The organism is Allofournierella sp. CML151 (genome assembly GCF_027853465.1).
GTDB lineage: Bacteria > Bacillota > Clostridia > Oscillospirales > Ruminococcaceae > Allofournierella.
Genome location: NZ_JAPNNW010000008.1, coordinates 57,672 through 115,342 on the forward strand (window position 1 = coordinate 57,672; position 57,671 = coordinate 115,342).

General features: G+C 59.8%; 52 protein-coding genes (2 of these 52 cut by a window edge). 34 read left to right on the top strand and 18 right to left on the bottom strand.

Annotated elements, in window-relative coordinates:
• Nucleotides 1-415 carry the 5' portion of a glycogen/starch/alpha-glucan phosphorylase gene (locus tag PH256_RS07635; protein WP_270913640.1) on the bottom strand. Its footprint begins 1,991 nt before the window's first position, so 415 of the gene's 2,406 nt are visible here — the first part of the coding sequence; its start codon is at nt 413-415; its stop codon lies beyond the left edge, outside the window.
• A gap of 411 nt (nt 416-826) precedes the next feature.
• Here PH256_RS07635 and PH256_RS07640 point away from each other — a divergent pair, with 411 nt between their 5' ends.
• The 14 genes from PH256_RS07640 to PH256_RS07705 all read left to right on the top strand — a co-directional run bounded on the left by PH256_RS07640 (nt 827) and on the right by PH256_RS07705 (nt 12,930).
• Nucleotides 827-1,261: a cell division protein ZapA gene (locus tag PH256_RS07640; RefSeq protein WP_087183910.1), complete on the top strand. Its 435-nt coding sequence runs from the start codon at nt 827-829 to the stop codon at nt 1,259-1,261.
• On the top strand, nt 1,251-3,287 hold the full coding sequence (locus PH256_RS07645; RefSeq protein WP_270913641.1) for a U32 family peptidase: 2,037 nt from the start codon (nt 1,251-1,253) through the stop codon (nt 3,285-3,287). Before PH256_RS07640 ends, PH256_RS07645 begins: the two co-directional genes overlap by 11 nt.
• Before the next feature lie 243 nt (nt 3,288-3,530).
• Nucleotides 3,531-3,971, top strand: coding sequence for a dUTP diphosphatase (gene dut, locus PH256_RS07650; protein ID WP_087179863.1), 441 nt, complete (start codon nt 3,531-3,533; stop codon nt 3,969-3,971).
• A 23-nt stretch (nt 3,972-3,994) separates the two neighbouring features.
• On the top strand, nt 3,995-4,240 hold the full coding sequence (locus PH256_RS07655) for a DUF4321 domain-containing protein (protein WP_087183907.1): 246 nt from the start codon (nt 3,995-3,997) through the stop codon (nt 4,238-4,240).
• Between the two features lie 87 nt (nt 4,241-4,327).
• Entirely contained in the window at nt 4,328-4,882 is a 555-nt protein-coding gene (locus PH256_RS07660; protein ID WP_270913642.1) for a Maf family protein, read from the top strand.
• A 240-nt stretch (nt 4,883-5,122) separates the two neighbouring features.
• Nucleotides 5,123-6,139 (top strand): rod shape-determining protein, encoded by a 1,017-nt coding sequence (locus PH256_RS07665; protein ID WP_087183905.1) that lies wholly within the window; start codon nt 5,123-5,125, stop codon nt 6,137-6,139.
• A gap of 217 nt (nt 6,140-6,356) precedes the next feature.
• Nucleotides 6,357-7,259 (top strand): rod shape-determining protein MreC, encoded by a 903-nt coding sequence (gene mreC / locus PH256_RS07670; protein ID WP_242956122.1) that lies wholly within the window; start codon nt 6,357-6,359, stop codon nt 7,257-7,259.
• A gap of 37 nt (nt 7,260-7,296) precedes the next feature.
• The gene (gene mreD, locus PH256_RS07675; RefSeq protein ID WP_270913643.1) at nt 7,297-7,821 is read left to right on the top strand and encodes a rod shape-determining protein MreD; all 525 of its coding nucleotides are present in this window, start codon (nt 7,297-7,299) and stop codon (nt 7,819-7,821) included.
• A gap of 24 nt (nt 7,822-7,845) precedes the next feature.
• Entirely contained in the window at nt 7,846-9,915 is a 2,070-nt protein-coding gene (locus tag PH256_RS07680; RefSeq protein ID WP_270913644.1) for a penicillin-binding transpeptidase domain-containing protein, read from the top strand.
• Nucleotides 9,916-10,194: 279 nt separating this feature from the next.
• On the top strand, nt 10,195-10,929 hold the full coding sequence (locus PH256_RS07685; RefSeq protein ID WP_270913645.1) for an AAA family ATPase: 735 nt from the start codon (nt 10,195-10,197) through the stop codon (nt 10,927-10,929).
• A 182-nt stretch (nt 10,930-11,111) separates the two neighbouring features.
• The gene (locus PH256_RS07690; RefSeq protein ID WP_058964155.1) at nt 11,112-11,519 is read left to right on the top strand and encodes a methylglyoxal synthase; all 408 of its coding nucleotides are present in this window, start codon (nt 11,112-11,114) and stop codon (nt 11,517-11,519) included.
• A 343-nt stretch (nt 11,520-11,862) separates the two neighbouring features.
• Complete coding sequence (locus PH256_RS07695; RefSeq protein ID WP_270913646.1) at nt 11,863-12,273, top strand: DUF2752 domain-containing protein; 411 nt, start codon at nt 11,863-11,865, stop codon at nt 12,271-12,273.
• 45 nt (nt 12,274-12,318) lie between these two features.
• The gene (locus PH256_RS07700; RefSeq protein WP_087183901.1) at nt 12,319-12,651 is read left to right on the top strand and encodes a DUF4234 domain-containing protein; all 333 of its coding nucleotides are present in this window, start codon (nt 12,319-12,321) and stop codon (nt 12,649-12,651) included.
• Between the two features lie 3 nt (nt 12,652-12,654).
• Complete coding sequence (locus PH256_RS07705) at nt 12,655-12,930, top strand: hypothetical protein (RefSeq protein ID WP_270913647.1); 276 nt, start codon at nt 12,655-12,657, stop codon at nt 12,928-12,930.
• Nucleotides 12,931-13,049: 119 nt separating this feature from the next.
• Here the strand turns inward: PH256_RS07705 and PH256_RS07710 are convergent, their stop codons facing one another.
• Together PH256_RS07710 and PH256_RS07715 are read right to left on the bottom strand one after the other, a co-directional pair.
• Complete coding sequence (locus PH256_RS07710) at nt 13,050-13,583, bottom strand: methylated-DNA--[protein]-cysteine S-methyltransferase (RefSeq protein WP_270913648.1); 534 nt, start codon at nt 13,581-13,583, stop codon at nt 13,050-13,052.
• Between the two features lie 466 nt (nt 13,584-14,049).
• Nucleotides 14,050-14,577 carry a hypothetical protein gene (locus PH256_RS07715; RefSeq protein WP_270913649.1) on the bottom strand — a complete coding sequence of 176 codons (528 nt, stop codon included), beginning with the start codon at nt 14,575-14,577 and terminating at the stop codon, nt 14,050-14,052.
• A 237-nt stretch (nt 14,578-14,814) separates the two neighbouring features.
• On the opposite strand from PH256_RS07715, the gene aspS reads away from it, so the two are divergent.
• Nucleotides 14,815-16,599 carry an aspartate--tRNA ligase gene (aspS, locus tag PH256_RS07720; RefSeq protein WP_270913651.1) on the top strand — a complete coding sequence of 595 codons (1,785 nt, stop codon included), beginning with the start codon at nt 14,815-14,817 and terminating at the stop codon, nt 16,597-16,599.
• A 58-nt stretch (nt 16,600-16,657) separates the two neighbouring features.
• Nucleotides 16,658-17,362, top strand: coding sequence for a hypothetical protein (locus tag PH256_RS07725; RefSeq protein WP_270913652.1), 705 nt, complete (start codon nt 16,658-16,660; stop codon nt 17,360-17,362).
• 116 nt (nt 17,363-17,478) lie between these two features.
• Here the strand turns inward: PH256_RS07725 and PH256_RS07730 are convergent, their stop codons facing one another.
• The 4 genes from PH256_RS07730 to PH256_RS07745 form a co-directional block, all read right to left on the bottom strand.
• Nucleotides 17,479-19,731 (bottom strand): alpha-galactosidase, encoded by a 2,253-nt coding sequence (locus PH256_RS07730; protein ID WP_270913653.1) that lies wholly within the window; start codon nt 19,729-19,731, stop codon nt 17,479-17,481.
• 145 nt (nt 19,732-19,876) lie between these two features.
• A complete protein-coding gene (locus PH256_RS07735) occupies nt 19,877-20,707 on the bottom strand; it encodes a carbohydrate ABC transporter permease (RefSeq protein ID WP_333766321.1) in 831 nt (276 codons plus the stop codon).
• 3 nt (nt 20,708-20,710) lie between these two features.
• Nucleotides 20,711-21,595 (bottom strand): carbohydrate ABC transporter permease, encoded by an 885-nt coding sequence (locus tag PH256_RS07740; protein WP_333766322.1) that lies wholly within the window; start codon nt 21,593-21,595, stop codon nt 20,711-20,713.
• Between the two features lie 15 nt (nt 21,596-21,610).
• A complete protein-coding gene (locus tag PH256_RS07745) occupies nt 21,611-22,891 on the bottom strand; it encodes an ABC transporter substrate-binding protein (protein WP_270913654.1) in 1,281 nt (426 codons plus the stop codon).
• 309 nt (nt 22,892-23,200) lie between these two features.
• Here PH256_RS07745 and PH256_RS07750 point away from each other — a divergent pair, with 309 nt between their 5' ends.
• From PH256_RS07750 to PH256_RS07765, 4 genes are all read left to right on the top strand, one after another.
• Entirely contained in the window at nt 23,201-24,073 is an 873-nt protein-coding gene (locus tag PH256_RS07750; RefSeq protein ID WP_270913655.1) for an AraC family transcriptional regulator, read from the top strand.
• Nucleotides 24,074-24,166: 93 nt separating this feature from the next.
• Nucleotides 24,167-26,725 (top strand): hybrid sensor histidine kinase/response regulator, encoded by a 2,559-nt coding sequence (locus PH256_RS07755; protein ID WP_270913656.1) that lies wholly within the window; start codon nt 24,167-24,169, stop codon nt 26,723-26,725.
• Nucleotides 26,726-26,906: 181 nt separating this feature from the next.
• Entirely contained in the window at nt 26,907-28,850 is a 1,944-nt protein-coding gene (locus PH256_RS07760; protein ID WP_270913657.1) for a sensor histidine kinase, read from the top strand.
• Nucleotides 28,847-29,515: a response regulator transcription factor gene (locus PH256_RS07765; protein ID WP_270913658.1), complete on the top strand. Its 669-nt coding sequence runs from the start codon at nt 28,847-28,849 to the stop codon at nt 29,513-29,515. Before PH256_RS07760 ends, PH256_RS07765 begins: the two co-directional genes overlap by 4 nt.
• A gap of 76 nt (nt 29,516-29,591) precedes the next feature.
• Here PH256_RS07765 and PH256_RS07770 read toward each other — a convergent pair whose 3' ends face one another.
• A complete protein-coding gene (locus PH256_RS07770) occupies nt 29,592-30,926 on the bottom strand; it encodes an MATE family efflux transporter (protein WP_270913659.1) in 1,335 nt (444 codons plus the stop codon).
• Between the two features lie 105 nt (nt 30,927-31,031).
• Here PH256_RS07770 and PH256_RS07775 point away from each other — a divergent pair, with 105 nt between their 5' ends.
• On the top strand, nt 31,032-31,847 hold the full coding sequence (locus PH256_RS07775) for a MerR family transcriptional regulator (protein ID WP_270913661.1): 816 nt from the start codon (nt 31,032-31,034) through the stop codon (nt 31,845-31,847).
• 145 nt (nt 31,848-31,992) lie between these two features.
• Here the strand turns inward: PH256_RS07775 and PH256_RS07780 are convergent, their stop codons facing one another.
• Entirely contained in the window at nt 31,993-32,922 is a 930-nt protein-coding gene (locus PH256_RS07780) for a nucleotidyltransferase family protein (RefSeq protein WP_270913662.1), read from the bottom strand.
• A gap of 352 nt (nt 32,923-33,274) precedes the next feature.
• Between PH256_RS07780 and PH256_RS07785 the strand changes: the two genes are divergently transcribed.
• The 9 genes from PH256_RS07785 (at nt 33,275) to PH256_RS07825 (ending at nt 42,454) form a co-directional block, all read left to right on the top strand.
• Nucleotides 33,275-33,568 (top strand): hypothetical protein, encoded by a 294-nt coding sequence (locus PH256_RS07785; RefSeq protein WP_270913663.1) that lies wholly within the window; start codon nt 33,275-33,277, stop codon nt 33,566-33,568.
• A 35-nt stretch (nt 33,569-33,603) separates the two neighbouring features.
• Nucleotides 33,604-34,359, top strand: coding sequence for a sugar transferase (locus PH256_RS07790; RefSeq protein ID WP_270913664.1), 756 nt, complete (start codon nt 33,604-33,606; stop codon nt 34,357-34,359).
• Nucleotides 34,360-34,386: 27 nt separating this feature from the next.
• Nucleotides 34,387-35,529: a glycosyltransferase family 4 protein gene (locus tag PH256_RS07795; RefSeq protein ID WP_270913666.1), complete on the top strand. Its 1,143-nt coding sequence runs from the start codon at nt 34,387-34,389 to the stop codon at nt 35,527-35,529.
• 15 nt (nt 35,530-35,544) lie between these two features.
• Complete coding sequence (locus PH256_RS07800) at nt 35,545-36,579, top strand: glycosyltransferase (RefSeq protein WP_270913667.1); 1,035 nt, start codon at nt 35,545-35,547, stop codon at nt 36,577-36,579.
• The gene (locus PH256_RS07805) at nt 36,576-37,697 is read left to right on the top strand and encodes a polysaccharide pyruvyl transferase family protein (RefSeq protein WP_270913668.1); all 1,122 of its coding nucleotides are present in this window, start codon (nt 36,576-36,578) and stop codon (nt 37,695-37,697) included. The genes PH256_RS07800 and PH256_RS07805 overlap by 4 nt, the downstream gene beginning before the upstream one ends.
• A 12-nt stretch (nt 37,698-37,709) precedes the next feature.
• Nucleotides 37,710-38,852 carry a Coenzyme F420 hydrogenase/dehydrogenase, beta subunit C-terminal domain gene (locus PH256_RS07810; RefSeq protein ID WP_270913669.1) on the top strand — a complete coding sequence of 381 codons (1,143 nt, stop codon included), beginning with the start codon at nt 37,710-37,712 and terminating at the stop codon, nt 38,850-38,852.
• 10 nt (nt 38,853-38,862) lie between these two features.
• Nucleotides 38,863-39,807, top strand: a complete 945-nt coding sequence (locus tag PH256_RS07815) for a glycosyltransferase family 2 protein (RefSeq protein ID WP_270913701.1) — start codon at nt 38,863-38,865, stop codon at nt 39,805-39,807.
• A gap of 33 nt (nt 39,808-39,840) precedes the next feature.
• A complete protein-coding gene (locus tag PH256_RS07820; RefSeq protein ID WP_270913670.1) occupies nt 39,841-41,061 on the top strand; it encodes an O-antigen polymerase in 1,221 nt (406 codons plus the stop codon).
• Nucleotides 41,062-41,701: 640 nt separating this feature from the next.
• The gene (locus PH256_RS07825; RefSeq protein ID WP_270913671.1) at nt 41,702-42,454 is read left to right on the top strand and encodes a hypothetical protein; all 753 of its coding nucleotides are present in this window, start codon (nt 41,702-41,704) and stop codon (nt 42,452-42,454) included.
• 48 nt (nt 42,455-42,502) lie between these two features.
• Here PH256_RS07825 and argH read toward each other — a convergent pair whose 3' ends face one another.
• The 4 genes from argH to PH256_RS07845 all read right to left on the bottom strand — a co-directional run bounded on the left by argH (nt 42,503) and on the right by PH256_RS07845 (nt 46,282).
• Nucleotides 42,503-43,882 carry an argininosuccinate lyase gene (argH, locus tag PH256_RS07830; RefSeq protein WP_270913672.1) on the bottom strand — a complete coding sequence of 460 codons (1,380 nt, stop codon included), beginning with the start codon at nt 43,880-43,882 and terminating at the stop codon, nt 42,503-42,505.
• A 106-nt stretch (nt 43,883-43,988) separates the two neighbouring features.
• Complete coding sequence (locus PH256_RS07835) at nt 43,989-44,711, bottom strand: amino acid ABC transporter ATP-binding protein (protein WP_270913673.1); 723 nt, start codon at nt 44,709-44,711, stop codon at nt 43,989-43,991.
• Entirely contained in the window at nt 44,698-45,363 is a 666-nt protein-coding gene (locus PH256_RS07840) for an amino acid ABC transporter permease (RefSeq protein WP_087183878.1), read from the bottom strand. The genes PH256_RS07835 and PH256_RS07840 overlap by 14 nt, the downstream gene beginning before the upstream one ends.
• Nucleotides 45,364-45,403: 40 nt before the next feature.
• Nucleotides 45,404-46,282, bottom strand: a complete 879-nt coding sequence (locus PH256_RS07845; protein WP_270913674.1) for a transporter substrate-binding domain-containing protein — start codon at nt 46,280-46,282, stop codon at nt 45,404-45,406.
• A 376-nt stretch (nt 46,283-46,658) separates the two neighbouring features.
• Between PH256_RS07845 and PH256_RS07850 the strand changes: the two genes are divergently transcribed.
• Nucleotides 46,659-47,531, top strand: coding sequence for a polysaccharide deacetylase family protein (locus PH256_RS07850; RefSeq protein ID WP_270913675.1), 873 nt, complete (start codon nt 46,659-46,661; stop codon nt 47,529-47,531).
• Nucleotides 47,528-48,394, top strand: coding sequence for a polysaccharide deacetylase family protein (locus PH256_RS07855; protein WP_242956121.1), 867 nt, complete (start codon nt 47,528-47,530; stop codon nt 48,392-48,394). The genes PH256_RS07850 and PH256_RS07855 overlap by 4 nt, the downstream gene beginning before the upstream one ends.
• A gap of 149 nt (nt 48,395-48,543) precedes the next feature.
• Here the strand turns inward: PH256_RS07855 and PH256_RS07860 are convergent, their stop codons facing one another.
• Nucleotides 48,544-49,524 carry a LacI family DNA-binding transcriptional regulator gene (locus PH256_RS07860; RefSeq protein WP_087183875.1) on the bottom strand — a complete coding sequence of 327 codons (981 nt, stop codon included), beginning with the start codon at nt 49,522-49,524 and terminating at the stop codon, nt 48,544-48,546.
• A 170-nt stretch (nt 49,525-49,694) separates the two neighbouring features.
• Here PH256_RS07860 and PH256_RS07865 point away from each other — a divergent pair, with 170 nt between their 5' ends.
• Nucleotides 49,695-50,660, top strand: a complete 966-nt coding sequence (locus PH256_RS07865; protein WP_333766325.1) for an adenylylsulfate kinase — start codon at nt 49,695-49,697, stop codon at nt 50,658-50,660.
• 33 nt (nt 50,661-50,693) lie between these two features.
• On the top strand, nt 50,694-52,400 hold the full coding sequence (locus tag PH256_RS07870) for an alpha-amylase family glycosyl hydrolase (RefSeq protein ID WP_270913677.1): 1,707 nt from the start codon (nt 50,694-50,696) through the stop codon (nt 52,398-52,400).
• Nucleotides 52,401-52,545: 145 nt separating this feature from the next.
• Here PH256_RS07870 and PH256_RS07875 read toward each other — a convergent pair whose 3' ends face one another.
• The 4 genes from PH256_RS07875 to PH256_RS07890 form a co-directional block, all read right to left on the bottom strand.
• Nucleotides 52,546-53,832 carry an L-cysteine desulfidase family protein gene (locus PH256_RS07875; RefSeq protein WP_333766326.1) on the bottom strand — a complete coding sequence of 429 codons (1,287 nt, stop codon included), beginning with the start codon at nt 53,830-53,832 and terminating at the stop codon, nt 52,546-52,548.
• Nucleotides 53,833-53,850: 18 nt separating this feature from the next.
• Nucleotides 53,851-55,545, bottom strand: coding sequence for an FAD-dependent oxidoreductase (locus PH256_RS07880; protein ID WP_270913679.1), 1,695 nt, complete (start codon nt 55,543-55,545; stop codon nt 53,851-53,853).
• A gap of 132 nt (nt 55,546-55,677) precedes the next feature.
• On the bottom strand, nt 55,678-56,859 hold the full coding sequence (locus tag PH256_RS07885; protein ID WP_270913680.1) for a M24 family metallopeptidase: 1,182 nt from the start codon (nt 56,857-56,859) through the stop codon (nt 55,678-55,680).
• Between the two features lie 90 nt (nt 56,860-56,949).
• Nucleotides 56,950-57,671, bottom strand: the 3' end of a protein-coding gene (locus tag PH256_RS07890; protein WP_270913681.1) for an AbgT family transporter. It continues 835 nt past the right edge of the window; only the last 722 of its 1,557 coding nucleotides appear in the window; its start codon lies beyond the right edge, outside the window — the gene reads right to left on this strand; its stop codon occupies nt 56,950-56,952.

Consider the following 57,671-nt stretch of genomic DNA (forward strand, 5'->3'; position numbering starts at 1 on the left):
AGCCGGTGCCACAGATGCCGGTGGTGGCCATGCCGTCCAGGTAGCAGGCGGCCAGACGGCCCAGACCGCCGTTGCCCAGGCCTGCGTCCGGCTCTTCCTCGTAGATGCTCTCGATCTTGATGCCCGCGTCGGACAGAACCGCCTCGGCAACCTCGTTCAGGCCCAGGTTGAACAGGCTGGTCTTCAGGCTGCGGCCCATCAGAAACTCCATGCACAGGTAGTACACCTGCTTTGCGCCGGTGCCGTAGGCGCGGCTCTGGAACTTTTTGTGCTGGGCGCTCATCAGGCGGCGGGCGATGATGGCCAGAGCGCGGTAGATCTGCTGATTGCTGGCCACGTCCAGCGTGGTGCCGTATTCACTGTTCAGCCGCTCCTTGAGCAGCTTGTCAAATTCTTTCTTGGTGTATTTCGTCAACGTTTCTCCACTCCTCTTTTCAAAGTAGGTCGCTGCCAAAAAACTAAGGGTCCAAGGGGAAATCCGGCACACGGGGCGCTTCCGCTCTTCGGGGGTCCCGGGGCCGGGCGGCCTGGCAGCAGGGCTGCACATTTGGGACGGTACCGCGCGGGCAAACCACGCAATACCACTTTTCTATTTTACCAATTTATCCGGCCTGTTTCAAGAAAAAATACATTTTCGGTACAGGGGAAAGCTCTTTCCGGGGTCAAAAAGGTACGATGCGACAAAAAAAGGGGTTTTCTGTGGGGGTGCTTTATACTATAATAAGATTCAAGACGGCGGGCGGCTTTTTAAGGGCGGCCCGCCGCCGCTGAACGGAAAGATTCTCCGCGCCTTGCGGAGCCTTGTGAAAGAAGAGGGATTGTTATTATGCCGGTTACCAAAGTAAAACTGACCATCTGCGGGTCCAACTATATCGTATCCACCACCGATTCCGAGGAATATGTGAACCAGCTGGCCGAGCGCCTGGACACGGACATGACCGAGATCATGACCCAGAACCCCAGCGCCAGCGTGGCCGCCAGCGCCGTGATCAGCGCGCTGAGCTATCTGGACGAGCTGAACAAGAACGCCTCCAGCACCGACAACATGCGCGCCCAGATCAAGGATTATCTGGAGGATGCCGCCAAGGCCAAGCTGGAGGCCGAGAACGCCCGCCGTCAGGTGGAGAAGCTGACCGCCGAGCTGGAGGCGCTGAAGGCCCGGCAGGCGGCCGCCGCCGAGGCTGCCGCCCAGGCCGAGGAAAAGGCCGAAGAGGCTGCCGCCGAGGAGGCCCCTGCCAGCGAGGAAAGCAATGAACAGTAACGCCCCCATGGAGATTCTGGCCCCCGCGGGCAATATGGACGCGCTGACCGCCGCCGTGTACAGCGGGGCCAACGCGGTGTATCTGGGCCTGAAGCGGTTCAGCGCCCGGCGCACCGCCGGAAACTTTGATGCGGACGAGCTGCGGCAGGCGGTGAGCTTCTGCCACGGCCGCGGGGTGAAGGTGTATGTGGCCATCAACACCACCGCCCACCCGGCGGAGCTGGAGGGCCTGTGCGACGCCCTGGCCGACGTGTGCGCCGCCGGTGCCGACGCGGTGATTCTGCAGGACCTGGCGGTGGCAGCCCTTGCCCGCCGCATGGCTCCGGACCTGCCCATCCACGGCTCCACCCAGATGAGCGTTCACACGCTGGAGGGTGCGCTGGAGCTGGCCGAGCTGGGTTTTTCCCGGGTGATTCTGGCCCGCGAGCTGAGCCTTTCGGAGATTGAGCACATCGCCAAAAACTGCCCCATCGAGGTGGAGGTATTCGTGCACGGCGCGCTGTGCATGAGCGTTTCCGGCCAGTGCTACATGAGCGCCTTCCTGGGCGGACGCAGCGGCAACCGGGGCGGCTGCGCCGGACCCTGCCGCCTGCCCTTTGCGGCGGACGGCTCCGGGGCCTGCCATCTGAGTTTGAAGGACCTGAGTGCCGTGGGCAGCCTGCCCGCTCTGGCCGCCGCCGGTGTGGTGAGCGCCAAGATCGAGGGACGGCTGCGGGGCCCGGAATATGTGGCCGCCGCGGTGAACGCCTGCCGCAATTCCCTGGCGGGCCAGCCCTACGACGAAAAAGTATTACAGGACGTATTTTCCCGTTCCGGTTTTACGAACGGATATATTGAGGGGAAAATCAACGGCAGCATGTTCGGGGTGCGTACCGCCGAGGACAGCGCCGCCAGCAAGGCGGTGATGCCCGCGCTGCGGGAGCTGTACCGCCGGGAGATGCCCCGGGTGCCGGTGCGCTTCACCCTGCTCTGCGAGGAGGAGGGCTGCAAGCTCACCGCCGCCGACGGCGAGGGCAATACCGCCATCGCCTACACCCAAAGCGCCCCCCAGAAGGCGGAAAAGGACCAGCGGGCTGCCATCGAGCGGGCGCTGGGCAAGACCGGCGGCACGCCCTTCTATCTGGAGAGCCTTTCCATTGAGGGCGAGCCGGGTTATCTGCCGGGCAGCGAGTGGAACGAGCTGCGCCGGGCCGCGCTGGAGAGCCTGCTCAAAAAGCGCAGCGCCCTCAAGCCCTTGGCGTTCAACCGTCTGCCCCTGCCCGCCGCCCAGCGGCACGCCCTGCCCGCCAAGCTGCCCCTCTGGGGCCGGTTCGAGCACTGGGAGCAGGTGCCGGAAAACGCCGGAGAGCTGGCCGGGCTGATCGTGCCGGTGTTTGAGGCGGACCAGGTGCCCCAGAGCCTGCGGGCCAAGACCGTGCTGGAGCTGCCCCGGGCCATGTTCGGGGCCATGGAGCCGGCGGTGGCCAAGGCCATCGAGGCCACCAGAAACGGGGGCTTTGCCGGGTATCTGGCCCAGAACATCGCCCATTTCCGGCTGGCGAAGGGCCTGCCCCTCTACGGCGGCTTCGGGCTGAACATCACCAACCCCCTGGCCGCGGATACTTACAAGGCCATGGGCCTGCGGGCCATGACCCTGCTGCCCGAGGTGCCCTTCAACGAGATGACGGCCATCGCCCCCGGCGTGCCCACCTGGGCGCTGGTCTACGGCCACATGCCCCTGATGCTCACCCGGGCCTGCCCGCTGCAGAACGTGACCGACTGCGCCCACTGCGGCAAAAAGGGAGAGCTGACCGACCGCAAGAACAAGCACTTCCCGGTGCGCTGCGGCGGCGGTGTGCGCCAGGTGTACAACCCGGTGCCCCTCTACCTGGGCGACCGGGCCGGAGAAATCCCCGCCGACGCGGGCCTGCTGCTGTTCACCATTGAGTCGAAGGAGCAGGCGGCAAAGGTCATCGACCGGTACCGCAAGGGCGAGGCCTGGCCCGGCGAGTTCACCCGGGGCCTGTATTACAAGCCTGCCCAGTAATTCTGGGGCAACACCGCACCATTCACGCCTTGCGGCTCAGGCGGCGTATCGCACCAAAATTTTCCGTGGAATTTTCCAAAAATGCTCGCCAATCCACAAAGGATTGCCTGCGCTTTTTGGTTCATTCCGCAAAAAATTTTCCGGCGCGCTCCACCACCTGGAATGATGCGGTGTCACCCCAAGTTGATGCACAACAAAAAGTAATACTCGGTAAAGTTTCAACAGAAAGGAAATACCCTTCCCATGGAGATTCCATACATCCTCACCCGGCCGGGAGCCAAGGCTCCGGCCTATGCCACCCCCGGCGCGGCGGCGGCGGACCTGTGCGCCGCTCTGGACGCGCCCCTCACCCTGGCCCCCGGCCAGCGGGCCATCATTCCCACCGGCGTGGCGGTGCAGCTGCCCGGCCCCCAGTGGGTGGCCCTGCTCTGCGCCCGCAGCGGCCTTGCGGTGAAGCGGGGGCTGACCCTGTCCAACGGGGTGGGCGTCATTGACTCCGACTACCGGGGCGAAATCGGCGCCGGTGTGGTGAACCTGGGCGAGGAGCCGGTGACCGTGGAGCCCGGCGAGCGGGTTGCCCAGCTGATGATTCTGCCGGTGGCCCAGGCCGCCTTTGTGGCCGCCCAAAGCCTGGACGAGACCGACCGGGGCGAGGGGGGCTTTGGCTCCACCGGCCGCCTGTAAGCCGGGGAAGGGGAACAAACGCCATGAAAAACGCCCTGTTTCTGTGCTTCTGCCTGCTGGCGGGGGTCATCGCCGGGGGCCTGCTGGCCCAGCTCTGTGCCGGGATTCCGGCCCTTTCCTGGCTGGCCTACGCCAAGACCCTGCGCTTTGCGCCCCAGCTGGACCTGAGCGTGCTGCGCCTGAATCTGGATTTTGTGCTGGAGCTCAGCGCCGCCCAGGTGATCACGCTGGCACTGGCCATCTTTGTCTACCGCCGGGTGGAGATCTGAGCTCCCGCCCCGGCGCGCCCGGGTTTTCCCGGGCTTTTTTGTGAAAAAATCGTTCTGACTTGAAATAAACCAAAGGAGAAAATCGTTATGTCATTGGTCCTCGCATCCGGCAGTCCCCGCCGCAAGGAGCTGCTTTCCATGATCTGCCCGGAGTTTTCCGTCATCACCAGTGAGGTGGACGAGTCCGCCATCACCGCCCCCACCCCCGCCGAGACCGCCCTGGCACTGGCCACCGCCAAGTGCAAGGCCGTGGCGAAGGAGCACCCGGAGGACGTGGTCATCGGCTGCGACACCGTGGTGGACTGCGGCGGTGAGATCTTCGGCAAGCCCGCCGACCGGGATGACGCGGTGCGCATGCTGCACGCGCTCTCCGGCAGGGCCCATCAGGTGCACACCGGCGTGTGCGTGTGCAGGGGGGAGGAATGCAAGAGCTTCGTTGCCACCAGCACCGTGCGGTTTTATCCCATCGAGGAAGAGACCATCCAGGCCTATGCGGACACCGCCGAGCCCTACGACAAGGCGGGCGGCTACGCCATTCAGGGCACCGCGGCTCTGTTCTGCGAGGGCATCGACGGCTGCTATTACAACATCATGGGCCTGCCGGTTTCCCGCCTGGCCCGTCTGCTGCGGGAGTTCCGGTGATTTTTTGCGGAAAGCAGGCCGGAAAAAGTTTGAAGAAATTGAAAAAAAAGCCCCGCGCCCGTTGAGAATGCGCGCGCCTGCGGTTATAATAAAATAGAGTGCCCACCCGGCAATGGATGATGCCCGGCGGCGCTCGCTTTGAGTTTTGTCAACGAGGAGTTCAGTTTTGTCAACAAGAAGTTTAGTATAGAGAGCGTGCGCCCCGGTGTGAGCGCCTGTGAGAAAAGGAGAAACGTGTATATGTTCAGCAAGGATATCGGAATCGACCTCGGAACCGCCAACACCCTGGTTTACCTGCGGGGCAAGGGCATTATCATGCGGGAGCCCAGCGTGGTGGCTGTGGATACCAAGACCGACGAGGTGCGCAGCGTGGGCCACGAGGCCAAGGCGGTCATCGGCCGTACCCCCGGCAGCATCATGGCCGTGCGTCCCTTGAAGGACGGCGTCATCGCCGACTTCGACATCACTGCCAACATGCTGGCCCGCTTCATCAAGAAGGTCTGCGGCAACAGCATGTTCTTCCGTCCCCGCGTGGTCATCTGCATCCCCTCCGGCGTGACCGAGGTGGAGCGCCGCGCCGTGAAGGAGGCTGCCCTGAAAGCGGGCGCCCGTCAGGTAAGCGTGATTGAGGAGCCCATGGCTGCTGCCATCGGCGCCGGCCTGCCCATCAGCGAGCCCTCCGGCAGCATGGTGGTGGACATCGGCGGCGGCACCAGCGAGGTGGCCGTGATCAGCCTGGGCGGCATCGTGGCGGCCCGCAGCGTTCGCGTGGGCGGCGACGAGTTTGACCAGGCCATCATCGCCTACATCAAGCGCAAGTACAACCTGCTGATCGGTGAGCGCACCGCTGAGCAGATCAAGATCGAGATCGGCTCCGCCTACGAGCTGGAGGAGGAGAAGGAGATGGAGATCAAGGGCCGCAACCTGGTGGACGGCCTGCCCAAGAACATCACCGTGCATTCCGAGGAGATCCGCGACGCCCTGGCCGAGAGCCTGCAGAAGGTTGTGGACGCCATCAAGGAGACCCTGGAGCGCACTCCCCCCGAGCTGAGCGCCGACATCATCGACCACGGCATCATGCTCACCGGCGGCGGCGCGCTGCTGCGCGGCCTGGATGAGCTGGTACACCGTGAGACCGGCATCGACGTGCATGTGGCCGAGACCCCGCTGGACTGCGTGGCCGCCGGTACCGGCGCTGTGCTGGATCACATCGACCTGCTGGGCGACGTGCTGGACGACAACTCCACTCACTTCTGATCCGGGCCGCAGGGCCGCGCCCTGCCGCCGGAGCAAACGGGGCACGTAGGATTTTTGCATAAAACGCGCCCCCGGCAAACCCCACAAAACACCGGCGCGGGCGGCCCAGGCCGGGCGGCCCGCGCTCTTTCTTTATCCTTTATCTGAAATCTGAAAATTGGAACACGCAGGGGCAGTGCGCCGGTTTGACGGGCCTGCCCCCTGCAAAACCGGGGAGGTGAGCCCACTGAAGGACTTTTTCAATACCGGAAAATTCAAGGCCCTGGTGGCCCTGGCGGTGCTGCTGGGCGGCATCATGGCCTGGGCCGGGGCCAACGGGCGGCTGGCCAGCGCGCCGGAGCAGATCCTGAGCGCGGTGCTTTCGCCCTTCCAGAAGGGGGCCAGTGCCGTGAGCGGCGGCGTGGGCGGCCTTTTGGACAAATATGCCCGCATCGACTCCATCATCGCCGAGAACGAGGCTCTGAAGGAGGAAAACTGGGAGCTGCAGGATAAGCTGGTGGAATACGACCGGCTCAAGGCCGAGAACGATGCCTACAAGGAGCGGGACCGGCTGGAGGACGACAGCCCCGAATATACCTACATGTCCGCCTTTGTGATCGGCCGTGACCCGCTGGAGCAGTTCGGCGGCTTCACCATCGACCTGGGCACCCTGGACGGAGTGCAGCAGGGCGACGTGGTGGTGAGCGACCAGGGCTATCTGGTGGGCCGGGTGCTGGAGGCGGGCCCCGCGTCCAGCAAGGTGATGACCATTCTGCAGCCCGGCTCCTATGTGGCCTGCGTGGTCAGCCGCACCCGCGACACCGGCAACCTGAACGGCAGCGCCGACTACGCTGCCGACGGCCGCTGCGTGCTGGAGAATCTCTCCCGCGATACCCTGGCCCAGGTGGGCGACCAGATCATCACCACCGGCCTGGGCGGCGAGTTCCCGGCCGACATCCGGGTGGGCACCATCGAGGAGATCCTGCCCGAGGAGAGCGGCCGGTCCTCCATTGCGGTGATCGAGCCCGGCACGGACGTGAACAACGTCAAGCACGTGTTCGTGATCACCGACTTTGAAACCGCTTACGGCCAGCAGGCCGAACAGGCCGAGAGCGCTTCCTCCGCTCCGGCCGGGGAATGAGCGGTATGAGCCGTGAAGGAAAGGGGGCGCGCAACCTGTGACCAGCCGCCGCAAACGGAATTTGATTCTGCTGGCCAAGTGGGCCTGCTACTTTTTGATCCTGCTCATCGCGGCCACCCTGCAAAGCCTGCCGGGCTTTCTGTCCATCTTCGGGGTGCGCCCGCTGTTTATTCTGCCGGTCTGCCTGGCGGTGGCCATCTATGAGGGCGAGTACCCCGGCGCGCTGCTGGCGGTGGCCGGCGGCTTTCTGTGGGACTGGACCGCCAGCCGGGTCAGCGGCCTGATGGCCCTGGGCCTGATGGTGGTCTGCTTTACCGCCGCCGTGGTGGTGGAGCTGTATCTGCGGGTGAACACCGTGAACTTCATTCTGGTGAACGCCGCCTGCTGCCTGCTGGTGACCGGCATGGACTTTTTGTTCTATTACCTGATGCCCAGCTATCCGGGCGCTACCGGGCGCTTCCTCACCCAGGTGCTGCCCATGGTGATTTATACGGCGGCCCTGTCGCCGCTGTCCATGATGGCGGTGCGGTGGGTGGCCGGGCGCTTCGTGCCCGAACAGTAACCGAAAGCGAAAGGAGGGCGGGCGATGGACCAGAAAAGCGTGTTCCGCCGGGTAGGCGGACTCATTGTGATCAGCCTGGTGGTACTGGGCGTGATCGTTCTGCGGCTGGTGGAGTTCCAGCTGGTGAACGGCGAGGAGTACAAAAGCCAGGCCCAGAGCGTGACCAATTACAAATTCAATATCCCCGCCGCCCGGGGCGAGATCGTGGACCGGTACGGCCGGGCCCTGGCCTCCAACGCGGTGGGCTACGACCTGGTGATCAACCAGCTGATGCTCACCGGCGACGTGAACGAGCTGGTGATGGATCTGGTGGAGATTCTGCAGAGCTGCGGTGAGGAATGGAATGAAACCATGCCCGTGAGCAGCCCGGACGAGAGCGGCCACTACACCTTCACCGACGGCGACGATACCTCCGCCCAGAACCGGCTGGCCAAGCTGAAGGAGAACATCGAGCTGCAGCAGTATGCCACCGCCGACCAGGTGATGGCAAAGCTGGTGGAGCGCTATGAGCTGGAGGATTACGCCCCCCAGTGGCAGCGCATCCTGGCCGGTGTGCGCTACCAGATGCAGCTGGAGGATTTCAGTGCCAGCAACAGCTTCACCCTGGCCAGCGATGTGTCCAACCAGACGGTGGCCATGGTCAAGGAGCGCAGCCTGAGCCTGGCGGGAGCCGAGATCATCGAGACCACCCACCGGGTCTATGAGGACGGCACCCTGCTGCCCCATTACCTGGGCAGCGTGGGCAGCATCACCAGCGAGCAGTGGTGGGTGGAGGACGAAGACGGCAACGTGACCACCCCCCTGAAGGACGCGGGCTACAACATGAACGACCTGATCGGCCAGTCCGGCGTGGAAAAATACGCCGAGGACCGGTTGCGGGGCAAAGAAGGCACCCAGCAGGTGAGCCGCGACAAGAACGGCGTTGTGGTGGGCACCCAGATGCTGGTGGAGCCCGAACCCGGCGAGACGGCGGTGCTCACCATCGACAAAGACCTGCAGAAGAGCCTGAACGAGCAGCTGGAGGCCCTGATTCTGGAGATGCAGCAGACCAAGGAGTCCACCAAGGGCAAGGAGGTCACCTCCGGCTCGGCGGCGGTCATCGACGTGAAGACCGGGGGCATTCTGGCCATTGCCAACTACCCCAGCTACGATCTGAACCTGTATAAATCCAACTACAGCGAATACAGCAGTGATCCCAACACCCCGCTTTTGAGCCGGGCCACCACCGGCCTGTACGCCCCGGGCTCCACCTTCAAGCCCGCGGTGGCGCTGGCGGGCCTGCTCAGCGGCACCGTGACCCCCCAGGACACGGTGAACTGCACCCGGGTGTATGACTTCTACACCGACTACAAGCCCGTCTGCCAGCAGCTGGGTCCCCACAGCGGCCCCACCAACCTGACCGAGGCCCTGACCCACAGCTGCAACATCTACTTCTACGATGTGGGCCGCCGGGTAGGGCTGGAGAACTTTGACGCCATGGCCGAACAGCTGGGCCTTGCCACCAAGACCGGCTTCGAGCTGGGCGAGTCCACCGGCAACCTGACCCACACCACCGACGAGAACTACGGCAAGGGCCTGGAGCTGCAGGCGGCCGTCGGCCAGGGCAACACCCAGGTGACCCCCATCCAGCTGGCCACCTACGCGGCCACCCTGGCCAACAAGGGCACCCGCTACGCCACCCACATCGTTTCCGGCTACCGGGACAGCAACACCGGCGAGCTCATCGAAGAGGTGGAGCCGGAGGTGGTGGAGCAGATCGAGGACAACATCGGCGCCTTCGACGCGGTGGAACAGGGTATGCTGGGCGCCGCGCGGGACAGCAGCGTCCTGAAGGACTATCCGCTGAACATCGCGGTAAAGACCGGCAGCCCCCAGCGCTGGGAGCGGGATGAAAAGGGCAACTACGCCTACACCAACACCGCTGTTATCGCCTACGGCCCGGTGGAGGACCCCCAGCTGGCCATCGGCATCGTGCTGGAATGGGGCGGCGGCGGTTCCAACGGCCTGCCCCTGGTGCGCAGCATCTTCGACAGCTACTACTACACCCAAAGCGAGGGCCTGGAGCCCGAATCCGAGGGCGTGCTTCTGCCCTGATAACGGGCGGCAGGCAACGCCGCACACAGCATTCCCCCGGGGCACGGCGGGCCGCTTGGTACGCCGTGCCCCTTTGTGTCTGCAAGGGGGCGGTTCTCTCGGGTAAAAACGGCGAAAAGAAGAGCGAAAAACACATTTTTTTGGCTTAAATACACAAAAGACAACTTGCTATCGCCCCCGCTTTGTGCTATCATGTTAATATAGGTGCATCATAGGCACCTGTATACCATTTTTCGTTGATCCCGGCCCCATCCCGGCCGAAAAAAGGAGGTCCGACCCGTGGCCGCACAGATCATTATGGTGGCCTCCGGCAAGGGCGGCACAGGAAAAAGCACCGTGTCGGTGCTGCTGGGCAGCCGCCTGGCTGCCGCGGGCAAAAAGGTCCTGCTCATCGAGCTGGACAGCGGCCTGCGCAGCGTGGATATCATCGCCGGGGCCGCGGGCCGCACCGTGTACGACATTTCGGATGTGCTGTGCGGCCGGTGCGACTGGCGCAAGGCCATTGTGGAAAGCCCGGTCTACAAAGGGCTTTCGCTGATCAGCGCCCCCTACGAGCGGGGAAACGTACAGCCCCAGCAGCTGGCCAAGCTCACCCGCAAGATGGCCAAACACTACGACTTTATCCTGGTGGACACCGCCGCCGGTCTGGGCGCGCCCTTTGCGGCCGCCATGGTGGTGAGCCAGATGGCTCTTCTGGTGCTCACGCCGGACCCGGTGGCTTTGCGGGACGGCCACATTGCCGCCGACGTACTGTATGAGGGCGGATTTACCAACGTTCGCCTGGTGGTGAACCGGGTAGGTCCCTCCACCTTCGACAAGGGCGCGGTGGCCGACCTGGACGAGTGCATCGACACGGTGGCCGTGCAGCTGATCGGGGTCATCCCGGAGAGCGCGGCCCTGCTGAAAAGCACCGCCGCCGGCGAGGCCTTGCCGGAGAATACCCTGGCATGGCGGGCGTTTGACAATCTGGCCCGCCGTATTCTGGGCCAGCAGGTTCCGCTGGCCGTGCGCTGAAAGGCGCATCCAAATTGTTTTGCCCATGCTGCGGCATGGTTTCCCATTTGTTTGATCCACTTCGGGCGAGCCCCGGCGGTTCGCCCCCATAGAGGCAATCCCCCATAAAGGTTTGGAGAAGGTGCGTGCCGCCCGGGCACGCCAGAACGTTAGCTTGTTTTAAGAAGGAGGGCGTTACGTCCATGAACATCGCATTGATCGCGCATGACGCGAAGAAGGAATTGATGGTGCAGTTCTGCATCGCTTATTGCCGGGTGCTCAGCCAGCACAACCTGCTGGCCACCGGTACCACCGGCAAGCTGGTGAGCGAGGCCACCGGCCTGCCCATCCAGTGCTTTTTGTCCGGCGTGCACGGGGGTGATCAGCAGATCGCGGCCCGCATCGCCTGCAATGAGATCGACCTGCTTCTGTTTTTCCGCGATCCCATCAGTGCGAAACCTCACGAACCCAACGAGATGAATCTGCTGCGTCTTTGCGACGTGCGCAACATTCCCATCGCCACCAACATCGCCACCGCCGAAGTGCTCATCCATGGCCTGGAGCGGGGCGATCTGGAGTGGCGCAACATCGTCAACCCGCCCCAGCACTAACATGCCGGAGCGCCGTGACCAAGTAAAAACGGGGCTTCCTGGCCGAGCCGGTGTGACACAAGAAAACAACGGTTCTGCCGTAGGATTTTGGCGTACAAAGTGTTCAAAGGGGCGGGCAAGCCACCAAGGCTTGCTCCGCCCCTTTTCGCACTTTCTGCATCCAAAATCCTGGGGCAGAACTGCAAAGCACCGGAAAAGGCCCGATTTTGATGGGAGTGCAAGGAAAAGCCCCGCGGGCACCCTTGGTGGTTGTCAAGGGGATTTGACGCAGCAATCACGCAAAAGCGGCCCTTTTCCGGCGGTGCTTTCTTGCGCCACGCCGGCTTTTTGCCGAAAGGCCCCTTTGCGTTTTCAAGCGGGGGTTGCCCGGCTGGGGCTTTGCCCCCGCCGGGTGCAGAATGCCCTGATCTTAGCAGGTGTGGGGGCGCTGTATGCCCTGGAGACCCAGACCCTGGGCCTCTTTGTGCCCTGCCCGCTGCACCTGCTCACCGGGCTCAAGTGCCCGGCCTGCGGCATCACCACCGCCATTCTGGCCCTGCTGCACGGGGATGTGAACGCGGCCTTTGCAGCAAATCCCGGCCTTGCGTTCAGCCTGCCGGTGCTGGGGCCGTATCTTTGCTGGCTGCTCTGGGGCTGGCTGCGGCAGCGCCCCGCCCGGGGCCGCGCGGTGAACGCGGTGGGCGTGGGGCTGATCGTCTATTTTGCAGTCTGGGGCGTCTGGCGCAACCTTGCGCCCCTGATGGGCCTTGTGTAAGGCCGTATTCTTCGCAAACAGCGACCAAAAAAGGAGAAATTTCCCATGACAAGAAACATTGTGGTGTGCATCCTGCTGAGCATCATTACCTGCGGCATTTACGGCCTGTATTGGATGTATACCCTGAACGAGTATGCCCGTGCGGTGGCGCCTCAGGAATGGCAGACCAGCGGCATCACCGTGATTCTGCTGGACATCATTACCTGCGGCATCTACGGCCTGTACTGGAACTACAAGATGGGCAAGGCCTACATGACCGTGAACGGCGGCAGCGACAACAGCCTGCTGTTCGTGCTGCTGGGTGTGTTCGGCTTCTCCATCGTGAACTGGGCCATCATGCAGAACGACATCAACAACGCGGCCCGTTTCCGGTATTAAGCCATGGAGCGGCTGCTCTACCGGCTGGCCTTTGGCTGCGCGGTGGCGGGCCTGGGCATTCTGCTGGTGGTGATGGTCAGCGGCAAGGCCTGGCCGGACCCGATCTACGCCATCGGTGCGCCGCTGGGCATGGGCTTCATTGCCCTGTGCCTGGTGTTCCTGGCCGCCCGCTGGGCGGTGCGGTTCTGGGGCGCGGTGCGTGCGCGCCAGCTTTGGCAGATCGCAGCGCTGGTGCTGGCGGCCGTCGTCTGCCTGGCAGGGTTTTTCCTGCGGCGGTGAGGCCCTTCGCGGCGGGAGCATGCTCCCCCGGAGAATCTGCGTTCTGAATGAAAAAAGCCCCCGGGGCCGGAAGTGTTTTCCGGTCCCGGGGGCTTTGTGTGTTTTTTGGGGGCAGGTTTTCAACGGCGGCGGGGTTTGGGTGTGGAAAAGTTGGTCGGGTCCACGCCCTCGTGGGCCAGCAGCCAGCGCTTTTTGTCCAGCCCGCCCGCGTAGCCGGTCAGGCTGCCGCCGGTGCCCACCACCCGGTGGCAGGGGATGATGATGGAAATGGGGTTGCGGCCCACCGCGCCTCCCACCGCCTGACTGGCCATGGGGCGGCCGGTCTGGGCGGAAATGGCCCGGGCCAGCGCGCCGTAGGTGGTGGTCTGCCCGTAGGGAATTGCCAGCAGCAGCGCCCACACCTGCTTTTGAAATTCGCTGCCCTGTGGGGCCAGCGGCAGTGCCGCCGGGTCGGGAGCATGGCCCGCGAAGTAGTCCTCCAGCCAGTGCCGGGCCAGCTCGAACGGGGGCAGGTCCGCCCGCTTTGGCACATCCGGCGGCAGATGGGCGGCGAAGTGCATCTGCCCCTCCAGCCACAGGCCGGTCAGGTGGGTCTCGGTGCCCGCCAGCATCACCGGCCCCAGCGGGCCGGTCAGGGTTGTGGTGTACAGCATGGGAAGGCCTCCTTTGGGTGGGCCGCTTGCGTTTTGCACAGGGCTGGGGTATAATATTAACAGAAAGTGGTACTGCCCGGAGACGGGTCAGTCCCTTGGAGATTTACGGAAGTAAACCGCGTTCCTGGGGAGGTGCGGCGGCTTACTTCCGTTTTTTGTTATCGTGTGTGATCGTCCAAACGATTTGAAACGTCCCGTAGACTGCTCCGCCGATTAAGGTCAGAAGCGAAAGGACCTCCTGTAACGTCATGGAAGGAATCACCCCCTCTGCAAAAAAGCAGCGGGGAAAAACAGAAGCTTCGCCCCGCTGCCGCTGCCTTTGCGCAGCGTGCAATGGGGACTGGACCGCCTGCCGTGTCCGGCAGCACCACCGCTCCCATTGTAACAAACCCCGCGCGTTTTGTCGAGAACGCGCGGGGTTTCTTTGTATCCTTGATAAAATGTGGAATTGGGGTGGATTTTAGCGTCACTCCTCCGGCTCCACCGCGAAGAAGGTCTCCACGCCGTCCCGGCGGAAGGTGATGACCTGCCCGGAAGGCGCTCCGTTTTCGTCCAGAAGGTCCAGCCGGAATTTGCCCTCGCCCAGATAGGCCAGGCCGCTGGGGTCGGCGGGAGTAGCTTCCAGGCCCATCGGCTGGAAGGTGCCGTCGGATGAAAGAAACGCCAGCCGCACATCCGTGTGCTCCGGCTCGGCGTACAGCACCACGCCCACCAGCTCCTCGCCGCCGTCCGGCACCGCCGCGCAGTCAAGCACCGTGCGCCGCTGGTTCTGCTCCTGGGCGAGGAACAGCTCCGCCACCGCTTCGTCGGTCCATTCCGGGGCCTCGCTGGCGGCGGGTTCACTGGCGCTTGCCGCTTCGCCGGCAGGCTGCGAAACGGACGCCGGACTGCCGGAATCAGGCAGGGAGGTGGAAGCCGGTGCGCTGGAAGCGGGCGCGCACCCGGCCAGCAGCGCCGTCAAAAGGCAGCAGACAAGGGAAAGAAGCATCTTCATGGGGGAGTCCCTCCTTTGGGGCGGCCCCGGTGCGGTCAGCGAACCGCCCGGGCCAGAATGACAAAAACAGCTCTTCTGCCCTCATTGTAAGCGCCCGGCGGGCAAAAAACAAGCCGCAAAGGCCGCTTTGCCTTGTAATATGTTGCCGAAAGAGGTATAATAAAACGGTCTAAGAATTTGCGGAGCCCGGGAATTTCTCAGGCTTCAGCGATTGAAATAAAAGGGGTAAATCAAATTATGGAAACCATGGGAAATCTGCGCCGCACCCACTATTGCGGCGAAGTGCGTCTGGCCGATGCCGGTCAGGAGATGGTGGTGGCCGGTTCCATCGCCAAATGCCGGGATAAGGGCGGCATCATCTTTGCCGACCTGCGCGACACCACCGGCATTCTGCAGATGGTGTTCGACGACTCCACCGACCCCGCCGTGTTCGAGAAGGCCAGCAGCCTGAAGAGCGAGTATGTGGTCATTGCCAAGGGCGTTCTGCGCGAGCGCGACGCCAAGACCGACAAGATCGCCACCGGCGACGTGGAGCTGTATGTGACCGAGCTGCGCGTGCTGAGCGCCGCCGAGACCACCCCCTTCGAGATCCGCGACGAGGTGAAGGTGAAGGACGAGCTGCGCCTGAAGTACCGCTATCTGGACCTGCGCCGCCCCAGCATGCACGACCCCATCGTGCTGCGCAGCAAGATCTGCCAGATCATCCGCAACTACTACTGCGACAACCACTTCTGCGAGATCGAGACCCCCATGCTCATCAAGAGCACCCCGGAAGGCGCCCGCGACTATCTGGTGCCCAGCCGGGTGCAGCCGGGCCACTTCTACGCCCTGCCCCAGTCTCCCCAGCTGTACAAGCAGATTCTGATGCTGTCCGGCTTTGACCGCTATTTCCAGATCGCCCGCTGCTTCCGCGACGAGGACCTGCGCGCCGACCGTCAGCCCGAGTTCACCCAGGTGGACCTGGAGATGAGCTTCGTCACCGAAGAGGACATCATGACCCTGAACGAGGGCCTGATCAAGAAGCTGTGGAAGGAGATCCTGAACATCGACGTGGCCACCCCCTTCCAGCGCATGCCCTGGGACGAGGCCATGGCCCGCTACGGCTCCGATAAGCCCGACACCCGCTTCGGCCTGGAGATCATCGACGTGACCGACGCGGTGCGCTCCAGCGAGTTCGCCCCCTTCAAGGGCGCCATTGAGGCAGGCGGCAGCGTTCGCCTGATCAACTGCAAGGGCCTGGCCGACAAGCTGACCCGCAAGACCATCGACAAGCTGGGCGACGTGGCCAAGACCTACGGCGCCAAGGGCCTGGCCTACACCCGCCTGACCGCGGACGGCGAGACCTCCAGCTTTGAGAAGTTCCTCACCGAGGAGGAGAAGGCCGCCCTGCGCACCGCCGCGAACGCCGAGACCGGCGACGTGCTGCTGGTGGTCAGCGACGCAGACAACGTGCGCGCCTGCACCGCTTTGGGCCAGGTTCGTCTGGAGGTTGGCCGCCGCTGCGAGCTGATCGACCCGGACAAGTTCAACTTCCTGTGGGTGGTGAAGTTCCCCCTGTTCGAGTACAGCGAGGAAGAGGGCCGCTATATGGCCATGCACCATCCCTTCACCATGCCCACCGAGGACAGCATGGACAAGCTGGAGACCGAGCCGGGCAAGTGCTACGCCAACGCCTACGACATCGTGCTGAACGGCTGCGAGCTGGGCGGCGGTTCCATCCGCATCAACGACCCGGCCCTGCAGGACCGGATGTTCAAGGCCCTGGGCTTCACCGAGGAGAAGGCCCGCGAGAGCTTCGGCTTCCTGATGGACGCCTACAAGTACGGTGCACCCCCGCACGGCGGCATGGCCTACGGTCTGGACCGCATGGTGATGCTGATGCTGAAGCGGGATTCCATCCGCGACGTGATCGCCTTCCCGAAGGTGCAGAACGCCAGCGAGCTGATGAGCGGCGCACCCGAGACCGTGGACGAAAAGCAGCTGCGTGAGCTGAGCATCGCCACCGTGAGCGCCGAAGGCTAATCCGGCAACTGAATAATGGCAAACGCGCCGCTTCCCGTTTGGGGAGCGGCGCGTTTTTGTGTACCGAAAACGGGACATAAATCGGGAAGGACTGAATTGGAAATTAAGCGCGGGGCGGGGGGATGCTATAATAAAAAATAGATGGTCTCTTTATCAAGGTAAAATGGGGAGGGGTAATGTGCTTTCGGCTTTTGGAATATATGAAGAGAGTATAGATTGGTCGTTGTTCTGGAGTGCATTTGGAGCTATCGGCGGAATTATCGGATCAGCAGCAACAACAATAGCTATTATTGTTGCGCTGTGGCAAACACGATATCCGTATAAGAAAAAGCTGGCCCTATCATTCTCAGATAGTATAAGAGTAGTGAATTTAAAATCTTCGTCATTACCAGCGGTTCCATTACAAGTTGCTTTAAAGATATCTAACTGTGGGAATAGAGATGTCTATATTCAGCAATGGGGCATTGCTTTAGACAACGAAGAAAATATTATGTTTGTTCCGCATCTGTATGCTGATCAATTACCACAAGGGATGAGAGAATACCTTTATCCTGAATTCCCTTACTACCTTCCCGTAGAAAAAACAGTTCTATTGTATTTTGATCGCAACGCGTTTATCGATGTATTGTTACATTGTCAAAAGGAAAAAAGTGTTTGTGAAAATACGAAGATAAAAATTTATGTATCAGACAGTACAGGACAAGTTTATTATAAAAAATTGAGCAAAACTGTGAAAGAAATTTGCTCATCCTCCCATGAATGATTGATTTTACAAAACCCCCGGCGGCAAGCTGCCACCGGGGGTTATCCATCCCTCTATATGGCCCGGGCGTTCCCGGGCTTTTTTGTTTTACTTTTTCTTCTCTCTTCTCGTTTTGCTTATACGCGCTTTACATACATCTGCACGCTGGGGTAGTCGCCGGCCAGCTGGGGCAGGGTGTAGCCTGCGCGCATCAGGGTGCTGCCGCTGTAGACCTTGCCCACGCCCTCCATGGCCAGGTCCAGGCCTGCCTGGGGCGCGCAGTGGCAGCCGTGGATGTCCAGGCTCTCCACACGGTACAGAGCGTCCGGGTCAAGGCCGCGCAGCCACACGTGCAGCGGGCGGGCGTTGGCCTCCGGATGGGTGAGAATCAGATTGAACAGCGCCTCGCTCTGCTCCTCGTCCACAAACTGCCAGGCCGCGTAGCGGCTTTCCTCGGTGGGGTCGGTGAGCCGGTAATACAGCCCGTTCTGAATCAGCTGGTAGTGCTTGTCAAAGAAGGCGATCTGCTCCTTCACCTGGGCGGCTTCCTCGTCGCTCAGCTTGTTCAGATCCAGCTCGTAGCCGAAGGTGCCGGACATGGCCGCCACCGCCCGGGTCCACAGGGGAGTGGTGCGGCCGGTCTGGTGGTTGGGGCAGGCGGACACATGCGCGCCCATGCTGCTCACCGGGTAGCCGAAGGAGGTGCCGTGCTGGATCACCAGCCGCTCGATGGCGTCGGTGTCGTCGCTGCACCAGATCTGGGTGAAGTAGGCCAGCATGCCCGCGTCGAAGCGTCCGCCGCCGCCCGCGCAGCCCTCAAACAGCACATGGGGGAAGCGGGCGGTCAGGGTCTCCAGCAGCCGGTAAACGCCCAGCATGTACCGGTGGGCCGCTTCGCCCTGCCGCTCGGCGGGCAGCACCCGGCTGTACACGTCGGTCATGTTCCGGTTCATGTCCCATTTCACGTACGCGATGGGGTTGTTTTCCAGCAGGTCGGTCAGTCGCTCGGTCAGGTAGTCCACCACCTCGGGGCGGCCCATGTCCAGCACCATCTGGTTGCGGCTCATCACCGGGGCGCGGCCCGGCAGGGTGAGGGCCCAGTCCGGATGCGCCCGGTACAAATCGGAATCCTCGCTCACCATCTCCGGCTCCACCCAGATGCCGAACTTCATGCCCAGCGCGTTCACCCGCTGAATCAGGGGAGTCAGGCCGCCGGGCAGCTTTTTCTCGTTCACGAACCAGTCGCCCAGGCCGCTGTTGTCGTCGTCCCGCTTGCCGAACCAGCCGTCGTCCAGCACCAGCATTTCCACGCCCAGGGCCGCCGCCTTCTCGGCGATGCGCACAATGGCGTCGGAGTCAAAGTCGAAGTAGGTGGCCTCCCAGTTGTTGATCAGCACCGGGCGGCGGGCGAAGCGGTGCTCGCCCCGGCAGACGTTGTGCCGGATGAACCGGTGATACTGCTGGGACAGGGCGGTCAGGCCGTTTTCGGTGCAGGCCAGAATGACCTCGGGGGCGGTGAAGGCCTCACCGGGGGCCAGCTGCCAGCTAAAGCGCTCGTCGTGGATGCCGCTCACGATGCGGGTCAGGCCGTTCTGGTCCACCTCCACGTCGGTGCGGTGGCTGCCGGAGTACACCGGCATTACGCCGTAGCACAGGCCGTGCTCCTCGTTTGCCTTGCGGTCGCACAGAATCACGAAGGGGTTGTGGTGGTGGCTGGAGGCGCCGCGGGTGGAGGACACGGTCTGGATGGCGTTCAGCAGGGGCACACGCTCGGCCTGGCGCTCCATGGTGTGGCGGCCGTGGAAGTGGATAAGATCCCACCGGCCGAAGGGCAGGTCCAGGCACATGGAGGCGGCCTTTTCCAGACGCAGGGTCTGATTGCCGCCGTTCACCAGACGCACGGCCCGGGTGATGATGTCCTGCTTTGCGAACACGCCGTACAGCAGCTCCAGCGCAAGGCCGGTCACGCCGTCCTCCATGCGGATGCACAGGGTCTCGGCCTCGTTTTCCTCGTCGTGGGCGCTGGGCAGGCCGGTCAGGGCGTATTTGCCCTTCTGGATGGCATGGCTTGCGTAGCGCCACTCGGCCCCGGCTGCGCCGGCTTCATCCCGCACCACCAGGCAGGAGAGGCGGAAGTCGCCGGTGTTGCAGCCGGTGTATTCCTGGGGCAAAGTGTCCGGCGAGATGCCACGGCGCGCCCGGTCGGCGTTGTGGTTGGGCGAGAAGCCCCGGTCCGCCGGGGGATACATGGCCGCCAGGTCGCCCTGGCCGATGGCCGGGCCGTAGTAGAGATGGAGCAGGCGGTCCAGATGGTCCAGCCCCATCTGGTAGGTGGTGCTGCGGGTGGAAAGGGTAAAGGTGCGCGCGGCGGCGTCGAATTGAATGCCCATACAAGGGTCCTCCTGGAAGTTTGGAATCGCACCGGGCCCTGGAGGTCCGGCGCTGGAATTGGAAAAGGTGGATAAAAAGCATGAGGCGGGCGGCTGGCCGGGATTCGGCCGGCCGCCTGCCGTGATAAGGGGAAACGCTTAGTGGTTACTTGCCGCCGGTCATGGCGATGCCCTGGATGAACTGCTTCTGGAAGATCAGGTACAGGATCACCATGGGGATCATGGCCAGCAGGCTGCCGGCCATCAGAACCGGGAAGTTGGTGGTGTACTGGCCGTTCAGGGTGGACAGGCCGGCAGACAGGGTCATCATGTTCAGGTCGATGTTGCAGATCAGCGGCCACATCAGGTCGGAGTAAGCGAACACCGCGGTGAAGATGGCCAGCGCGGCCATGCTGGAGCCGGTGAGGGGCAGCATGACGCGGGTGAAGGTCTGCCACTTGTTGCAGCCGTCCAGATAGGCGGCCTCGGCGATCTCGTTGGGAATGCCCAGGTAGGTCTGGCGCAAAAAGAAGGTGCCGAAGGCGCTGACCAGGCCGGGGAACACCAGCGCGAAGATGGTGTTGGTCAGACCCATGCGGGCCAGCATTAAGTACTGGGGAATGATGAAGATCTGGCTGGGCAGCATCATCTGCACCAGAACGATGGTGAACAGGAACTTCTTAAAGGGGAAGTTCAGCTTGGCGAAGGCGTAGCCGGCCATGGAGCTGAACACCACGGCGCACAGCACCCGGAAGAGGATGAGCAGTGCGGTGTTCACATACAGGTTCACGAAGGGCAGGCTTTCCAGCGCGGTGATGAAGTTGTCCAGGTTCCACTGGCTGGGCAGCAGCTGGGGCGGCACCGCCATGGATTCGGCCTGGGTCTTGAAGCTGGTGAGCAGCATCCACACGAAGGGAAAGATCATAACCACGCTGCCCAGGATCAATGCCACATAGGTGAGGGTCTTGTTCAGGGTCTTGCTTGTTTGTGTGCTCATGATTTATACCTCGTAATTCACCCATTTTTTCTGGCCCGCGAACTGCAGCAAGGTAACGATACCGATGAGCAGCACGGTCCAGATGACGATGGCGGACGCGTAGCCCTTGTTGCCGGCCACAAAGCTCTCGCGGTAGAACAGGTACATCAGGCTCTGGGCGCTGGTGAGGGCGGGGTTTGCCTGGTCGACCATCATGTAGATCAGATCGTACACCTTCAAAGAGGCCATCAGGCGCATGATGAGCACCACGAACAGGGTGGGCGAAACCATGGGCAGGGTGATGTGGAAGAACTGCTGCACCTTGGAGGCGCCGTCCAGGCTCGCGGCCTCATACAGGCTGGCCGAGATGTTCTGGATGCCGGAGAGCAGCAGCACGGCGTCGTAGCCGATGGCGCTCCAGATGGCCACGATGGCGCAGGTGACCAGCACGATGGCGGGGTTGGTCAGCCAGCGCACGTTCTGGCCCAGGATGCTGTTGATGATGCCGTACTCGGTGTTGAAGATCCACTTCCATACCATGGCCACGGCGGCGGGGGCCACCACCATGGGCAGGAAGAAGATGGCGCGGAAGGCGGTGCGGCCCTTGAGCTTTGCGTTCAGCAGAACCGCCACCAGCAGCGCCAGGAACACGCCCACGGGCACGGTGAGGATGCAGAAGTAGATGGAGTTCCAGGTGGCCTTCCAGAATTCGGTGCTCTGGAACATTTCGATGTAGTTGTCCAGACCGTTGAACTCGAAGGTACCAAAGGCCTTGGACTTGGAGAAGCTCATGTAGATGGTCTCGATGAACGGCCAGATGTTCAGCACCAGCAGACCGATGATGGTGGGGGCCACCATCACCAGACCCCAGACAGCGCCGTCGCGGGACAGCTTGGAAGTTTTGTTCACGCGGGATGCCCTCCTTTATTCGTAATATTCGGCGCTGGCCTCATCCACGATTTCCTGCATGGTCTGGAGGCCGGTGGAAAGATCCAGCTCGCCGGAATAGATCTTGAGCAGGGTGTCGCTGACCTTGCTCTTCCACTCGGGGCGGGCAGCGTTGTTTACGCTCTGCACGCTGTAGTCGAACATGTCGATGAAGCACTGCACGTTGATGGGGTATTCGTCGAACACGCCCACCCAGGTCTCTTCCAGACCCTCATAGGCGGGGATGGCGGCGCCGCTCTCGCCTTGGATGCGCTGGCCTTCCTCGCTGCCGAAGAACTTCAGCACGTCCTTGACGATGTCCATGTGCTTGTTGTTGGCGCCGGTGGCGTAGCTCAGACCGTTGGAGATGGTGGCACGGCCGTCACCGCTCACCGGATCGGGGCAGGCGGGCAGCACGGCCACATCCCATTTGCCCACCATGTCGGGGTAGTTCTGCAGCTCGGTGAGGATGTTCCAGTTGCCCTCGAAGAACATGGCGCCCTTCTCGGAGAAGAAGGCGGCGCCGGGCGCAGTCTCGGCGAAGTAGTTCTGGTCAGGGCACCAGTCGTAGCTCTGCAGGCCGATGTAGAACTCCATGCCCTTCTGGGTGGCGGGGTCGGTGAAGTTGGCGCGGGTGTTGTCCTCGGTGAGGATGCTGCCGCCCGCCTGGTACACGAAGTTCCAGTAGCCCAGCTGGTCGTCGCCGTAGGCCATGTAGCCGTACTTGCCGGTGGCGTCGTAGATGGCCTGAGAGGCGCTGACCAGGTCATCCCAGGTCCAGGTCTCGTCCGGGTAGGCCACGCCTGCGGCATCGAACATTTCCTTATTATAAACGAGGCCCACGGTGTCCTTGTCCTTGGGCACGCCGTAGAGCTTGCCGTCCGAACCGCTGGCGTTGGCCAGGGAGATATCCGAGAAGTGCTCAGTCTCCACGATGTCGGAGCAGTCTGCCAGCTTGCCATTGTCGGCGTATTTCAGAATCTCGTTGGTGTGCATCCAGAAGATATCCGGCATCTTGTTGCTCATGGCGGCGGCTTCCAGCTTGGTCCAGTATTCGTTCCAGCTGGTCACCTGCACCTCGATCTTCACATTGGGATGCTCGGCGGTGTAAGCGTCGCACATGGCCTGCATGCCGTCGCGCTGGGCCACGTCCCAGATCTGGAAGGTCAGGTTCACGGTGCCGTCCGAGCTTTCGCCGCATCCGGTCAGCCCGGTGGCCAGACCCGCGGCCAGGCAAACGCTCAGTGCAGCGCATGCCAGTCTGCGCATCAAACTCATTGCTTGTTTCCTCCTGTTCCTGTGCGAATTCGCCCCTTGCCGCCGCCCGCCCGGCCGGGTGCGGGCAGCTGCGAAGCGCGGTTTTCGCTGTTGTGCTGAAAAATCGGGAGCAGTTTTGTACAATGTGCACTATATACAATTTGTTTCCCTTTTGGCTGTGTTTATTATACGATTTGACGGTTGAAAGATAAATATCATTTTGCAGGCTTTTATCTCTCAATTTAGCTGATTCAGATCATTTTACTTGAAGTCATCTAGCATTATGGTATATAATCAGAAAAACGGACAAAATGAGGGAGGAATGGCATTATGGCCACCGCATTCGGGCCGGACGCCGGCAACAAGCTGATCTTCCACGTGTTTCAGGACGAACGCTTTGTGGACCTGAACCTGTATCAATACGGCTGGGAGCGCACCGAGCCGCTGCACTCCTACGGGCCGTACCGGCGCAACCACTATCTGTTCCATTACATCATCGCCGGATATGGCAAGCTGTATGTGGGCGAAAAGGTGTATCCGGTGGGGCCGGGGGAGGGGTTTCTGATTCTGCCGGGCCAGACCACCACCTATGCCTCGGACGAAAAGGACCCCTGGGAGTACACCTGGATCGAGTTCGACGGCCTGCGCGTGCGCGAGAGCCTGAGCCTGGCGGGCCTGGGCGCGGCAAAGCCCATCTACACCCCCGGCACCCGGGCCGGAGGCGAAAAGCTGCGGGAGTGCATGCTGCAGATCGTGCAGGACGGCGAGGCCAGCCCCATCCGGCAGATCGGCCGGGGCTTTCTGTTCCTGGACCAGCTGGTGGAATCCTCGGCGGCGCGCCAGCACCAGAGCCAGCGCCGCCTGCGGGACTTCTATATGAAGGAGGCGCTGTCCTTCATTGAACAGAACTACCAGCGGGACGTGTCGGTGGAGGACATCGCCGCCTTCTGCGGGCTGAACCGAAGCTACTTCGGCAAGCTCTTCCGGGATACCATGGGCGAGAGCCCCCAGGCCTTTCTTTTGCACTACCGCATGGCCCAGGCGGCCCAGTTTTTAAAGGAGACCACCCAGCCGGTGAGCACCATCAGCACCATGGTGGGCTACGCAAACCCCTTGCATTTTTCCCGGGCCTTCAAATCGGTGTACGGCATCTCGCCCCGGGCCTACCGGCAGACTCATTTTACTCACCCGACGGGTGTGTGAGGCACTCACTGGCGAAAAACCGGGAACTGTGGTACACTGTAACGTGGAATGAAGCGGCCGGGCGCGCCCCGGCGGGAAAGAGGGGAACAAGGCATGGAAAAGCAGCAGCGCCGGGCGCTGAACAGCATCGTGCTGAGCATCACCACGCTGGTGGTGGTGGCCACCCTTCTGCTGGTGGGCATCGGCCTGGTACGGGACAAGATGATGCGCAACACCCAGCAGATGGGCATGTCGCTGGCGGAGAGCTACGCCCGCGAGACCCAGAGCAGGCTGGACGGCTTTGCCCGGGTGTTTGATATGGCCTGGATGTATACCATCCGGGACGTGGATGCCAACATGAGCGAGGAACGGATGCAGGAGGGCATGGCCGAGTATCAGCAGAACGTGCATGAGCTGTTCGGCGGTCATGTGGCCGACCTGTATGCGGTGATCGGGGGGCAGATCGTGGCCGCCAACCCCTGGACCGGCGACGGGGTGTATGACTACTCCGATACTGACTGGTATCAGAGAGCCCTGGCCTCGCCGGATGAGGTCATTTTCAGCGATGTGTATGAGGAGGCCATCACCGGCGACCAGATCTTCACCCTCTCCAAAGCCATCGACACCGAGGGCGATGTGCTGGTCATGGATGTGTACATCAACCAGGGCGATGTGCTGGATCTGGAGATCAGCCTGCCCTCCACCTATCATTTTTATCTGTTCGATACCGACGGCAGGCTGCTCTACCGGCTGATCGACCGGCAGGCCACCGACCCGGCGTATGCCGAGCAGCTGATCAGCGGCGTGCGGGACGGCAGCCTCTTTGCCTACGACGCCCAGATCGTGGACCCCAAGGGCGTGGCCCGGGGCGTGTATTATGCCGAGATGGACAACGGCTGGACCGTGGTGATGACCATCCCCATCCAGGAGGTGCTGATGGGCGAGAAGGACCCGGTGATCTACTCGCTGATCGGCGTGGCCCTCATCGCCTTTGTGACCCTTCTGTTCATGGTGGTGCGGGACATTCTGAACCTGCGGCGGCTGGCCGAGACCGAAAAGACCATCCGGGTGCTGAGCGATTCCTTCTTTGCCATCTACCGGGTGGACTTTGAGGCCGGCACCTACCGGGCCATCAAGACCTCGCCGGACCTGCGGGGCACCTTTGCCGAGAGCGGCGATTACGATATGCTGCTGGCTCAGGTGAAAAAGCGGGTGCACCCGGAGGCCTACGCCGAGTTCGAGCAGGACTTCTCGCTCAAGAGCATTGCCCAGCGGGTGAAGGAGAACGTGCTGGACTACGGCGGCGACTACCAGCGCATGTTCGGCGGCAGCTACCACTGGGTGAACGTGCGCACCATCTACCAGAAGCACATCCTGCCCGGCGAGGTAATCCTCTGCTTCAAGGACGTGGACGTGGAAAAGCGCCAGCAGATGCAGCACATGATGATTCTGCAGGAGGCGCTGGACACCGCCAAGACCAGCGCCGAGGCCCGCAACACCTTCTTCAACACCATGTCCCACGACATGCGCACCCCACTGAACGCGGTGATCGGCTATTCCGAGCTGATCCGCCGTACCCCCGGCGACGCGGAAAAGGTCACCGGCTACATCAAAAAGGTGGAATTCGCGGCCAAGCAGCTGCTCATGCTCATCAACGACATTCTGGAAATGGCCAAGCTGGAGGCGGGCAAGAGCGCCCTGGATGTGAAGGAGTTCAATCTGAACGAATACCTGACCGAGGTGTGCGAGATGTTCCGCGCCCAGGCCGAGCGCCAGCAGAAGCATTTTGAGCTGTCGGTGCAGATCAAGGACCCGGTGGTGAAGGGCGACTCCTTCAAGATCGGCCAGATCATGAACAACCTGCTCTCCAACGCGCTGAAGTACAGCTGCGAGGGGGCCGAGATCAAGGTGGAGGCCCGCCAGTTCGACTACCAGAAGCACAGCAAATTCCAGATCGTGGTGGCCGACACCGGCATCGGCATGAGCGAGGAATTTTTGAATCACATCTTCGAGCCCTATGCCCGCGAGACCCACTTCACCCCCCGCACCACCGAGGGCACCGGCCTGGGTATGCCCATCGTGAAGAGCCTGGTGCAGCAGATGAGCGGCGAGATCACGGTGGAGAGCGCCGTGGGCAAGGGCAGCCGCTTCACCGTGACCCTCCCGCTGGAGGTGGTGGAGCAGCACGACGGCCCGGTGATCGGCGCGGCGGCAGGCGAAGCGTCCGGTGAGGCCGCCGCAGAGGCCGCCGGTTCGCTGGCGGGCCAGACCATTCTGGTGGCCGAGGACAACGAGCTGAATATGGAGATCGTCACCGAGTTGCTCACCATGAGCGGAGTCCAGGTGATCGGTGCGGCCAACGGCGCCGAGGCGGTGGAGAAGTTCCAGCGCTCGGCCCCCTATTCGGTGGACGCCATCCTGATGGATATGCAGATGCCGGTGCTGGACGGCTGCGGAGCCGCCCGGGCCATCCGCCGTCTGGACCGGCCGGACGCGGCCGTGGTGCCCATCGTGGCCGTGACCGCCAACGCCTTCGCCGAGGACGTGGACCGCACCACCGCCGCGGGCATGAACGCCCATGTGTCCAAGCCCATCGACATGGACCGGCTGCTGGAGGCGCTGGCCCTGTGCTGGGCGGGCAAGACCCCGCCTGCCCCCGCGCCCGGCGAATGACCGGGGAAAGAGGTTAAGAATTCTTTCCGGCCCCCTGTGCCAATCCGGCACGGGGGGCTTTTTTTCTGCGGCGCTGCCTTACAAATTTGTAAAGTTCCGCCCCTGATACCAGAGTACCGTGGTAAAATAAAAGGTAAGGCAAAAAATATAAACGGGCCGAAGAGGCAAGGGAGGGAGTGCCGTGAAGCAAACAGGCAAGCGGATGCAGAAGCTGCGGTGGCTGCTGCTGGTTGTGCTGGTGGTGCTGGCCCTCCAGCTGCTGCAGGGCCTGTTCACCCTGCGCAGTGTGCCGGTGCAGCTGCTCCGGGTGGAAGACGGCTGGCTGGACCTGCAAAACCAGGACGCCGCTGCCGGGCTGTTCCAGCTGGAGGGCAGCTGGGATTTCTACCCCGAGGCCCTTTACACCAGCGAGGATTTCGCGGCCGGCCGCACCGGCCAGCCTGCCGGGGAGGAGGTCTCTCCCTCGGACTATGCCTACGGCACCCACCGGCTGCGCATCCGGGCAACGCCCGGGGCGTATTACGCCCTCTGCGGCTTTTCGGTGGACTACGCCACCCGGGTGTTTGTGAACGGCAGCGAGGTGGCGGCCTTCGGCAACCCGGCCGGGACCCTGGAGGACTTTGTGCCCCGGGTGGGTTACATGACCCTGCCGGCGTGCGCCGGGGAAGACGGCATCATCGAGCTGGTGGTCCAGTACGGCAACTACGTACATAAGGACGGCGGGCACATCCCGGTGCTGTATCTGTCCAGCCCGCAGAACATCGAGGACTTCAAGGCAGGCAACGACCTGATTTCCCTCACCCTCAGCGGCGGCCTGCTGCTGCTGGCGCTCTACTTTTTGATGAACGCGGCCATGCGCCGCCGGGCCGCCTACCTGTGCCTGACCCTCTGTTGCGTGCTCATGGCCCTGCGGGACCAGAACTTCTACATCGTCCACCTGCTGCCGGAGGATACCTCCTGGTATTTTGCCTACCGGCTGTTCATCTGCATGGTGATGCTGATGCCGGTGTCCATCCTGCTGCTGCTCAAGTGCATGTACGCAAAGGCCACCGCCCACTGGCCGCTGACGGTGTATCTGGCGGCGGCGGGCGCGGCGGCGGTGCTCATCGGCACGCTGCCCACCCGGCAGCTGGTGAGCGTGTCCACGGCGGTGTATTCCCTGTCCATCCCGTATCTTGTGTACCTGGTATTCGGCACGGTGCGCGGCTTTGTGCGCCGGGGCGGGCTGGAGACCGCCGACGCGCTGGTGCTCAGCGGCTTTGCGGTGCTGGTGGCAAGCCTTTTGCACGAGGTGCTGCTCACCGGCCGCAGCTCGGACGTGAGCCATTACGGCACCGCGGCCTGGGGCATGCTGGGCTTTGTGTTCCTGAACGGGGCGGCGGTGAGCCTGCGCATTCAGCAGCGGGAGACGGCCCTCATCGAGAGCCGCAGCCGGGGCGAGATGCTGGAGCGGATGAACCGGATGAACCTGGAATTCCTGCACCGGATCGCCCACGAGCTGAAGACCCCCCTCACCGTGATTTCCGGCTATGCTCAGCTCACCGGCATCCAGCTGGCGGCGGACCGGGTGGACCGGGAGACCCCGGAAAACCTGAAGACCATCCAGCAGGAGGCCCGGCGGCTGGGCGACATGGTCACCCGGCTGATGGAATATTCCTACGGCCACACCAGCGAGCTGCGGTTCGAGCGGGTGGACACGGCGGACCTGCTGGACCGGGTGCGGGCCATCAGCGCGCCCATCTGCGTGAAGAACCAGAACAAGGTGCGGGTGAGCTCTGCCTGCAGCGAGAAGGCCCACGGCAGCTTCGAGATGCTGCTGCAGGTGTTTCTCAATCTGGTCATCAACGCCAACCGCCACACCAAAAACGACACCATCACCCTGAGTGCCGGTGCCGGAGAGGACGGATTCATCCTCTTTCAGGTGGCGGATACCGGCAGCGGCATCGCCCCGGCGGACCTGCCCCGCATCTTTGAACAGGGTTATAGCGGCAGCGGCAGCACCGGCCTGGGGCTGACCATCTGCCGGGAGGCAGTGGAGGCCCACGGCGGCCGCATCTGGGTGGAGCGCACCGGCCCCAAGGGCACGACCATCACCTTCACCGTGAAAAAGGAGGAAGAGCAGTGAGTACCATCCTGCTGGTGGAGGACAACCCCCACATTATGAAGATCAACGCCCAGCTGCTGACCCTGCGGGGCTACCAGGTGCTGCAGGCGGAAACCGCGGCCCAGGCCCGGGAGCAGCTGCGCTGGCACCCGGTGGACCTGATCGTGCTGGACATCCTGCTGCCGGACGGCAGCGGCCTGGAGCTGTGCCGGGAATTGAAGGCCCAGCGGCCCATTCCCATTTTGTTCCTCACCGCCCTGGGCGAAAACCAGGACGTGGTGGAGGGCCTGCGGGCCGGCGGCGACGACTATCTGGCCAAGCCCTATGACCTGGAGGTGCTGGTGGCGCGCATCGAGGCCCGGCTGCGGGCCGCCGAGGAGGTGCGCCTCTACTTCGGCTACGGCGGCCTCAAGCTGGACCTGCTCACCATGACCGGCCATGTGAACGGCAAGGACATCCAGCTCACTCAGAAGGAGTTCACCGCCCTGCTGCTGCTGGCCCGCGCCGCCGAGCGCAAGGTCAGCCAGGAGGAGCTGATGGAGGCGCTGTGGGGCCTGGACGCCCACGCCGAGAGCCGCGCCCTCTGGACCCTGATCTCCCGCCTGCGCAAAAAGCTGAACAGCCAGGAGTCCCGGCTGGAGATTTCGTCGCTGCGGGGCGGCGGCTATTTGCTGGAACAGCTTTAAGATTTGTATTTTAAAACGGCGAGCCTTACAATGCGGTAAGGTTCGCCGTTTTTTTGCCGTTTTGTGTGCAAAAGGCTCAGCGCAGATAATGATAAGGCTCTCGGCCGTAGCGGATGACCAGCGCCGCCGCGATCAGGAAGGTCAGGCCCTCCGCCACCGGAATCGCCAGCCAGATGCCGTCCAGCCCCAGCAGCCGGGGCAGCAGTAAAATGCTGCCCACCACGAACACCAGCGTGCGCAGAAACGAGATCAGCGCGCTCACCGCCCCGTTGGACAGAGCTGTGAACAGGGAGGAGGAAAAGATGTTGAACCCGGCGAACAAAAAGTTCCACAGAAATACCCAGAAGCCGTGGAGCGCCAGCTCGAACACCGCCCCGCCCGGCGGGGTGAACAGACCGATCAGCGGCCGGGCAAAGAGCATCGCCGCCGCCATCATGGCCGCCATGATCAGTCCGATGGCCCCCAGGCAGTAACGGAACAGCCGCTGTAAATATCGGGTGTTGCCGCTGCCGAAGTGGTAGCTGATCACCGGGGCGGCACTGGTGGCAAAGCCCATGGACACCGCCGTGTACACGAACTGGGCGTACAGCACGATGGTCATGGCGGCCAGACCGTCCTCCCCGGCCAGCGCCAGCATGGACAGATTGAACAGCAGGGTGGTCACCGAGATGGCCAGGTTGGAGACCATCTCTGAGGACCCGTTGCCCATGGCCAGCGCCAGCATGCCCGGGTCCCACCGGGGGCGGCGAAAGCGCAGAGTGCTCCGGTCCTTTAAAAAGTAGAAGAGGGGGAAGAGCCCGCCCAGAATCCGACCGCTCACCGTGCCCAGGGCCGCGCCGGTCATGCCCAGATCCAGTACCCCGATCAGCAGCCAGTCCAGCACCAGATTCAGCACGCCGCTGCTCACCGTCAGCCACAGGGCAATACGTCCCCGCCCGGCGGTGATGAACAGCGCCTGGTACATCACCTGAATCACCGTGAAGAAGGCCGACCCGAACAGGATGCGCCCGTATTCCACACAGTAGGGCAGCAGCCGGTCGCTGGCGCCCAGCAGCCGCACCAGCGGCTCCAGAAATACCAGGCCCAGCACGCTCAGCGCCGCGCCCAGAACCCCCGCCGCCAGGGTGGCCAGGGTCAGATCCTGATCGGCGGCCTTCGCCTCACCCTGGCCCAGCTTGCGCCCCACGATGGCGCTGGTGCCGGTGCCGAACATGATGCCCACGCCAAAGGCCAGCGTGTCCAGCGGAAGCACGATGTTGATGGCCGAAAGCCCGTCGCTGCCCACAAACCGGGATACGAACACCCCGTCCACCGCCGTGTACAGCGACGATACCACCAGCATGGCCACCGCCGGCACCGAGAAGGCCAGCAGCCGCCAGAAGCTGAATTCCTGCGAAATTGCCCGTTTCATAAAAGGACTCCTTGCGTTGTGATGGAAACCATTGTAAACTATGGTGTAACCCACGAGTCAAGAGACTTTTACATTCTTTTGCCGCACCGGCCAAGGGAGAATTTTATGAAAAATTATTATAAAATCAGCGAGTTTGCCGCCCTGTGCGGCCTCAGCCGGGATACCCTGCTCCACTACGATCACACCGGCGTCTTAAAGCCCGCCTTTGTGGCCCCCAGCGGCTATCGTTACTATACCCTGAGTCAGTTCACCACCGTGGACCTGATCGCTGTTCTGAAGGCCAGCGGGACCCCGCTGAGCGAGATCAGGCGCTATCTGCAGAACGCCGACGTGCCCACCGGCATCCGGCTGCTGGAAGGCAAGGTGCAGGACCTGCGGGCCCGCCGGGCCGAGATCGACCGGATGATCCAGTCGCTGGAGCAGACGCTGGATGCCATGCGGGAGGGCGAGGAGAGCGTCTGCGGCCGCCTGAGTCTGACCCGGCAGCGCGAGCGGTACCTGATCGCCACCCCCACCGGCTACCGCACCCCGCCCACCGAGCGCCAGTTCGCCCGCGCCATGCAGGCCCATTTTGCGGAGTGTGAGCAGTGCGGCCTGGGAACCGGCTTCCAGGCCGGGGAGATCATCCCCCGGGAAAGAGCGCTGCAGGGCCGCTTTCTGGAGGCCTATTATTTCAGCCCGTTGCCCGGCCCGGTGGAGCATCCCCACCTGTGGACCTGCCCTGCCGGGACCTGGGCGGTGTATTACTACCAGGGCGGCTACGACGAGCTGCCCACCGCCTACGCCCTCTTTCTGGAGGAGCTGGCCCGCCGGGGGCTGCATCTGGCGGGGGACGTGTACGAACAGGACGTGATCAATTATCTCTCGGTCACCGACCCGGCCCGCTATGTGCTGCGGCTGTCGGCTCCGGTGGAGGAGTGAAACGGCCGGCGGGGGCCCTAACTCAGCCAAAAGGAAAAAAGCACAGAAAAAGGCGGCTGCCTTTCCCGGTTTGGGAAGGCAGCCGCCTTTTGGTTTTGCAGTTTTGTTGAAGCGCTTTTGGGGAAAACGCCGGAAGGTCAGCGGCTTACAGGTCGCTGAACAGGTCTTCCTTGTAAACGCTCGCCTCGATCAGTGCCCGGAAGCTGGCCACAACGAAGTCCTTGTCCTCCTTGTAGGTCACTCCGAACCACTTGTCGTCGGTCTTCAGCACCTTCACCGACACCGCGCTGCGCTTGAGCAGCTGGTCGATGTAGATGGGCAGCAGGTATTCGGCCTTCAGAATCTTGTCCTCCGGGGTGTTGGCGAAGAACTCCACAAAGCCCTTGTCCAGCAGGTCCATAAAGGCGGGAGTCAGGCCCCACATGTTCATGGAAACCAGAGAGTCCGCATCCACGGGCTTGCCCTCCACCTCGGCGCCGGTGGCGGTCTTCACGATGTTGGAGGTCTCCTCCACGTCGGTCAGATAGCCGCTTGCGTCCATGCGGCAGATGCCGCGGGTCACGCCGCCGTTCTCAGACAGGGTGTTCTTCAGCACAAAGCCTGCCATGCACAGCTCGCTGTCGCCGTGGTCCTGCACCAGGAAGTCGTGAATCTTCACGAAGGCTTCCTTGCCGTAGTAGTCGTCCGCGTTGATGACCACGAAGGGCTCGTTCAGCAGGCCCTTGCAGGCCAGAACCGCCTGGCCGGTGCCCCAGGGCTTGGTGCGGTCTGCGGGCAGAGACACGCCTGCGGGCAGATCTTCCTTCTCCTGGTAGGCGTAGGCGATCTCCACGCCCAGACGGGCGCAGGTGGCGGCAATGCGGTCGCCGATCGCTTCGCGGAAGGCCTCGGCAATGTCGTGCCGGATGATAAAGACCACCTTGTTGAAGCCTGCCTCAATGGCGTCGTGAATGGAATAGTCCATGATGATCTCGCCGTGCAGGCCCACGGGCTCCAGCTGCTTGATGCCGCCGCCGAAACGGCTGCCGATGCCCGCCGCCATAATGACCAGGGCGGTCTGTTTGGTTTCGCTCATGATTTTCTCCTTCTGCATTCCGTTTACTTATTTTAATAGGAAAATGCGTTGCCGGGTTATCTAGATGACATGGTACACCATTTATGACACATTTGTCAATAAAATGCGCGATTTTTCCATGGAATGACCAAGAGAAATTCCCGGCAAAAGGGGCAGAGCAGCGGTCCGGACGCACAAATAAGCAAAAAAGCCGGGCAATGAAGCCAAAAAACGAGCCATGGGAACGAGGGGAAAAGGGGAGATTTCCAGCAGAAAAATCAATATTATTCGCATTTCTTCCGGCTTTTTTACCAATTAGACGAATCTTCAGCCAATTCCACCGTTTTCGTTGAAAAAAGATGCAAATTGCGTTATGATTAAAATACTGGTGTATAACATAGATAAAATCCGCTTTCCTTTTACGGTAAAGCGGAAACGACACGGCAATTTTCAGCGCAGCACCCGCAACATAGGGGGAGATGCAGCGGCTGCGTTTGCCGGGGCAACTGCGAGGGCGAGGCAAAATGGCCCATCGCAGCCGTTCCGTCACGCGCAAACGAAAACCGCCAACGCAAAATCCCCCTGGGCAGCCCGGCCGCCCGGGGTGTTTTGCGTGGATGAAAATAGGGGAGCGTTAAAAATTCCAGGGGGAGAAGAACGGCGATGAAGGTCAAAAAGAAATATGTATCGATCCGCAGGATCATGAAGCAGCATCGCATTCCGCTGACCGGTGCCCAGCGGCGGTATCTGCGGCAGAAGCGGTGCTTTGATGTGGTGATCGCGGCCATGGCGCTGGTGGTGCTGGCGGTGCCCTTTGCGGTGGTGGCACTGCTGCAGAAGCTGAGCAGCCCCACCGAGCCGGTGTTCTTCCGCCAGAAGCGGGTGGGCCAGGGCAGCCACGTGTTCTATATTACAAAATTCCGTACCATGAAGAGCACCGCGCCCAAATACTCGGCCACCGGCGAGCTGCAGAACGCCGACGCCTATATCTCCAAGCTGGGGCGCTTTTTGCGGGATACCAGCATTGATGAGCTGCCGCAGCTGTTCAATGTTCTTACAGGCGACATGAGCCTGATCGGGCCCCGGCCCCTGATCCGACAGGAGCGCAGCGTGCATTTTCTGCGCCGGTACTACGGGGTGGACCAGCTGAAGCCGGGCATCACGGGCTGGGCGCAGATCAATGGCCGCGACCTGCTGAGCGATTATGACAAGGTGTTCTACGACCGGGAGTACTTAAAAAACGTGAGCATGGCCTTTGACGCGAAGGTGTTTTTCGACAGTGTGCTGAAGGTGCTGGGCCGTCAGGACATCCAGGAAGGCGTGCGGGCGCATCATCACCGGGACGAAGTGCGCCGCTACCAGCAGGAGCAGCTGGCCGAAGAGAAGGTGGAGCAGCGTGAATTCGTGCAGTTCCAGCAGGAGGCCCAGATGGTGCGCGAGCACCGCCGGGCGATGTGAATTATAAATGTATAAGGGTGGAGAGGAATGAGCCAGTTACAAAAAGAGCGCAAGGTGATTTTTGTAGCCAACACCGCGCGTTTCTTTGTGATGTTCGAGCAAAACAACATCAAATTGTTGCAATCTATGGGTTACGAGGTCCATTGTGCCAGTAATTTTGAGCAGGAAAGGGATGTGGACGCAAAATCCATCCTGGAAAAATTGAATGTAACGATCCACCAGATCGATATCGCTCGTTCGCCTTTTTCGGTGCGCAACCTGAATGCGTACCGGCAGTTGAAGGCGTTGATGCAGCGGGAACAGTTCGATCTGGTGGATTGCCATACGCCCATGGGAGGTGTGTTGGCGCGGCTGGCTGCCAAAGCAACCAAAACAGCGCCGGTACTGTACACCGCTCATGGGTTTCATTTCTATAAGGGATGCCCGCTGCAGAACCGACTGATCTACGAAACCATCGAGCGGTGGCTGGCGCGCTATACCGATGGGTTGATTACTATTAACGAAGAGGATTATCAGGCAGCCAAGACGTTCCGCCTTCGGGGTGAAGCCTATAAGATTCCCGGTGTGGGCATCGATGTGAAGGGGATTCATGACCTGAAAGTGGACCGTATCCAGAAGCGCCGGGAATTGGGTGTGCCGGAAGATGCATTCGTGATGCTTTCGGTGGGGGATTTGAACGCCAACAAAAACCACTCCACTGCAATCAAAGCGTTTGCGAAGGCGGATATCCCCAACTCTTATTACCTGATTTGCGGAGAGGGCGAGCTGCGGAACGAGTTAAACAGTCTGTCAGAAAAATTAGGAGTAAGCCAGTATGTTCATTTGCTAGGATTCCGAAATGATGTGCGCGAGATTTTAAAGGCAAGCGACTTGTTTGTCTTTCCCTCCTTCCGCGAAGGACTTTCGGTAGCACTTTTGGAAGCGGTATCGGCTGGTGTGACATGTATTGCCAGCAATATTCGGGGCAATGTGGATTTGTTGGAGCAAAGCCGGTTGTTCCCTCCGGCGGATGAGGAAAAAATTGCAGATATTATGCGGAAGAGCGTTGGACAAAAACAAGCGCCAAACCAAAAAGCTTACGAGGAATTCGATAAAACAGAGGTGGAAAAACGCATGGAAAATATTTATGGATGTGTGAATGGCACCTCTGTTGAAACGGTAGGGATTTAAACGGAAGGAAACCATATGCGTATTTTGCATTTGTTAAAGTCAGATAAATTTTCCGGGGCTGAAAATGTAGTGCTTACAATCATGAATCTTTTCCTGGAAGAGGAAATGATTTATGCGTCGCCAGATGGCCCGATCCGCAAGGTGGTGGAGGAGGCTGGCCACCGTTTTTATGCACTGGAATCCAGCAAGATGGGCTCAGTGAAAAAAGCGATTACAGAATTAAAGCCGGATGTTATTCACGCGCATGATTTTAATATGGCGACGAATGCGGCCTGGGCTGCCGGCAAAACTCCCGTCATTGCACACCTGCACAACAATCCGCCCTGGCTTGGGAAAATCCATCCCAAGAGTATGATGTTTGCGTTGGCATTGCCGCGCATTCAACAGGTTATCAGCGTTTCGGAATCCGTTCAAAAGGAATACTTGTTTGGATGGCTTATGAACGGAAAAAATACCGTTCTTGGGAATTTTGTGGATGTGGAAAGGGTTCGCCGGATGGCGCAGGAACCTTGTACATGCGGCGATGTGGATCTTGTGTTTTTGGGAAGATTGTCAGCTCCGAAACGACCGCTGTTATTTTGCGAAATTGTAAAACAGGTAAAAGAAAAGATTCCTGGTGTTACAGCTCGTATGATTGGTGATGGCGAGCTTGCTGGAGAAGTGAGAAGTTATCTCAGCGAAAATGATTTACAGGACACAATTGAGCTGGTTGGATTTCAATCGAATCCGTATACCTATTTAAAATGTGGGAAAATCATGGTTATGCCTTCTGCATGGGAAGGGTTTGGTTTGGCGGCTGTGGAAGCACTTTCGCTGGGACTTCCTGTTCTGTGCAGTGGTGTTGGTGGATTGAAAAATATTGTCAATGAGTCCTGTGGGGGAATTTGTTCAGAAAAAAGTCAGTATGAAGAAAGCATTTTCAAACTGCTAAATGGTGAAGTTGACTGGGATCAAATAAAGAAAAATTGCTGCGTAAGAGCAAACGTGTTTTCGGATAAACAGTCCTATAAAGAAATTTTGAAAAAAGTATACAGTGGAGCGCTAACATGAAAAAAATAAGAATTACTACAACTTTTGAGGCGATCAATTATGGTGCTGTTTTGCAAACGTTTGCGCTTCAGCAAGTGGTTTCTGAGTTGTGCCCCAATGCCGATGTGAAAGTGGTTAATTACCGGCCATTGTTCACAAGCAAGGATTTAAAAATCGTTCGTACACAGATTGGAAGTGGAATTAAAAAAATATTGCATGCCTTGGTAGACCTTTCTGCTTATAAGATCAGAAAAAACAGATTAAATGCTTTTAAAGAATTTCGCGATGAATATTTGAATCTTACGGAGTTCTATACCGAAGCACAGCTTATTGAGAAGGCGATGCCGGTGGACTGTGCAATCAGCGGAAGTGATCAAATTTGGAATCCCAATATTACAGATGGAGTTCCTAACCCGATCTACTTTTTACAATTTGCACCGGAGAATTGCAAGAAAGTGGCGTATGCTTCAAGTATGGGAGAATACAAGCTTACCGAGCCGCATCGAGAAAAAGTGTTAAGCTATCTGAACGGATTTGATTACCTTTCCGTACGTGAGGCTACTAGTGCGAAGCTTTTGCAGGAAGCAATGGGGCGTGAAGTCAAAACTGTATTGGACCCTACATTGCTTCTGACAGCGGAGGAATGGTCAAAATATTTGAAAATTGACTATGACACAAAAGAAAACTATGTGTTTGTAATGTCTGCGGCAAATCGAAGCGCAACCCAAAAACTGATCAAACTGGCAAAATCTGTTGCGGAGCAGAAAAAGGCTCGGCTCATAATTGTGGGTAGCGAATTGCCGGTAGAGGGAGCAACGGTGCTGCGTGATGCCTCTCCGCAAAAAGTGGTCGAACTGATTGCCAATGCGGCGGTTGTAGTTACGAATTCTTTCCACGGAACTGTTTTTGCGGTTAATTTCGGCAAGAATTTGATTAGTGTAAATGACTTTATTCGTCCGGGACGAAAGGTGGATTTTCTGAAACAGGTTGGCTTGTATTCGCATTATAGAGAAAATCTGGAGGAGCCAATCGAAGAGAAGGACTGGGTACCGGACTATACATATGCCCGGCCGAAGCTTGAAGAACTGCGCCAAGCCAGTATGGAATATTTGTGCCAGGCATTGAATGAGTTTAGATAAAAGGAGAATATCATGCTGGATTTCAGCCATGAAGAACGATGCTATCACTGTGGTGCATGTGCACAGAAGTGCCCGACAGGAGCCATTCAAATGGAAATGGGAAACGATGGCTTTTTATACCCGGAGATAGATGAGGAAAAGTGCATCCACTGTGGAGCGTGTGATCGGGTTTGCCCCCATTTAAACTGGGAACAGAAGATGCCTCAGCTAGAAGACAGAACTTGCTTTGCGGCGGCTTCAACGATCAATGAACAATATAAAAGCGCGTCGGGAGGTGTTTTTTACTCGCTGGCGCGATACTTCCTTCAGCAAGGTGGATATGTAGCGGGATGTGTATGGGATGATACCCTAACGGCTCGGCATATTGTTACAAACCGACTGGACGAAGTGGAACGTATGCGCGGAAGCAAATATGTGTGGAGCGATACAACCGAAGTTTTCCGTGAGATCAGCGATTTATTGAAACGCGGGGAAAAGGTGTTGTTTACGGGAACACCCTGCCAAGTTGCAGCTGCAAATAATTATTTTGGAAAGAAGGAAAATCTGCTTACCTGCGGAATATTCTGCCATGGAAATACATCTCCTCAAATGTTTGCATTGTGGAAAAAGGACATGGAAGCAAAGCATGGGAAAATAGAAAATGTTATTTTTAGGTATCATGGTCTGGATGGAAATGACAATGCAGTACAGATAACATTTCAGAGCGGGAAAAAAGTACGGCAGGAAATTAATGAAAACAGGTATCTTAGGGGGTTCTTTGAAAACTATTTTGGTTCTCAAACATGCAATGATGGGAACTGCCAGTATAAAGGGGACAACTTGCCTGGGGACATATTGATTGGCGATTTTTGGGGGTATAAAGGGGACGACATAGGTAAATTGACGTCAGCTGTTATTTGTGGAGATAAAGGGCAAGATATATTGAAACAAATATGCTTGGCTGATTCGTTAAAATTGGAGCAGTCCTTAAAAAAGGATATTGAAGCGGAAAATCCCTATCTTTTCAAGGGTAGAAAGCCTAATTGCAAACGAAAAGAATTCATTACAATAGCGAATGAAAGAGGATATTTAGCAGCTTATAAAAAATTGGGAACAATGTCATGGTATAAGGCTTTGATTTATGCCTTGAAGCTCAAAAGAATAATTAAAAGGTAGTGTGAAAGAAATGAAAGAAAATCTTTCAACTATGCCAAAAGTATGTGTGCTTTTGTCGACTTATAATGGCGAAAAATATCTTTCCGAGCAAATTGAAAGCATTCTCAAACAAGAGAATGTGTATGTGATTTTGTGCGTACGGGACGACGGATCTACAGATTCAACAATAGAGATATTGGAAAAATATCAAAAGGAATATCCCGATCAAATACATATTGAGATGTCAAAGAATATCGGATGGCAAAAAAGCTATTTTGAATTGATGAAAAATGCCAAAGAAGCTGATTACTATGCTTTTTCGGATCAAGATGATGTATGGATGCCTGCAAAATTGATTCGGGCAGTGGAGTTCTTAAAGAGAGAAGAAAATCCAGTTTGCCTTTATGCTGGAAATGTTTGGGTTACAGATGAAAAGCTTGCAGTATCCAGAAGCTTTTCGCCCCTTGGCGTAAATATGTTTGACCGGCCAATTGAGCAAATTATGACTCAATCAGGGCTTGCTGGTGGGTTGACCTTTGTATTTACGCCAAAAGCTTTGGAGTTGATTAAAAAGCTGTATCCTGGTGGAGTATGTGGCCATGATTCATGGGCTTTTCGGACATGCCTTTATTTGGGAAAAGTAGTGTATGACGATAAACCTATGGTGTATTATCGGCAACATGGAAAAAATGCTATTGGTTCAGCCAGAGGAATAAAGTGGTGGATTGTAAACAAGAAAAAGGCAATTTTCTCGAAAAAGTATCCGCAACAGAGCGAAGTGGCAAAGAAATTTCTGATGACTTTTCCGAATGAGTTAAGAAAAAACACGAGAGCATATAATTTGCTTTGTGTTATAAGCCAGTATCCAGATACATTGTTGGGAAAAATCAAATTGATAGGGTATCCTCAAGTTAAAAGAATGAACAGGAAGGAAAATTTAATGTTGCGCATAAAAATACTACTGGGCAAATTCTAAGCAATTTATGTATTATATTGTGAAGGGAATGTTATGGCAGTATTATTCTTGAGTATAGCTTTATTTGGATGGATATGTTTGACACTTCGGATGGTTAAACATATAAGTGCACCACCCATAATTATAGGACTTGTTTTTTTAGTATCTTACATATTAATTGTGTTTGCATACGGTGAAAGCGAATCGAATGAATGGTTTTATTCGTGCTATTTTTTTGCGGTGATTTTCTTTTCTGTAGGATTTTTTATTCCGCTGATCGGGAAGAAGTTGGCCAATACTCCAATGCAGAGTGATGTGTATTTTTCCACATCTTTTTTTTGGATTATATGGATGGCAGAATTTTCTTTTTCAATGGTTCAGCTTTGGAAAATGTTGATATCTGCGAGAGGGTCAGCATATAATATTTGGTCGGCAATTAAGCTTAATTATCAAGCTGGTGCATTTGCAAGCTTCTTCTTTTTGTTTGAAACGGTTTTCTTTTTTGTTAATGTTGGGATATTTTTTGTTAACAGATCAAAGAGAAACGGATTTAGAGCAATTATGAGTGCAATTCCGTTGGTCCCACATGTTCTCAGTTCTCACCGAGGCGTTTGGTTCATGCTTGCGATTACGCTGGTCTTTATGTTTTTGTTTGCCTATAGGCCGGATAATATCAGAGTAATAAAAATTGGATTAGCTGCTTTTATTGGATTAGCGATTGTTATTGTTATAAGTTCTTTTTGGAAATACGGGAAGTGGTATGATAACCCGAAAGAGTTAATGCAATATGTATTAAATTCCTACTTTTCATCTCCGTTTGTAGCATTTAAACAATATATGCAAAGCGGACCTGAATTGAAGATGGGAGGAAATACATTCCGGTTTTTTATTGCTGTTCTTCATCAGTTGGGGTGGGGGACTCAGCCAGTTGATATTGTTCAACCATTTGTTTCGGTTTATGGATATCCTACTAATGTGTACACAGGTCTATATTACTATGCCGCTGATTTCGGCATGTGGTGGGCGTATGTCATAGAACTTTGTTTGGGATTTTTTTATGGAATACTTTATGTGAAGACGTTTAATGGAAAAAAAATCAACCTGTTATGCTTGGTGGGCTTGTCGATGCTCATGTATCCGCTGGTTAACCAATTTTTTGATGATAAGTATTTTAGCATTCTGGCTGAATGGCTTAAGTATTTTATTGTACTGATTTTATTGACACAGAAGTGCTTTGTGAAGAGCCAAGGAGAAAAGGATGAAAAGCGTATTTAAAAGCTTCACATATACATTCGTCTCTAATGTTGTTTCATTTATCATTTCTGCAATTGTTACTTTTTTCGTTCCTAAACAGTTGGGAATAGAGAGTTATGGCTATTTTCAACTATATTTGTTCTATATAAGTTATACTGGATTTTTACATTTTGGCTGGGCAGATGGCATATTTCTACGCTATGGCGGAGAATATTACGATAAGCTGGACAAGTCGAAATTCAGCGGTCAGTTTTGGCTGTACAGTGGAGTTGAAGTAGCGTTCGGCTTACTGATTTGTTTAGCGGGTTTCACATTGGCTTCACCGCAAGACAAAGCGATTGTTTTAGCGCTTACTGGTATTTCTGTATTCCTTGTATTGCCGCGAACTTTGCTGCAATATATATTGCAATGTACGAACCGCATCAAGGAATATGCGACCCTCACGGTTCTGGAAAAAGTAATTTACATCACGGCGGTGGTGCTGTCTCTACTTGCCGGAACGCACAGCTTCATCCCTATGATTTTGGCGGACCTTCTGGGCAAAGGTTGCGCTCTGTTGTATAGCATTTATCAGTGCCGGGATATCCTTTCCACAAAGCCTGCCGGGCTGCAAGTTTCTCTGAAAGAGGCGTGGGCGAATATCTCTGTCGGCATAAAGCTGATGTTCGCCAATATTGCCAGCATGCTGATTATTGGCTTTGTGCGGCTGTCCATTGAGAACCAATGGGATGTGGCTACCTTCGGCAAGGTGTCGCTCACTATGTCGGTTTCCAACCTGCTCATGGTATTCATCCGGGCGGTTGCTTTGGTCATGTTTCCCATGCTGCGGCGTACCAATTCGGACAAGCTTTCCGGCATTTACAACACCATGCGCACCTGCCTGATGATCCCTCTGCTGGGAATGCTGATTTTCTATTATCCTGCAAAGGTGATCCTCTCTGCCTGGCTGCCCCAGTATGCGGACAGTTTGGTCTACATGGCGCTGCTGTTCCCCATGTGCGTGTTTGAGAGCAAGATGAGTATGCTCATTGAAACCTACATGAAGACTCTCCGCAAGGAGAAATGGCTGCTTCTGGTCAACGTGACCACCGTGTCGCTCAGTGTGGTTATTACGCTGATCACCACTTACTGGCTGCACAATCTGGACCTGGCGGTCGCGTCCATCGTGTTCCTGCTAGCGTTCCGTTGCGTGTTTGCCGAGCTGCTGCTTTCCACCGTGTTGGATGTGAATGTGAAAACCGACATTGTGCTGGAGCTTGCCCTCACGATCGTCTTCGTCGGGGCCAGCTGGTTTGTGGGCGGTATTGCGGGTCTTGCCATCTATGCGGTGGCATACCTGGTTTATCTGTTTATCAAACGGAACGATGTGGCTTTTGTACTGAATACTGCGCTGCGTATGGTTCGCCGCGCATAACAAAAAGGAGCACCCGCCCGGGGTGCTCCTTTTTTCTATCAAAATCCCTCACATCTTCGCCAAAAACGCTTCCAGCTGCTGCAGCTGGGCCGTCACCGAGGTCGGGCCGGTGCCGCCTTCGCTGGTGCGCCGCGCCACGCAGGCTTTTAGGTCAATTGCCTCGTATACATCCGCGTCGAACAGCTCGCTCAGGCCTTGGTATTCCTCCAGGCTCACCTCCTCCAGCACCTTGCCCTCCGCGATGCATTTCGCCACCAGCTGGCCCGTCAGCTTGTAGGCGCTGCGGAAGGGCATCCCCTTGCAGGTCAGGTAATCCGCCAGGTCGGTGGCGTTGATGAAGCCCTTCTGCGCCGCCGCGTACATGTTCGCCTTCAGCGGCTTCATGGTGCGCACCATCGGCGCGAACACTCCAAGGCACTGGCTCACCGTGTCGATGGCGTCGAAGATGGCCTCCTTGTCCTCCTGCATGTCCTTGTTGTAGGCCAGCGGCAGGCCCTTCAGCATGGTCAGTGTGCCCATTAAATCGCCGTACACCCGGCCCGTCTTGCCGCGCACCAGCTCCGCCATGTCCGGGTTTTTCTTCTGGGGCATGATGCTGGACCCGGTGGTGAAGCCGTCGTCCAGCTCCACAAATTTGAACTCCCAGCTGGACCAGAGGATGATCTCCTCCGAAAAGCGGGAAAGATGCATCATCACAAGGGCCAGCGCGCTCAGAATCTCCACGCAGAAGTCCCGGTCGGATACGCCGTCCATGCTGTTCTGGCACACGCCGTCGAAGCCCAGCGCCGCGGCGGTCATGGCCCGGTCGGTGTCGTAAGTGGTGCCCGCCAGCGCACAGCAGCCCAGGGGGCTGTAGTTCATGCGGGCCACCGCGTCCTGCAGACGGGTCACGTCCCGCTGCAGCATGGCCGCCCAGGCCAGCAGGTGATGGGCAAAGCACACCGGCTGCGCCCGCTGCAGATGGGTGTAGCCGGGCATGATGGCATCCTGATTGGCCTTGGCCTGCTCATAAATGGCCTCCAGCAGCGCTTTGATCTGGCCCTGCAGCGAGGCGCAGGCGTCCCGCAGATAGAGCCGCAGGTCGGTGGCCACCTGGTCGTTCCGGCTGCGGGCGGTGTGCAGCCGCTTGCCCGCGTCCCCGATGCGTTTGGTCAATTCCGCCTCCACGAACATGTGGATGTCCTCGGCGGTGGGGTCGATGGCCAGCGCGCCGCTGTTCAGGTCAGCCAAAATGCCCTCCAGCCCGGTGGTGATGGCAGCCAGGTCCGCCCCGCTCAGGATGCCCTTGGCCGCCAGCATGGCCGCGTGGGCCAGCGAGCCGGTGATGTCCTGCCGGTACATGCGGCAGTCGATGTGGATGGACGAGTTGAAGTCGTCCGCGATTTTACTGGTGGCGGCCTGTGCCCGCCCTGCCCAAAGTTTTTCCATAGCTCGTCAGCGCCCGTGGGGGCGTTCCTCCTTTTGTGTTGCGTGTGGATTGAAAAAGCGGCGGGCGAAAATGCCCGCCGCGTCGGCTTGTTTTGAGATGCGGCGCTCACAGCACCTTTTCCAGAAATGCCTTGGCCCGGTCGGTGGCGGGCTGGCGGAAGAACTGGTCGGGGGTGGTGTCCTCCAGGATCTGGCCGTCGTCAATGAAGCAGATTCGGTCGGATACCTCCCGGGCAAAGCCCATTTCGTGGGTGACCAGCGCCATGGTGATGCCGGTGTGGGCCAGGCCCTTGATGACCTCCAGCACCTCCTTGACCATTTCCGGGTCCAGGGCGCTGGTGGGCTCGTCGAACAGCATGATCTGGGGCTCCATGGCCAGGGCGCGGGCAATGGCGATGCGCTGCTTCTGGCCGCCGGAAAGCTTGTTAGGGTAGGCGTCCGCCTTTTCGGTCAGGCCCACCAGCTCCAGCAGCTTCATGGCCTTGGCCTGGGCCTCCTCCTTGGAGACCTTCGCCACGTGGGTGGGGGCGTAGATCATGTTTTCCATCACGGTCATGTGAGGGAACAGATTGAAGTGCTGGAACACCATACCGATGTTCCGGCGCACCTTCTGGATGTCCGCCTTGGGGTCGGTGATGTTCACGCCGTCCACGGTCACGGTGCCGCTGGTGGGCATTTCCAGCCCGTTGATGCACCGCAGGATGGTGGATTTGCCGGAGCCGGAGGGGCCGATCAGGGTGACCACCTGGCCCTTGGGAATCTGCAGGTCGATGCCCTTGAGCACCTCCAGCTTGCCGAAGCTCTTATGTACCTTGTCAAACGAGATCACTGCGGTTCACCCACCTTTCCAGCCGGCTGGCAAAGGCCGACAGAATCATTACAAAGATATAGTAGATCACCGCGATCACCAGATAAGGCTCGAAGAAGCGGTAGGTCATTACCGTGATCTGATCGGCGGCGCGCAGCAGCTCCACCGCGCCCACGTAGCTGAGGATGGAGGTCTCCTTCAGCAGGGCCACCGCCTCGTTCACCAGGCTGGGCAGGATGTGCCGCACCGCCTGGGGCAGAATGATGTCCTTCATCATGTCCTTATAGCCCACGCCCAGCGACATGGCGGCCTCATACTGGCCCTTGTCGATGGCCTGGATGCCGCCGCGGAAGATTTCGGAGATATAGGCGGCGGAGTTCAGCGAGAAGGTGAGGATGCCGGACTGGGTGGCCGTGAAGGTGACGCCCAGCAGCTGAGGCAGGCCGAAGTGCACGATACACAGCTGCACCAGCAGGGGCGTGCCCCGGAAGATGGAGGTGTAGAACCGGCCGAACCAGACCAGCGGGGTGCATTTGCTGATCTTGATCAGCGAGAGCAGTACGCCCAGAACGAAGCCGCAGATCACGCAGATGAAGGTCATCTGCAGGGTGAGCAGGGCGCCGTGGTACAAAAACGGCCAGTATTGCCAGACGATTGAAAAATCCAGATTCATAGCAGTCAGTTCCCATTCAGTTGAGGGCAAAGAGCCGCGGTCAGTCCGCGATGAACTCCTCGCTCAGGTGGCTGGCGATGATGGAATCCAGCTCGCCGTTCTCCATCATCTCCTTCAGGGTGTTGTTGAAGGTCTCGTAGTAGGGGGAATCCTTGGGGAAGCCGATGGCGAAGCAGTCGTTGGGGTCCTTGTCCAGCAGGCTCATGGCCAGGCCGCTGTTCTCGCCCAGGTATTCCACCGCGCCGGCGCCGTCGATGATGCAGGCGTCCGCACGCTTGCTCTTCACTTCCTCAATGCAGGCGGGGCTGCCCTGGATGCCCACGGCGTTCACGCCCTCGATGCTCTCGGCCACCTGCTGGTAGTTGGTGCCGAACACATAGGCAACGGTCTTGCCCTGCAGGCTGTCCAGGGTGGGATAGCTGTCGGTATCACGGTAGACGATGGCGTTTCTGGGGTAGAAGAAGACCTCGGAGAAGTCCAGGGTCTGCTGACGCTCCTCGGTGGGGGCCATGCCGCCGCTGCAGAAGTCGATCTGACCGGCCTGGATGGCGGCGATCAGGCTCTTGAAGGGCATATCCTGGAACTCCACGGTACCGCCGTTCTTTTCCACCACGGCCTTCACGATGTCGATGTTCATGCCCACATAGGTCTTGGTGCCGTCCGCGGCCATCTCGATGGACTCAAAGGGCACGAAGGTGGCCGAGCAGCCCACCTTCACGGTCTTGCCCGCGAAGGGGGTTTCCGCGTCGGCGGTCTGGCTGGCGCTGGTGGAGGCGGAAGCGCTGGAGGTGGTGCTCTGAGCGGCGGAAGCGGAAGTGCTGCCGGAGGCTGCCGCGCCGGAAGAAGCGGCGCCGCCGGAACAGGCGCAGAGCGCGCCCGCCAGCAGGGCGGTCAGGATGCTTAATGCAATCTTTTTCATGGTATGATGTTCTCCTCTCGAATCGAATCCCTGTTGTGGGGCCCGGGGAAAGCTTTCCGGCGGGCCACTTTAGCACCATAGCACGGTGCAATGTATGAATGATAGCATAAATATTCATGACATGCAAGCCTTTTTTCAAAATTTTTCCGGGGAAGATCCGGGTGGAAAAATCCGCGCGATGCCGCAAAAGAGAAAGACGGCAATTCATATTAGATGTATATACATTGATTTTAATGGTGGGTTGGCGGAAAACTTTGCAGGAAAATGCGTGGAAATCGGTCTTGCTTTATCGGGCTGTTGTGCTATACTTAAAAAGCAGGCGCGGGAAGGCGGTCTGCGGTATTTTTGTGTATTTACTGATTTGGAGTGTGAATATATGCAATTTGAAGCGGACGGCAAAACCAACGGCCCGGGCATCCGCTGGCCCGGCGGGGCCCGTGTGGCGGTGATGCTCACCTTCGATTTCGACGCGGAGTTTCTGCGCATCTCCCGGGCCGAGAGCAAGGGCACCAAAATCGGCTTCACCGACCAGTCCCGGGGCGAGTACGGCCCCCACACCGGTCTGGCTCGCTGCTTGCAGGTGCTGGAGGACCACGGCGTGAAGGGCACCTTCTTTGTGCCCGGCGCGGTGGTGGAGCGGTACCCGGAGCAGGTGAAGCGGATTCACGCGGCGGGCCACGAGCTGGCGGCCCACGGCTATCTGCACGAGTCCCGGCGGGGCATTTCGGAAGAGGAGGAGCAGGCCATTCTGGAAAAGAGCGAGGCGCTGCTGGAATCCGTCACCGGCAAAAAGCCGGTGGGCCACCGGGGACCGGAGAGCATCATCCATCCCTTCACCCCGAAGCTGCTGCGCCAGCGGGGCTATCTGTACAGCTCCTCCATGAAGGACCGGGACTGGGCCTACCTGTGGCCGCAGGACGAGACCGGCCGGGCGCTGGTGGAGCTGCCCGGCGACGTGATGCTGGATGATTTCACCTATTATTACTTTACCTTCAGTGACCCGGCGGTGCGCAGCATGTATCCCAACCGGCAGGTGCTGGCGGACTGGTGCGCCGAGCTGGACGCGCTGGCCGCAGAGGGCGACAAGATTCTGGTGCTCAAGCTGCATCCGCAGATGATCGGCCGGTCCAGCCGGGCGGCCATGCTGGGGGATTTCATTGCCCACGCGAAGAGCCGGGGCGCCTGGATTGCCACCTGTGAAGAGGTGGCCCGCTATGTGCTGGAGTGGGAAGGGGGAGATGCGCAGTGAGCAGCAAGCTGTATGAGAACTGGCCGGGCAACCGGGATCTGAGCATCCGCTGGCCCGGCGGCAAGCGGATTGCGGTGATGCTGGGCTTTGACCTGGATGCCGAGACCATGTGGACCACCCGGGGCGACGGCAACGCCGACCACATCACAAACCTGTCCCGGGGGGCCTACGGCCCGGTGCAGGGGGTGCCCCGCCTGCTGGCCATGCTGGATGACTTCGGCCTGAAGGCCACCTTTTTTGTGCCCGGCGTGGTGGCGGACCAGTATCCCCAGGTGGTGAAGGAGATCGCCGCCCGGGGCCACGAGATCGGCTTCCACGGCTATTATCACGAGGAATTTTCCACCACCACCCGCGCCCAGGAGCAGGCCACCATGGAGCGGTGCGAGGCCCTGATCCGGGACCTGACCGGCCAGCAGATGGTGAGCCACCGGGCCCCCGGCGGGGTGATTCACGACTACACTGTGGACCTTTTGGTGGAGCGGGGCTATATTGCCAGCTCCAACTGGCGGGACAGCGACGGCCCCTTCCTGCACAGCGTGAACGGCAGGCCGGTACCGCTGGTGGAGGTGCCCAAGGATTCCATCTTTGACGATACCGCCTACGATTTCTATACCGACAGCGCCCCCGAGCGCTACGAGCTGAAATCCCCCGCCCAGATGCTGGAGATCTGGAAGGAGGAGTTCGATTTTCTGGCGGATGAAGGCCGGATGATCAACTTCGTGCTGCATCCCCAGTTCATCGGCCGGGCCAGCCGGGTGCAGATGTTGCGCACCCTGATCGGCTATATGATCAGCCGGGGTGCCTGGATTGACACCAACGCGGCGGTGGCCCGCCACGTGCTGGAGCAGCAGGGCCTGGCCTGACCGCTTCGGCAGCAGATTCCGAAACAACAATGCCCTCGCTTTTGGTAAAAATCCACAAAAGCGAGGGCATATTTTGTATGCGGGGCAAAATGTCAAACGATTGACATTTTGCCCCGCATCTTTTATCATGAGGGAGGAACAGGGGAGTTTCAGGTGCTCTGGCGGCAGATCAGCTCCACCGGGAAGACCCTTGCTTCCGGCGCACCGGCGCTTTCGCCGGCCACGATCCGATCCACTGCCCAGCGGCAGATGTCCTCCACCGGCTGGTGGATGGTGGTCAGGGGCGGGGTGGTCAGGCAGGCGAGGTCGGTGTCGTCGTAGCCCACCACCTTCATCCGGCCGGGCACCTCGATGCCCTGCTGGCTGCAATACTGCAGCACCTGGGCGGCAATGATATCGTTGGACGAGAACACCCCGTCCACCTCCGGGTGCTCCTGGAACAGCTGGTGGATCAGCGGCTCGTAGCGCATGGCGATGAAGTCCCGCTCGCTGGCGTCCACCATCACCGGAGGTTCGGCTCCCCGCTCGCGGCACACATCGCAGAAGCCCACCCAGCGCTTGTTGGCGTCCATCTCGATGCCCGCGCTGCCGCTGATGTAGGCAAGCTGACGGCAGCCCCGGTCCAGCAGATGCTCCGCCGCCAGGCGGCCGCCGGCGTAGTTGTCGGCGCAGGCGCTGGGCACCGAGTCCGCCAGGGTGCGGTCGATGGTGACCAGCGGCAGGTTGGCCAGGTTCACGTGCTCGGAAAGGTTCTGGGTGTGGCTGGCCAGAATGACCCCCGCCACCTTGTTGCTTTTCAGCATGTGGAAGTATTCCACCTCCTTGTGCACGTCCAGGTCGGACACGCACAAAAGCAGCTTGTAGCCGCTGGCGCACACATGCCGCTCCACACAGTCGATCACCGCGCCGAAGAAGAAGTTTTTCGCCGAGGGCACGATCAGCCCGATGAAGCTGCTCTTCTGCTTGATGAGCGACTGGGCCAGCTCGTTGGGGTGATAATCCAGCTCCTCCATGGCCGCCAGAATCTTGGCGCGGGTCTTTTCGCTCACGTTGACCCGGTTGTTCAGCATCCGGGAAATGGTGGTCACCGTCACGCCGGAAAGGCGCGCCACATCTTTTAAAGTTGCCATAGGACCGTTGCTCCTCTCGCCGCACAAATACTATATGCGTATTATCCCACAGCGGCGGGGGGGAAGTCAAACGGGCCTTTGCAGATATCCAAGGCAATGCCGGCTGACGGCTCAGGCGGCACTGCCCGAACAAGGTTTCATCCATTCCAAAGCGCAAAGGAGAACTTATTATGAACAACACGCTGCTGAACACCCTGAAGGCTGCCCGCGAGGGCTTGGCCGAGCGTCTGGATTCCATGACCCTGCCCGCCGAGATTCCCCACGGCGACATGCCCGGCGACAAGGTGCTGATCACCGAGAGCCACGTGGCCAAGGCAAAGACCATCCTGCCCGTTCTGGTGGACAAGATGATCGCCGCCCTGGAGAATAAGCCCCTGCAGCGGTGCGTGATCAGCGTGTGCGGCGGCTCCGGCGTGGGCAAGAGCGAGACCGCATCCCTGCTGGGCTGGTACCTGGGCCAGCTGGGCGCGAAGAGCTATATTCTGTCCGGCGACAACTACCCCCACCGTATCCCCGAGTACAACGACGCCGAGCGTCTGCGCGTGTTCCGGGACTTCGGCCTGAAGGGTCTGGTGGCCTCCGGCCTGCACACCGCTGAAATCAGCGAAACGCTCCACGAGCTGATGGAGGCGGACAAGGACGCGGACCCGGCTCTGTGCAGCGAGTACGGCTGGCTGAGCGTTTACCAGGCAGCGGGCCGCCGTGGCCTGAAGGGCTACCTGGGCACCCCGAGCGAGATCGACTTCGACCGGGTGAACGGCATCATCGCCCAGTTCCAGGCGGGCGCGGAGCACATCGCTCTGAAGCGGATGGGCCGCCGCCCCAGCGAGCTGTGGACCGAGACTGTGGACTTCTCCGCCACCAGCGTGCTGATCATCGAGTGGACCCACAGCAACAACGACAACCTGGCCGGTGTGGACCTGCCGGTGCTGCTGAACAGCACCCCCGCCGAGACCATGGCCCACCGCCGCGAGCGCAACCGGGACGGCAAGGTGGACAGCCCCTTCACCACCATGGTGCTGGAGATCGAGCAGGGCCTGCTGGCCTCTCAGGCCCACAAGGCGGCTGTGATTCTGTCCAAGAGCGGCGAGCTGCTCAGCTACGCCGACTACCAAGCCCTGATGGCCAACGCCTGAGCGGCGCGACAAGAGAGAAAGGGGAACAGAGCAATGGAAAACAAAACCGCACTTTCCGCCGGTGTGATGCTGAACGCCTACCCGGACAGCATGGGCGGCACCCTGGCCGACATCGTGGCCCTGCTGGGCCGGGGCGAGATGAAGGGCGCCTTCGACGCCTTCTACATCCTGCCCAGTATCTTCAACACCGATTTGGACCGGGGCTTCTCGGTGATCGACTACAATCTGAACGAGTGCTACGCCGGTCAGGCCGACCTGGACGCGCTGCGCAAATTGGGTATCGATCTGAAGTTCGATCTGATTCTGAACCACGCCTCGGTGCTGTCGCCCCAGTTCCAGGACCTGCTCAAAAACGGCGAGAACTCCCGCTATAAGGACTTCTTCATCAACTGGAACAAGTTCTGGGAAGGCCACGGCCAGATGACCCAGGAGGGCTACATCCAGCCGGATGCCGAGCTGATTCGGGATATGTTCTTCCGCAAGCCCGGCCTGCCCATCCTGATGGTGCGCATGCCGGACGGCAGCGAGGTGCCCTACTGGAACACCTTCTATCAGGAGGTGCGCTACCGCAAGGTGGACGCCAGCGAGCTGGTGGAGAGCTTGGGCATCCAGTACCAGGCGGCCAGCCGCATTGCGGACCTGGTGAACGCGGCGCTGGAGCGGGGCGAAAAGCCCGCCGCCATGGACTTCGGCGCATTCCAGGCCCACAAGGCCGCGGTGGTGGACCATCTGGAGAGCCGCCGCAGCTATCTGGGCCAGATGGATCTGAACGTGGCCTCCCCGCTGGTGTGGGAGTTCTACGACGAGACCCTGCGCAAGCTGGCGGACTACGGCGCAAAGATCATCCGTCTGGACGCCTTTGCCTATGCCCCCAAGACCCCCGGCGCAAAGAACTTCCTCAACGAGCCGGACACCTGGCAGATGCTGCAGCGGGTGGGCGGCATTGCCGAGAAATACGGCTTGAGCATCCTGCCCGAGATCCACGCCAGCTACGGGGAGAAGACCCACGAGAAGCTGTGCGAGGCGGGCTGCATGACCTACGACTTCTTCCTGCCCGGCCTGATTCTGGATGCCTTCGAGCACAAAAACTTTGAGTATCTGGTGCGCTGGATCGACGACATCCAGCAAAAGGGCATGCGTGTGGTGAACATGCTGGGCTGCCACGACGGCATCCCCCTGCTGGACCTGAAGGGCCTGCTGCCCGAGGAGCGCATCCTGGCCATGGTGGAGACCCTGAAGGGCCGTGGCGGCCTGGTAAAGGACCTGCACGGCGCGAAGAACATGTACTACCAGGTGAACTGCACCTACTACAGCGCCCTGGGCGAAAGCGACCGGAAGATGCTGATGGCCCGTGCCCTGCAGCTGTTCATGCCCGGCAAGCCCCAGGTATGGTACCTGGACCTGTTTGCGGGCAAAAACGATCTGGAGGCGGTGCGCCGCGGCGGCGGTGCAGGCCACAAGGAGATCAACCGCACCAACCTGAGCCTGGAGGAGGCGGTGGAGAAGCTGGAGCAGCCGGTGGTGCGCCGCCAGCTGGAGCTGCTGCGCCTGCGCAACAGCTGCCCCGCCTTCGGCTGGGATGCCAAGCTCACCGTGGAGAGCCCGGCTCCCGCTCAGCTGACCCTGCGCTGGGAGAAGGAGGGCCACACCGCTGCCCTGACCATGGACTTGGCCGCCGAGCGCTTTGCCATTGAGGTGGGCGAGAACGGCAAGACCGAAGTGGTCTTCCAGGAGGGCTGAGTCCCGCCGCATCAATTCCTGCTTTTTTCTCACCCTATCGTGCAATCATAAAAGGCCCGGGGCCGCGTGGTATTTTGCCACGCGGCCCCGGGTCTTTTGGTAAAGAGAGAAGAGGAAAGGGATGGTTTTTGCGGGTGGTAATCGATCAGCAGCCGGAGCCCTGATCGATCATGATGCGCAGAATCTCGCTGTCGGTCTCACGCATGCCGTCGGCGGCCATGCGGCCGATGCTGGCGATGGTCTGCTCCACATTGTCCTTCACCAGGCCCTCGCCCGCGCCGAAGGTGTTGCCGTCCAGCGACATCTCGTGGGCCAGAATGGCCGCGTCCACCGAGGTGGCGATTTTTGCGGCGCAGCTGCCCTTGGCGCCGTCGCACACGATGCCGGAGGCGTTGGCCAGGGTGTTGGTGATGGTGCGGCTGATGGCGTCGTAGTCGCCGCCGTGCAGGTAGGTGATGCCCGCGCCGCTGCCGCAGGCCGCGCAAACCGCGCCGCAGAAGGCGCTCAGACGGCCGATGCCGCGCTTTTGCAGCAGGGCGGTCAGGTTGCTCAGCACCAGCGCCCGGTACAGGGTCTCCTCGGTGGCGGCCAGGTACTTGGCATACACGATGATGGGCACCGAGCAGGTGATGCCCTGGTTGCCGCTGCCCGAGTTGATGACCACCGGCAGCACGCAGCCGCCCATGCGGGCGTCGCTGCCCGCGGCGGCCAGCGCACGGGCGCGCACACGCACGTCGCCGCCGTAGTGGCGCATCAGGGTGGCGCCCACCCGGCCGCCGTAGGCGTGGGTCATGCCCTCCTGGGCAATGCGGGTGTTGTATTCGATCTGCCGCTTGATGATGGGGCGAATGTCGTCCAGCTCAACGGTGTTGGCAAATTCCAGAATGTCCGCCAGGTTCAGTGCGTCCAGGTCGCCGTCGTCCTCGTCGGCCACCTCTTCCACTTCCTTGTAGAACAGGCGCTCGCCGTCCCGCTCGATGCGCACCACGTTGGTGTGCTCATCCCGGATTTCGGCCAGGGCGGTGTGGCTGTCGCCGGTGATCTCCACAATGATGTGCAGGCGGGAGGGGGTGTCCAGCAGCTCCACGGTGCAAACGCCCTGGGCCAGCATCTGGCGGGTGGCCTCCAGGTCGGCGGGGCCAACCTTGCTCAGCACCTCCAGGCCCAGCGAGGCGTTGCCCGCCAGCGCGCCCAGCACGGCGCTGGTGTCGATGCCGCGCATGTTGCCGGTGGTGGGCACGATCACGCCCTTGGCGTTCTTGATAATGTTGCCGCTGCATTTCACCACCAGGCGGCGGGGCTCCTCGCCCAGCACCTCGCGGGCCTTGGCAGCCGCCAGCGCGATGGCGATGGGCTCGGTGCAGCCCAGCGCGGGCACCAGCTCGCGGGTGAGGATTCGAACATAGGTATCGTAAACAGTACGGTCCAGCATTTTGTCTTGCGCTCCTTTTTATCGAGTGATCTGCATGCCGCAGGCGGCGCAGGTGTTGCCGCCCTTGTCCGCCCGGCCGGCCAGATCGGTGCGGCGGGCGTTGTAGAAAGCATACCCGCCGGAAAGATCATACACCTTTGCGCCCTTCTGCGCAAGGATGCGGGCGGCCACATAGCCCCGCAGGCCCACCTGGCAGGTCACATACACCGGCCGGGTCAGGTCGATCTCGTCCAGCCGCTGGCGCAGCTGGTTCAGCGGAATGTTCACAAAGCCGGGAATCTCGCCCAGTTCGGCCAGCTCCTCCGGGTTGCGCACGTCCAGCTTCACGGCGTCCTCCGGCAGGCTTTCCACGTCCTCGGCGTAGAACAGCTCCACATTGCCCTCCAAAAGGTTCTGGGCCACGAAGCCCGCCATGTTCACCGGGTCCTTCGCGCTGGAGAAGGGGGGCGCGTAGGCCAGCTCCATCTCCTCCAGGTCGTACACGGTCATGCCGAAGCGGATGGCGATGGCCAGCGCGTCGATGCGCTTGTCCACCCCTTCGCCGCCCACGATCTGAGCGCCCAGCACCCGGCCCTCGGGGCTGTAGAGCAGCTTCACGAACATCTGGGTGCCGCCCGGATAGTAGCCCGCGTGGCTGGCAGATACGGTGTAGCTCTTGCGGAAGGCGGTGCCTGCGGCGCGCAGGCTCTCTTCCTTTTCACCGGCGGCGGCCACGGTCATATCGAAGAACTTCATCACCGAGGTGCCGATGCTGCCCTTGTAGGCGGCTTTCTTGCCGCAGATCACGTCCGCCACGATGCGGGCCTGCTTGTTGGCGGGGCCTGCCAGGGGAATCACCTGCCGCGCGCCGCTCACCAGATTGGTCACGGTGGCCGCGTCGCCCAAAGCGTAGATGTCCGGCACGCTGGTGCGCAGCTGCTCGTCCACCAGGATCTCGCCCCGTGCGCCCAGCTCCACGCCGCTGCCCGCCAAAAAGGCGGTCTCGGGCCGCACGCCGATGGACAGGATCACCATGTCGGCGGGAACGGCCTCGCCGCTTTCCAGCAGCACGGTGTTCTCGGTGAAGCCCGCGCACTTTTTGCCCAGATACAGCCCCATGCCCGCGACGCGGATGCGGTTGTGTACCAGGTGGGCCATGTCGCCGTCCAGCGGGGCCATCACGTGGTCCGCGCCCTCGATCACCGACACGGCGATGCCCCGGTCGGCCAGGTTCTCGGCCATTTCCAGACCGATGAAGCCCGCGCCGATCACGGCGGCAGTGCGGGGCTTGGCGGCGGCGATGTGGTCGTAGATGGCGTAGGTGTCCGGAATGTTGCGCAGGGTGAACACGTGGTTTTTCCCGATGCCGTCAAAGGGCGGGCGGATGGGCGAAGCGCCCGGCGAGAGCACCAGCGCATCGTAGGCTTCGGTGTAGGTCTCGCCGGTGGCGTGGTTCTTCACGGATACGGTCTTTTCGGCGCTGTTCACCGAAAGGACCTCATTGTTCACCCGCACATCCACGTTGAAGCGGGCGTGGAAGGCTTCGGGGGTCTGCAGCTGCAGCGCCTCCCGCTCGGTGATGGTGCCGCCGATGTAATAGGGCAGGCCGCAGTTGGCAAACGAGATGTACTCGCCCTTTTCAAACAGAATGATTTCGGCGTTTTCGTCGTTGCGGCGCAGCCGGGCAGCGGTGCCGGCGCCGCCGGCCACACCGCCCACAATTAGAATTTTCATGGAACGTTCCCTGCCTTTCGGAAAAAATGGGATGGGGGCGGCGCTGTTCGGGGTGGAACGGCGCCGCCCTGAAAAATCAAAAACGGTTTGGGTCAGGGGGAATTGGGTTCGGGAATGGGAAAAGGGAAAAAATTACAGGTAATGGGGGGTGTTGGGGGTGAGCACCTCGCAGCCGTCCGGGGTGATCAGCACCATGTCCTCGATGTTGAAGCCCTGCACCCCGCCGATGTAGCAGGGCACCTCCATGGCCAGCACCATGCCCGCCTCCAGCGGCCGGGTGGTGGTGGGGTTGATGTAGGGGGCTTCGGCGGTGGCGGGGCCCATGCTGATGCTGTGGCCCTGATGGCCCCGGCGGTAGCTGGGGAACATCTCCTTCACGTAGTCGTAGGCGATGTGGTACAGCTCGTTGATGGGCAGGCCGGGCTTGGCAGCGGCGATCATCCGCCGCTGGGCCTCATACAGCCGGTCCTTCAGTTTGTACAGCGCCGGGTCCGCGCCCTCCATCACCCAGGCGCGGGAGGTGTCGGTGGTGTAGAAGTCAAACTCGGCGTTCACGCCCGCGTCGAACTTCACCACGTCGCCCTTCTGGATCACCGCGTCGCCGGGAATGGTCAGGCGGCTGCCGCTCTCGCCGGTGGAGAACATGGACCAGGCACTGGGCGCGGCCACGCCGGTGGCGATCACGGTGCGGCGGAACTCGTTCACCAGTTCCCGCTCGCTCACGCCGGGGCGGGCGATGCGGCTCACGGCGGTGAAGCCCTCGTCCGCTGCGCGGCAGAGGGTGCGGAACATTTCGATCTCCTCGGGAGTCTTCACGCTGCGGGCGTAAACGAACAGCTCGGAGATATTTTCAAACTTTGCCTCCGGGAACATGCCGCACAGATTATTGTAATAGCCCACGGGCAGATAGTCCAGCTCAACGCCCAGCTTTTTGTCCGCCAGGTCCATCTCCCGCACCATTTTGGCCAGGATGTCCGAGGAGCTTTCCATCACCGCGGGGGCGGGTACGATGGCGCCGTTTGCAATCTCGTCCCAGGTCTTTACGCCCACCCAGGTGTCGTACTTGCGCACGATGAAGCGGCCCGCGCTTTTGATTTCGAAGGTGGGCACCTCAAAGTCCATGGTGGTCAGCTGGGTGGGAACATCCTCCCGGGCGCTGACCACCGCGATGGAAAAGCCCGCCTGGCGGGACACGGTGTGCTGATGGCCGGCAAAGCCGGTCACATAATGGAAATTTTCCGGCGAGGAGACGATGGCGCCGTCCAGGCCTTTTTCACGCAGAAGCTCCTTGATTCGGTTTTCCTTGGGAAGCATGGAACAATCCTCCTTTGAGTGATGGATGTAACGGAAAAGGGCCGCGCGCGCAGCGGCGCGCGCGGCTCCTTACAAAACCGGCAGACGGGATTAGGCGGGGTAGAACATGGGAGAGCCAGGTCCCAGAGGCAGGCCCAGAACGTACCAGATGATGAACAGCGCGATCCAGCCAAGCAGGAAGCCCAGAGAGTAGGGCAGCATGGTGGAAACAACGGTGCCGATGCCGGCCTTCTTGTTGTATTTCTGGAAGAAGGCCACGGTCAGTACGAAGAAGGGCATGGTGGGGGCGATGATGTTGGTGCAGGAGTCGCCGATGCGGTAGGCCGCCTGAGTCAGCTCAGGAGACATGCCAAGACGCATGAACATGGGAACGAACACGGGAGCCATGATGGCCCACTTGGCGCTGTCCACCGCGATGAACAGGTTGATGATGGCGGTGAGCAGGATCAGCGCGATGATCAGCGGCAGGCCCACGAAGCCCACGCTCTCCAGGAAGTTGGCGCCCGCAACGGACAGGATGGTGCCCAGGTTGGAGTAGGTGAAGAAGTTGGTGAACTGAGCGGCGAAGAAGATCAGTACCATGAAGCCGGACAGGCCGGAGATGCCCTTGGTCATCAGGTCCACAACGTCCTTGTCGTTGTGGATGGTGCCCGCGCCCACGCCGAAGGCGATGCCGGGGATGAGGAACAGAAGCATCATGATGAAGATGATGCCGCTCATGAAGGGGCTGGACAGGAAACCGCCGGTGGCGCTGCGCAGCAGGCCGTTGGTGGGAACCACGGCGATCAGGATCAGGGCGATGTAGATGAGGG

Bases quoted from the DNA above. Each gene is read 5' to 3' on its own strand.
- PH256_RS07640 (WP_087183910.1), top strand. From the start codon at position 827: ATGCCGGTTACCAAAGTAAAACTGACCATCTGCGGGTCCAACTATATC.
- PH256_RS07645 (WP_270913641.1), top strand. From the start codon at position 1,251: ATGAACAGTAACGCCCCCATGGAGATTCTGGCCCCCGCGGGCAATATG.
- dut (WP_087179863.1), top strand. From the start codon at position 3,531: ATGGAGATTCCATACATCCTCACCCGGCCGGGAGCCAAGGCTCCGGCC.
- PH256_RS07655 (WP_087183907.1), top strand. From the start codon at position 3,995: ATGAAAAACGCCCTGTTTCTGTGCTTCTGCCTGCTGGCGGGGGTCATC.
- PH256_RS07660 (WP_270913642.1), top strand. From the start codon at position 4,328: ATGTCATTGGTCCTCGCATCCGGCAGTCCCCGCCGCAAGGAGCTGCTT.
- PH256_RS07665 (WP_087183905.1), top strand. From the start codon at position 5,123: ATGTTCAGCAAGGATATCGGAATCGACCTCGGAACCGCCAACACCCTG.
- PH256_RS07680 (WP_270913644.1), top strand. From the start codon at position 7,846: ATGGACCAGAAAAGCGTGTTCCGCCGGGTAGGCGGACTCATTGTGATC.
- PH256_RS07690 (WP_058964155.1), top strand. From the start codon at position 11,112: ATGAACATCGCATTGATCGCGCATGACGCGAAGAAGGAATTGATGGTG.
- PH256_RS07700 (WP_087183901.1), top strand. From the start codon at position 12,319: ATGACAAGAAACATTGTGGTGTGCATCCTGCTGAGCATCATTACCTGC.
- PH256_RS07705 (WP_270913647.1), top strand. From the start codon at position 12,655: ATGGAGCGGCTGCTCTACCGGCTGGCCTTTGGCTGCGCGGTGGCGGGC.
- PH256_RS07710 (WP_270913648.1), bottom strand. From the start codon at position 13,583: ATGCTGTACACCACAACCCTGACCGGCCCGCTGGGGCCGGTGATGCTG.
- PH256_RS07715 (WP_270913649.1), bottom strand. From the start codon at position 14,577: ATGAAGATGCTTCTTTCCCTTGTCTGCTGCCTTTTGACGGCGCTGCTG.
- aspS (WP_270913651.1), top strand. From the start codon at position 14,815: ATGGAAACCATGGGAAATCTGCGCCGCACCCACTATTGCGGCGAAGTG.
- PH256_RS07730 (WP_270913653.1), bottom strand. From the start codon at position 19,731: ATGGGCATTCAATTCGACGCCGCCGCGCGCACCTTTACCCTTTCCACC.
- PH256_RS07735 (WP_333766321.1), bottom strand. From the start codon at position 20,707: ATGAGCACACAAACAAGCAAGACCCTGAACAAGACCCTCACCTATGTG.
- PH256_RS07745 (WP_270913654.1), bottom strand. From the start codon at position 22,891: ATGAGTTTGATGCGCAGACTGGCATGCGCTGCACTGAGCGTTTGCCTG.
- PH256_RS07750 (WP_270913655.1), top strand. From the start codon at position 23,201: ATGGCCACCGCATTCGGGCCGGACGCCGGCAACAAGCTGATCTTCCAC.
- PH256_RS07755 (WP_270913656.1), top strand. From the start codon at position 24,167: ATGGAAAAGCAGCAGCGCCGGGCGCTGAACAGCATCGTGCTGAGCATC.
- PH256_RS07770 (WP_270913659.1), bottom strand. From the start codon at position 30,926: ATGAAACGGGCAATTTCGCAGGAATTCAGCTTCTGGCGGCTGCTGGCC.
- PH256_RS07775 (WP_270913661.1), top strand. From the start codon at position 31,032: ATGAAAAATTATTATAAAATCAGCGAGTTTGCCGCCCTGTGCGGCCTC.
- PH256_RS07780 (WP_270913662.1), bottom strand. From the start codon at position 32,922: ATGAGCGAAACCAAACAGACCGCCCTGGTCATTATGGCGGCGGGCATC.
- PH256_RS07785 (WP_270913663.1), top strand. From the start codon at position 33,275: ATGATTAAAATACTGGTGTATAACATAGATAAAATCCGCTTTCCTTTT.
- PH256_RS07790 (WP_270913664.1), top strand. From the start codon at position 33,604: ATGAAGCAGCATCGCATTCCGCTGACCGGTGCCCAGCGGCGGTATCTG.
- PH256_RS07795 (WP_270913666.1), top strand. From the start codon at position 34,387: ATGAGCCAGTTACAAAAAGAGCGCAAGGTGATTTTTGTAGCCAACACC.
- PH256_RS07800 (WP_270913667.1), top strand. From the start codon at position 35,545: ATGCGTATTTTGCATTTGTTAAAGTCAGATAAATTTTCCGGGGCTGAA.
- PH256_RS07805 (WP_270913668.1), top strand. From the start codon at position 36,576: ATGAAAAAAATAAGAATTACTACAACTTTTGAGGCGATCAATTATGGT.
- PH256_RS07810 (WP_270913669.1), top strand. From the start codon at position 37,710: ATGCTGGATTTCAGCCATGAAGAACGATGCTATCACTGTGGTGCATGT.
- PH256_RS07815 (WP_270913701.1), top strand. From the start codon at position 38,863: ATGAAAGAAAATCTTTCAACTATGCCAAAAGTATGTGTGCTTTTGTCG.
- PH256_RS07820 (WP_270913670.1), top strand. From the start codon at position 39,841: ATGGCAGTATTATTCTTGAGTATAGCTTTATTTGGATGGATATGTTTG.
- PH256_RS07825 (WP_270913671.1), top strand. From the start codon at position 41,702: ATGTTCGCCAATATTGCCAGCATGCTGATTATTGGCTTTGTGCGGCTG.
- argH (WP_270913672.1), bottom strand. From the start codon at position 43,882: ATGGAAAAACTTTGGGCAGGGCGGGCACAGGCCGCCACCAGTAAAATC.
- PH256_RS07840 (WP_087183878.1), bottom strand. From the start codon at position 45,363: ATGAATCTGGATTTTTCAATCGTCTGGCAATACTGGCCGTTTTTGTAC.
- PH256_RS07845 (WP_270913674.1), bottom strand. From the start codon at position 46,282: ATGAAAAAGATTGCATTAAGCATCCTGACCGCCCTGCTGGCGGGCGCG.
- PH256_RS07850 (WP_270913675.1), top strand. From the start codon at position 46,659: ATGCAATTTGAAGCGGACGGCAAAACCAACGGCCCGGGCATCCGCTGG.
- PH256_RS07860 (WP_087183875.1), bottom strand. From the start codon at position 49,524: ATGGCAACTTTAAAAGATGTGGCGCGCCTTTCCGGCGTGACGGTGACC.
- PH256_RS07865 (WP_333766325.1), top strand. From the start codon at position 49,695: ATGAACAACACGCTGCTGAACACCCTGAAGGCTGCCCGCGAGGGCTTG.
- PH256_RS07870 (WP_270913677.1), top strand. From the start codon at position 50,694: ATGGAAAACAAAACCGCACTTTCCGCCGGTGTGATGCTGAACGCCTAC.
- PH256_RS07875 (WP_333766326.1), bottom strand. From the start codon at position 53,832: ATGCTGGACCGTACTGTTTACGATACCTATGTTCGAATCCTCACCCGC.
- PH256_RS07880 (WP_270913679.1), bottom strand. From the start codon at position 55,545: ATGAAAATTCTAATTGTGGGCGGTGTGGCCGGCGGCGCCGGCACCGCT.
- PH256_RS07885 (WP_270913680.1), bottom strand. From the start codon at position 56,859: ATGCTTCCCAAGGAAAACCGAATCAAGGAGCTTCTGCGTGAAAAAGGC.